Raw genomic sequence first — 57671 nt, 5'->3', positions numbered from 1 at the left:
TGGCATTACGCAAGCGTACAAAATCGGTACGGTCCAGGTATCTAGTAGATCTTGCAGTACCATTTCCGCCAAATAAGCGCGCTTGAGGAACGTCGGTAATGTCACCCGGTTGTCTCCAGCGATCAGTATATTGATCAAGAGTTTGGTTGTCAAAATAATCTGCACTAGCTGATTGAAAGCGACCACCATCGTTAAAAATGGAAGCTCCAAACTCTCCCTGAAACGTAAATGAAAAATCTACATTTAAGAAGTTGAAGGTATTGGTCAAACCGCCGTACCATTCTGGGAATGGGTTTCCTGCGACAATACGGTTAGCTGCATTAGGATTGTTAGTAGTTTCTTTATTTAGGCTTCCGTCTGGATTTACAGAATTCACATAATAAAGACCATCTCCATTAGCCGGGTCAACACCGGCAAATTCTAAAACATATAATGAATTTACAGGCTCTCCTACACGTTGAATGTTACGGCCGGTAATGATGTCGTTATTGTCATTGGGCAAAGATAAAATCTCATTTTTATTGTTTGAAATATTGAAACTGGTACTCCATTGGAAGTTTTCAGCCTGAATATTGTCTGTGTTCAATATAAATTCCCATCCTTTATTCTCGAGTTCGCCTATATTGCTGCTTATACTGAGAGCTCCAGAACTTGGTACAAGAGGAACATCAAACAGTAATCCGTCTGTATTTTTGTGGTAATAATCGATCTCTCCAGAAATTCTTCCGTTAAAGAAGCCAAATTCTAGACCAATATCCGTTTGGGTCGTAGTTTCCCAGGTTAAATCAGGATTTCCGGGTTGTGAAAAGGAAATTCCCGCTTTCTGGTTATAAGAAACAGACTCAAATAAATAGCGTGAAGGGAAGTTGCCAATGTCAGCATTCCCAGTTTTACCCCAGCTTCCGCGTAATTTTAAATAGGATAGTACATCAGAATCTTTTAAAAATCCTTCTTCTGAAATAATCCAACCTGCCGAAAATGCAGGGAATATACCGTAGCGTTCATTGGCTCCAAAACGGGAAGATCCGTCTCTACGAATACTGGCTTTTAAAAGGTATTTACCGGCGTAATCATATGTAGCGCGAGCAAATAATGAATAAAAAGCATTTGCGGTTTCAGACCCTTCTCCGGCTACAATTTGGGCACCTCCACTTACGGTTTGGAAATCATCTGAAGGGAATTGGTTTGCGGTAACGCTTTCAAAACGTCTGGTTGTTTCGTTTAACTCGGTACCGGCTACAGCACTTATAGTATGAACATCGCCAAAGGTTTTGTCATAACTTAAAAATCCTGATACGATGTAATTTTCGGCATTTACACTGCTGGCAAAGGCTTCACCATTTGTAGATTGAAATGGAGTTTGACTGCCTCTGAAGTTGTCTTCGGTTTGGTAGAATAAATCGTAAGCAAAGTTTCCATTGATTTTAAGACCATCCAGAATTTCATAATCCCCAAAAGCACGCCCGTTAACTCTGCGAAGGATAGTTTTATAATACGCGAATTTGTCTTCGAGAAGGAAATTAGCATAGAGTGTGTTCTCATTGATTGAGCCATCCTCTAAATAAGCCGGAGACAATTGAGGCTGGGCGATGGCTTGCAATGGAGTGGTAAACTGATTATCGTTTGCAATACGGTCAATATCTGTACGCGAAAAACTCAGGTTCATTCCCACATTAAAACGCTCGCTGAATTTGTGGCTGATGTTTGTACGACCGTTAAAACGTCTTAAGGCATTACCTCGTACAATACCTTTAGTTTCATTCATAGAACCAGCGAAGAAAATCGAGGTTTTGGCAGTACCACCGCTCATAGAAAAATCGGCATCAGAAACCGAACCATTTTGAAAAGCAAGTGCCTGCCAGTCTGTATTTACTGGATTTGTACGCCAGTCTGTATCTGCGGCAAGGAAATCAAAAATACCTTCAATATAATCTACCGCTTCAGCCTGGTCTGCAAACTCCCCGTAATCTACCGCATTTATAGCAGCTTCACGAAATAACTCAATATACTGGGTGCCAGATAACCATTCCCGGGTATTGGTAGGCTCACTAAAACCATGACTGATGTTCACAGAAAACTCTGCTTTACCTTCTTTTCCGGTTTTAGTAGTAATGATAACAACACCATTTGCACCTCGTGCTCCATAAATCGCAGCAGAAGAAGCGTCTTTAAGTACTTCAATCGATTCAATTTCATTAGGACTGATTGAAAGCAAGGGGTTTGTTGGAGCTCCGTTACTGGATTCGTTTGCATTATACAGTGGGATTCCATCCAATACATAAAGCGGTTGTGTTCCGGCTGTAATACTCGTTGCACCGCGCACACGAATATTAAGACCTCCTTCGACCTTACCATTGTTTTGGGTGATTTGTACCCCGGCTGCTTTACCTACGAGTGCACTTTGAAAGTTAGAAACAGGAACTTCGTCAATGTCTTCGGCACTTAGTTTGACGATATTGTCAGTAAGCGTGCGTTTACTTTGGGTACCATAACCTACAACTACAATTTCATCAAGTTCATCAGCGCTGGTTTGAAGGGTAACATTATAGCTTGAACCTGTGCCTACTGTTACCTGTTGATTTTTAAAGCCAAGATATGAAAACACAAGTACAGACCCCTCTTCAGCATTTAGGGTATAGTTTCCATCAAAATCGGTTTGGGTTCCACTGTTGGTGCCCTGCACTGCAATATTCACACCGGGGAGTGGCATTCCCTGTTCGTCCGTAACTGTTCCCGATACGCTTTTCGTTTGGCTAAAAGCAAGGGAACAGGTAAGCATCAAAATGAAGCCTAGATAAAAAGGTAATTTGTTCTTCATATTAAAGGGTTTTAGTTAGAATACAGCTATTACCCCAAAACAAAAGGCACTCATAATGACCAGAGCTTAGGGATAAAACTGTCATATAGCGCTAAAATAAACCAAAAAAAAGTACAAAATCTACCCTGAGAGGTAATCGAGAACAGTTGTATGATTCTTCAACAATAACGGCTGAATGATTTTTTAAAGATTTTGCAATAAAGAGCGCTAAAAATTAAAAATCATTGATATTGTAGATAGAGAGTGAAGAATTAATAAAAAACTATATAAATAAAATACGCAATCGATTTCTGTTAAATTATCATAAAATGCTAATTTTAATGCGATTCTAAAATCATTAGACTATGAATACTGCTTTTTTAAAGGGCGAAATTATTAACGGACTTTAAGAATAATGCTGCTCCCGAATAGCTTCAGTCTCTTCTGCAGTTTTAAAAACATCCCAGCCTTTCCCTTGCGTGCGTCGTGCGCCTAAAATATTGGCGTATTGACCGGCTCGCACAGGGTCATTGTATTTTGCAAAGCCATAAGCGAGTCCGCCCGCAAAGCTGTCTCCGCAGCCGGTGGTATCTACCACTCTATCAACTTTGACAGAAGGAATCCAGTCTTTTTTAACCTTCCCGTCCTGCATATGGTAAAGAATACAGCCCCGCGAATCCATGGTAACGTAGAAATAGGAAACTCCTTTTTTCAAAACGTGTTCAGCCAGGTCATCCAGGTGTTCTGTGGCGTTTTCGTCATAAATAGAAGGAATTTCGTGCTCATATTCGCGTGCGAAAGACATACACTGCGACTCTTCAAGATTCATTTTTAGCACGTCTATGTAGGGTAACCATTCATCCCGGTCAACCCAGAATTTTCTATGCCGGTGACCTTTCACATCCATTGCCGTGGTTGCGCCGTGCGCATCAAAAATGATTTTGCCTTTACTGTGTTTTTTGATGTGCTTCAAGGTGCTCAGGCTGATTTCAAAATCGGTAATGGGCACAAACACAAAGGCATCAGCGTCCAGATGTTGTTTTATATGCTTCGGGCGTATTGGGTTCATACACGCCAGCTGCTTTTCCTCCCGGTTGTTTTGGTCCTTAAAATCGAGTAAAATAACAGTGCCCCGGTCTTCTTTACTGTTTATACCTTCAAGGCTTACATTGGTAAATGTTGCAAATTCTTCAGCGATACCTGCCTCATCTTTTTGGTGAATATTGGTAACGGGTACCACGCTGCCTTCGTCAGCGAGAAGTTTTGATAATGCGATTACCGGGTGCGTTACACAACCGTAACGCATAATGATGTCATTTTCATACGTTGAAATGGTATCCCTTGGGATGGGACCTGCGACAACTATTTTTAAAGGCTTACTCATAATTTTTTAATCTTGAAGTGCAAAAACCCGTTTTAATAAAGCCGTAGTACGCGCAGCAAAATTATTGCGAATATCTTTTTCCTCAACCGCTATCATCGTATAAACTCCCTTCAGGGCTTCGTTGGTAACGTAATCGGTGAGGTCGGGGTTAACGTCATTGGTAAGGGGTAAGGCATTGTAACGGGTAATAAGGTCTGTCCAGATTTTGTCGGCACCTACTTTGCTGAAGGAATTTTGAATCACCGGATTGAATTTTGCATACAGCGCAGTTTGCGTTCGGTTTTGCAAATAACTGGTTGCAGCGGTGTCGTTACCCAGCAGAATATTTTTAGCATCGGTAAAGGTGATGCCTTTCACCGCATCCACAAAAATAGGAGTTGCTTCACTCACGGCATCTTCGGCAGCGCGGTTAAGCACTTTTAAACCTTCGTCAGCCAGGCTGCCTAACCCCACATTTCTAAGCGTGCGATCTACTTTTTGAAGTTCTTCGGGTAATAGGATTTTCACAAGCTGATTGCCGTAAAAACCGTCTTTTTGGGTGAGTTTGCTTACTTGTTTTTCGATACCAAAATCAAGAGCCTGACGTAGACCGCTGGCAATGGTGGCATTATCTACTCCTACCTGATTGGGCAGGCTGTCAACGACAGACTGCAATTCGGCGCACGCGCTTAGTGTGAATATAAAAACAAGAGCAATTATTTTTTTCATGAAAAAGGGCTAAGTAATTGATTTTAAGTTTTCGCTTTTGCGAAAAGCAAACAGGTACAATCCTGTCTATACCTGAGTTAAGTTAAGCTATTTTCTTAAGATTAAAAAACCTTAGGCAAAAATCACCGTTTTGTTGCCGTAGACCAAAACCTTGTGCTCAATATGCGCCTTGATTGCGCGCGCGAGTACCACTTTTTCCAGATCTCGGCCTTTTAAGATGAAATCCTGAACCGAATGTACGTGAGAAACCCGAACGATTTCCTGCTCAATGATGGGGCCTTCGTCTAAATCTGCCGTGACGTAGTGGCTGGTGGCACCTATGATTTTTACTCCACGCTCAAAAGCCGCGTGATAGGGCTTAGCACCAATAAATGCCGGAAGAAACGAGTGGTGAATATTAATGATCTGGTGTTTGAACTGCGACACAAAATCATTGGAAACAATCTGCATATAGCGGGCCAGTACAATCAAATCGATTTTGTTGTCCCGTATGATGCGTATTTGTTCGGCTTCCGCCGCTGCCTTGGTTGCTTTAGTAACCGGAATGAATTTAAACGGAATGTCAAAGCGTTTGGCCACGATCTCTAAGTCTGGATGGTTGCTGATGATGAGCGGGATTTCTACTTCCAGTTCACCTGAAGCATTTCGCCCTAAAAGATCATAAAGGCAGTGATCGTACTTCGAGACAAACAATGCCAGACGTGGCTTATGCAGAGCATCATAGAGCTGGTATTTCAGTTGGTAATCGGCCTCAAACTGGTCAACAAATTGCTTTTCAAATTGCGCCAGGCTAAAATCGGGTTCGTCAAACTCAGCTTCAACCCGCATAAAAAACACACGTTCCTCGCGATCCACATGCTGATCGAGATACACGATGTTTCCTTGTTTTTCTAAAATAAACTGCGTGATGGTGGTTACAATCCCCTTGCGGTCAGGGCAATTGATTAAAAGCGTAATTTTCTGCATAATATGGTGATGCGGTTAGTTACAACCTGTATTTTTAGCCGATGTTTTGATTAAAGCTAATCTAGAAAATTACCTTCCAATTTAGAATATTAATACTGTAAAATAAATGCTATTTAGGTGGCAATTATTTAATTTAGTAGCTTCTGTAAAGTAAAATATTACGAATGAATCAAATCAAGCCCTATTCGCCTACTCATAAAGTACGTATCGTAACCGCAGCCTCTCTTTTTGACGGTCACGATGCTGCCATCAACATCATGCGCCGCATCATTCAGTCTACCGGGGTCGAAGTTATTCACCTGGGTCACGACCGCAGCGTGGAGGAGGTTGTTAATACTGCTATTCAGGAAGATGTGCAGGCAATCGCCATGACTTCCTATCAGGGCGGGCATACCGAATATTTTAAATATATGTATGACCTGCTTCAGGAAAAAGGAGCGGGGCATATCAAAATTTTCGGCGGTGGCGGCGGTGTGATCCTTCCCGAAGAGATCGAGGAGTTGATGAATTATGGTATTACCCGCATTTATGCACCCGATGATGGGCGCGAAATGGGTTTGCAGGGAATGATTAATGATTTGGTGGAGAAAGCCGACTTTAGTCCCCCCGCCCCCAAAGGGGGAGTTGATCTAAAAGAGAGGCTCGGGCAAAAGGAAGTGAACACGATTGCGCGCTTAATCTCTACAGCAGAAAATGATCACGATACCTTCTTAGAGCTATTTAAGTTTGAAAACAAACCAGAGAAGACTCCTGTTTTGGGAATTACCGGGACCGGTGGCGCCGGTAAATCATCATTGGTTGACGAACTCGTACGTCGCTTTCTTACCGATTTTCCTCAGAAGACCCTTGGGATTGTGTCTGTCGATCCTTCAAAACGGAAAACCGGCGGAGCGCTTTTAGGAGACCGAATCCGTATGAATGCGATCAATTCACCACAGGTGTATATGCGTTCGCTGGCGACCCGTCAGAGCAATCTGGCCCTTTCTAAACACGTGCAGGAAGCGGTTGAGGTGCTTAAAGCGGCTGAATATGATTTGATTATTCTGGAAACCAGTGGTATTGGTCAGAGCGATACCGAAATCCTGGATCACAGCGATGTCTCGTTGTATGTGATGACGCCTGAGTTTGGTGCAGCCACCCAGCTCGAGAAAATTGATATGCTTGATTTTGCAGATTTGGTTGCCATTAACAAGTTCGACAAGCGCGGGGCGCAGGATGCCTTGCGCGACGTAAAAAAACAATATATGCGCAATCATCAATTGTGGGATACTCCGCAGGATGATTTGCCCATCTACGGCACTATCGCCAGCCAGTTTAACGATCCCGGAATGAATCGCCTGTACAAAGCGATTATGGATGCGTTGGCCACCAAAACCAATGCCAGTCTTAAAAGCACATTTGAGATCAGTGATGAGATGTCTGAAAAGATATTTGTGATCCCACCGGCACGTACGCGCTACCTTTCAGAAATTGCCGAAAACAACCGCAGTTATGACGACACGGCGCTTACGCAAAGTGCTGTGGCACAGAAGCTTTTTGGTATTTATAAAACCATTGAAACACTTACCGGTAAAGTGCCTGATTTAGATAAAGCAGGTCTTGTTTTGGAGGAAGATTTACAGGATGGTGATTTGGCTAAACTTTTACTGGCCGAATTTGATAAACTTAAAATGGATCTCGATCCCTACAATTGGGAAGTGATTACCGGCTGGGAAGAGAAGGTTAACCGTTATAAAAATCCGGTTTATACATTTAGAGTACGGGACAAAGAAATTAAAATCGACACGCATACCGAATCGCTTTCCCATCAGCAAATTCCTAAAGTGGCTTTGCCAAAATATGAGGCCTGGGGTGATATTTTAAAGTGGGTATTGCAGGAAAACGTACCGGGAGAGTTCCCATATACGGCCGGACTATATCCTTTTAAACGTACCGGCGAAGATCCTACCCGAATGTTTGCGGGTGAGGGTGGACCCGAGCGTACCAACCGCCGTTTTCATTATGTGAGTATGGGTTTACCGGCAAAGCGCCTTTCTACGGCTTTTGACAGTGTGACGCTTTACGGTAATGACCCCGATCACCGTCCTGATATTTACGGAAAAATAGGTAATGCGGGGGTTTCGATCTGCTGTCTGGATGATGCCAAGAAGCTGTATTCGGGCTTTGATCTGTCAAACCCGATGACTTCGGTAAGTATGACCATAAATGGGCCTGCGCCTATGCTGCTGGGCTTTTTTATGAACGCGGCAATCGATCAGGCTTGTGAGAAATACATCAGGGAAAACGGGCTGGAAAATGAGGTTGAAGAAAAGCTGAAAGTAAACTACGATGACAAAGGTCTGGAGCGTCCCAAATACGAGAATTTTTCTACCGAGGCCAAGCAGGCTGAAAGGACCCTGCCGGAAGGAAACAACGGTCTGGGGCTTATGCTGCTGGGTATTACCGGAGATCAGGTGTTGCCTAAAGCCGTTTATGAAAAAATCAAAGCTGAAACCATCAGTCAGGTGCGAGGTACCGTACAGGCCGATATTTTAAAGGAAGATCAGGCACAAAACACCTGTATTTTTTCTACGGAATTTGCCTTGCGTCTTATGGGCGATGTGCAGGAATATTTCATCGAAAACCAGATCCGTAATTTCTATTCGGTTTCTATTTCAGGTTATCATATTGCGGAAGCGGGTGCGAACCCCATCACGCAACTGGCATTTACATTGGCAAATGGTTTTACCTATGTGGAATATTACCTGAGCCGTGGGATGGATATCAATAAATTTGGTCCCAATCTTTCGTTTTTCTTTAGCAACGGGATTGATCCGGAATATGCTGTGATTGGGCGTGTGGCGCGTAAGATTTGGGCGAAAGCCTTAAAGCTTAAATACGGCGCCAACTCCAGAGCGCAAATGCTGAAGTATCACATACAGACTTCGGGTCGCTCGCTACACGCGCAGGAAATTGACTTTAACGACATACGCACCACCTTACAGGCATTGTACGCGATTTACGACAATTGTAATTCGCTGCATACCAACGCCTACGATGAGGCGATTACTACGCCAACCGAAGAAAGTGTGCGCCGTGCGATGGCGATACAGCTGATTATCAATAAGGAATTAGGTCTGGCTAAAAATGAAAATCCCATTCAGGGCGCTTTTATTATTGAAGAACTAACCGACCTTGTGGAAGAAGCCGTATTGCTTGAATTTGATCGTATTACTGAAAGAGGCGGAGTGCTTGGCGCGATGGAAACCATGTACCAGCGCAGTAAAATACAGGAAGAAAGCCTGTATTACGAAACCTTGAAGCATAACGGGGAATTCCCGATTATCGGGGTTAATACCTTTTTGAGCAGCACCGGTTCGCCTACCGTAAAACCTATGGAAGTCATCAGAGCTACCGAAGCTGAAAAAAAGGCGCAAATTAAAACCCTTACGCAGCTGCATAAGGCTTATGAAGACAAAGCCCAAAAAGCGTTGGAAGGCATACAAAACGCGGCAGTTCAAAATGAAAATATCTTTGAACACCTGATGGAAGCCACCAAGGTTTGTTCTTTAGGTCAAATCACCAGCGCCCTTTTTGAAGTAGGAGGGCAGTATAGGAGAAATATGTAAGCAGAGAGCCACTAGTTCCAAGGCTTTGCCGAAGGAAATAGTGTGCGAATCGCTTACCCTGAGCGAAGCCGAAGGGTCTTTCTAGTTTATGATAAACGTTGGTTAGAGAGACAATCCAGATAAAATCTTGAGTATATCGCTTACCCTGAGCGAATGCGAAGGGTCGCTCTTTTAATCTGAATTTTTTTTAGAAGTGTAAAGGTTTCTTGAAAAGAAGGCTTTGCCGCAGGAAATAGTGCGCGAATCGCCTGTCCTGAGTTTTATCGAAGGACTTACCCTGAGCGAAGCCGAAGGGTTTTTAATTCTTATTTGAAATTTAGACCTCACAGGTTTTTAAAACCTGTGAGGTCTTTTTTTTTAACTGGAATCTAGCATTTAAACTCGCGTGAGGGACAGCAGCGGAAAGCCCGGAGCGTAGCGAGGACTTGCAGCGTATGGCCCGACCCGCAGGGGCACGCCCAAATGCCAAATAGTAGACTTCATACTATAGTTTCCGGGATCTAATCTCTAAAATCTAGTGTCTCAAGTCTAGCATATCTAATCCTCAAAATCAAAATCATCGGGATCGAAAGGTATATCGTCATCCGGGTCGGGATCGTCGTAGTTCACTCCCGGCGGATTAAACAAGCCCCAGCGGTCTATGATGTAATTCCACGGGTCAAAAGTCTGCACCCACTGGGCAAATAAAACCCGGAAATGCTCAATCTCGTCGCGCAGTAAATCGAGGTATTCGGTTTCTTTAAAGCCATACATCTCGAGTCCGGTCATATGCGTGGCGAGTTCGCGGGCGCATTTGCGAATGATCGCGGCCTTTTCCATTTTGATGTCGTAGAGATCGCAGTTCCACGCACCGGCAATTTTTGCGGGTATGATTGAAGCATCTTCCCGGATATAAATCGCATGGCTGCGCAGGATTTCCTGTTCTTCAGGCGTGTCGCTCTGCAATTCGTAAGACGAGGCGATTTCGGCAATGCGGTTGGCCAGCTTTAAAATTTCGTAGGCTTTTTGGTATAACGGGCTTGAACGGTAATCCTCATAAGGAGTATCATCTTCTGAAGACATGTTTTTTGGATTTTGTGCTGTATCCCTAAAATAGGGTTTTCTTAAGGAATAGACAGAGGCGGGCGTGGAAAAATAAAAAGGAATCCTGCTTTATAGCGTCATCATCCACTTGCGCTGCAGTCTGCGGAATTTGCGCAACTCGATTCTAAGGATGTTGAGAAAATCTTTACCGTTGCTTTCGGCACGCTCCAGGCGCTCGCATGTGCTGTAGAGGCGTGCTGTAAGCCGCTCTAGAGAGGCTGCGTAACGCAGGCGGTCATCCTGAAAAACCTGACTTTCGGCTTTCAATATTTCGGGTGCCAGAGAGTCTGAGTCCCGAACGATATCTCCGGAAAAGTAGACGTACGGATTCTCGCTTCCATTGCTTTGCAACGGAGCTAAATCGTAAACCAGATAGCTTGAAATAGAGCGCGATAGCTTCAGAATTTCCTGTGCCTGGTTGTACAGTTTACTATTTAACGGAGTGTATCTCATAATTTTAAAACTCACTCAAATTTACCTGAATTCACAGAGTTTTGTATGTAGTAATTAAATTTTAGGCGTACATTTACTTTAAGATTTAAAGTAAAAACGCTTTTTTATTTAAAATGCAAATAGACGCCACAAATTGGAAAATACTGCAAATCTTGCAGCGCAATGCGCGTATGTCGGTAAGTGCGATAAGCCGCGAAGTGGGAGTTACGTCACCGGCTGTTGCAGAACGCATTCGTAAAATGGAAGATGCAGGGGTTTTAATTGGCTATAAAGCCGAAGTTTCGCACATAGGTTCGGGACATCAGCTTAAAGCCATCATTACCCTGCGCGCTTTTATGGGTAGGCTTAAACCCTTTTTAGAGAAAGTGCACGACTTTACAGAAGTGCTCAATTGTTATCGCATCACGGGTAATGAAAATATTTTTATGGAAGTGGTGCTGTTTGACCAGTTTCATCTGGAAGAATTTATAGACAAGCTCATCACGTATGGTGAAACCAAAACGCACATTGTGTTGTCTACCGTGATTGAAAATGCGCCCATACGCACCCGCAGGGAAGATCGCGAAAAGCTGAAGTTAAAGAGTGCTCAAATACCAAATCCCAAAGGCAACCAATAATACAATACCTGCCCAGCTGGCAATTTTAAGTGCGGTGCTGGGGCGATCTTCTTCGGCGACATCTTTAGAATTCATGGCAAAGTAGTTTGCAATCGCAAAAAAGGGAGCGGTTAAAAATGAAAGAATGGTAGCAATCTCCACCAGTCTGCCCATTTCGCTGGTTAAAAAGAACAAAATACAAACGGTACCGGAGATCAAAACGAGCATCCAGGCCGCATAACCCCGTTTTTGTATTTTGCCTGTAAGCAACTCGAGGGTTTTATTCATCGCCCGGGGCGATGCGTCAAGCGTGGTCAGCGTAGTGCTGAACATGGTGGTAAGCGCTGCCAGGCCTATGATGTAAAACGCCCAATTGCCGAGACTGCTGGTGTACATATCAATAAGCTGTTTGGCAAATGCTCCGCCGCTGGCGCTAAATGATTCGCCCGAATTGTTCATAATAAGGGCTCCAAGGCTTATAAAGCAGGCGCCAACAATAATGGTTCCCAAAAAACCGATATTGAAATCAAACACGGCCGATTTGCGGGTGATTTTATCTTCTTTGGCTTTCTCTAGAGACCAAAGCGAATGCCAGATCGAAATATCGAGCGGCGCAGGCATCCAGCCCATAAAGGCGATTAAAAAAGCGATTCCAATAGTGTCTGTGGGGATGATTTGCTCGAAAGATACGGGCTGATGGGGTTCAAAACCGGCAATTAGAACCGCAGCTAGAGTACTTATTGTAAGTGTGATTACAATCACCTTCATCAGTTTGTCTAAAAAAGAATACCGGCCTACTAGTAAGATAGCCGCACAACAGGCGGTGACAATGAGAGACCAGGTGGTAATGCTCCAGTCCATCCCGAAGATATAGGTCGCAATACCTGCGGTCACAATGGTTACCGCTGTTTGAATGGTAAACATCGTGAGCAAATTGATGATGAAATAAAGCACCAATAACGGCTTACCCAGCTTTAGATAACCCTCAAGCAAACTGGTGCCGGTGGCAGCTGCGTAACGTGGGCCAAACTGAAAAAACGGATATTTTATGAGGTGTATGAGTACCAAAGCCCATAACAGACCCAAACCATAGTCGGCACCGGCCCGGGTAGACTGTACCAAATGCGAGACGCCTATTGCCGCCCCGGCAAATAAAAGACCGGGTCCCAACTGCCTGAGCAGGTTTTTCATACGTGTTATTGATTTTTCTTGATCGAGTCTGAAAGCAGACGTCTTGCCCGCAGGAGTTTTACCTTGACGTTGCCCAAAGGTTCGTCAAGTTTCTGCGCCATCTCTTTATAACTCATTTCCTGAAAATAGCGCAAATTGATCATTTCCTGATAATGCGGTTTCAATTTTTTTATCAGGGTTTGCAATTCAGAGAGGTTTTGCTCGGTAATCAGCGCGTCTTCGGCGGTTGGGTTTTCGTCAATTACTTTATTGAGCTGATTGTCTTTTTCCAGATGCCGCTGTCTGCTTTGCTCTTTTCGGAATAAATCGATCTGAAGATTTTTAGAAATCGTAATGAGCCATGTGCCAAACTGATAACTGCTGTCGTAGGTGTGCAGCTGATTAAAGGCCTTTGAAAACGTCTGAATGGTTATTTCTTCAGCTTTAAAATCGTCCTGAGTGCGCGCCAGCTGAAAGTTGTAAACCAGATTCCAATGCGAGTTAAGCAGGTAGTTGTAGGCTGCCTGATTTCCGCACTGTGCTTCCGTGATTTTTTGATCTAAAAGAGGTTTATTCAATTCCAACGCCGGGGTTTTACTACAATATTACTTATAAAAATAAGCATTTGCACGCTTATCATAAAAGGCTCAAGAATAAGTGTATACAAAGCTAAATTTCGTTCTTTGAGTCGGATGCTGACTTTAACTATTACACGCAATACCAAAAGCTCCCTAAAAATTAACAAAACAGGCAGGGCAATAGACCCATACCCTACAGGTAATGACGCTATTGCCAGAGAGTAAAATGCCAATTGCGAGATATAAAATAAGCCCAACTGCAGCTGGTGCTTCGGTTTATACAGATGCGAAACACCAATGTGCCTTCGCTTTTGAATAAACCAGGATTTCCAGCTTTTTTCGGGTTCAGAACGCGTAAATGCATCGGGGTTTAAACAAATGGCAACGTTCTCCCGTGTGGCATTTTGGTTTACGAACAAATCGTCGTCCCCGGCCTTGTGGTACAGATGCTTTTTAAAACCTTCCGCCCGGTTAAAGAGTTCTGTGGTGTACGCCAGGTTGCGGCCAACGCCCATATAAGCATTTTTTGCTTTCGCGTAGGCAAAATATTGCATCGCTGTAAAAAGGGTTTCAAACCGGATGAGGGTGTTGAGCACAGACCTTTTGTACGTTCTATAGCCACCATAGCCTAAAACGATCTGCTTTTGCTTGGTAAATTTTTCGGTCATTAAGCTTAGCCAGTCTGGGGAAGTCGGGATGCAATCGGCATCTATAAGCAGAAGCTTGTCGTATTTAGCTTTATGTACAGCCCGAGTGATTCCGGCTTTTTTACCTGATGTTGAATCAAGATTGATAATCTGAATATTCGGGTTTCGCAAAGCGAAAGCATTCAGAATATCAAGGCTGTCGTCTGTGCTGTGGTCGTTGACGAAAATGATTTCAAATACGGGATAATTTTGCTTTGCAAGGCACTCCAGTAACACCGGAAGATTTGGCGCCTCGTTTTTAACGCAGCTGATTATACTTACGCCGGAATCAGATTTGGAACTTTTGGTTTTTGATTCCTTAGAAAAAATCCAAAAACGGGAAAAATAGAGGTAATACGCGCAATTGAGTAATGTGAAACCTGCCAAAAGCAGAACCAACACATCGGGCAGCGCGCTCAAAAGAAGCCTGTGTTAAGCTTTTGGAGTAGAGCAATCGCCAATCTCATCGGGCATTTTACCACACATCCCGCAAGCCTCACCAGATTTATTGAGGTAGGGATTTTGGCTGGCACAGGTGCCTGCAAACTTTCCGTCTTTTTTAGCCCAGATTTTTATAGCAATCCCGGCAAAAGCAAGACCTAGTAGTACAAGTGTGATTAATAGAAGTTTCATACTGTAAAATTTGATGCAAAGATACGAACTGACGAGCTGAAGCGCAAAGAATACGCTGTTTAGCTGTGCGTTAAAATAGCGGTAACACTTATTCGATGATGTTTACTTCGGGATCTATGGTAATACCAAACTGCTGCTGCACCTGTTCTTTAACTTGAAGTGCCAGCTCCCAGATTTCGGCACCCGTGGCATTGCCGTAGTTAACCAAAACCAGAGCCTGATTTTTGTGTACCCCTGCGTCGCCAAAGCGTTTTCCCTTAAAGCCGGCCTGCTCTATAAGCCAGCCTGCCGGCACTTTTACGGTTGTTTCCGATACGGGATAATGTGGCATTTGTGGAAACTTTTCTTGTAAATTTTCAAATTGTTCCCGCGAAATGATAGGATTCTTGAAAAAGCTACCACTATTACCCAGTTCTTTAGGATCAGGTAGTTTTGACGAGCGAATGGCGATCACGGCATCTGCGATATCTGCGATTCCCGGATTCTCGATTCCTTTTGCTTCCAGCGTTTCCTGAATGGCGCCGTATTCGGTATGAAGCTTGTGATTGGCTTTGGTCAACTTAAACGTCACCGAGGTAATCACAAAACGATCTTTCAGTTCATTTTTAAACACCGATTCGCGGTACCCAAAATTACATTCAGCTAGTGAAAAGCTGCGTTCTTCCAGATTTTTTCGGTCTATAACTGTGCATTTATAAAAGACATCTTTCAGCTCAACCCCGTAGGCACCTATGTTTTGCACGGGTGCGGTACCGGTATTACCGGGAATAAGCGCCAAATTTTCCACACCGCCATAGCCGTGCTCCACACAGTACATCACAAATTGATGCCAGTTTTCACCCGCAGCAACCTGAACCCAAACCTCCTCTTCGGTTTCTTTGACAAGCTCAATTCCCTTAAGGGCCACGTGAACCACCAGACCGTCTATATCTTTTTTAAGCAGCATATTGCTTCCGCCGCCTAAGATAAAAGGATCTGGGTAGTCAGAATGACTTAGCGCTTCCTTGAGCTCTTCTTTAGAAGTTACCGCAATAAAAGCTTCCGCCTTTGCGGGGATGCCAAAGGTATTGTGTTCTTTTAGTGAAAACTGGTGTTGCAGGACCATTAATCGTTGTACAGACTAAGGGCTTCCTTCAATAAGGCAACTGCTTCGATTAGATCTTCCTTTTTCAATACATAAGCGATACGTACCTGGTTAAGGCCTTCGCCGGGTGTCGAATAAAAACCGGCAGCAGGAGCAACCATCACGGTTTTTTTATTGTGTTCAAAAGATTCTAGTAACCACTGCGCAAAATCATCTGAATTTTTGACCGGTAACTCCGCAATACAGTAAAAAGCACCTTTAGGTTTTGCAACGCGCACGCCCGGAATAGCCTCAAGACCGGCAACAAGCGTATCTCTACGGTCTACATATTCTGAAATAACCTCGTCAAAATAAGATTGTGGTGTGTCTAAAGCGGCTTCACTCGCAATTTGAGCAAGTGTTGGCGGACTCAAACGCGCCTGTGCAAATTTCATCGCTGTAGCCATAAACGCTTTATTACGGCTCACCAGGCAGCCTATACGGGCACCACACATCGAAAACCGCTTAGAAACCGAATCGATCATAATCGTGTGTTCATCAATTTCGCGCTGGTTCAATACCGAATTATGCTGTAAACCGTCATAAGCAAACTCGCGATACACCTCGTCTGCAATCAGAAAAAGATCATGTTTTTTAACCAGTTCAGAAAGTTGGTCAAGTTCCTCTTTGCTGTACAGGTAGCCGGTAGGATTGCCGGGGTTGCAAATCACAATTGCTTTGGTTTTTGGAGTGATTTCTTTTTCAAATTCGGCGATAGCTGGTAAAGCAAATCCGCTTTCAAAAGAAGAAATTACCGGTTTCACAGTCACACCCGAAGCTGTGGCAAAGCCATTATAGTTTGCGTAAAAAGGTTCGGGGATGATGATCTCATCTCCGGGATCTGTAATGCTTCCCATTGCAAAAAGCAAAGCTTCAGAGCCACCGGTAGATACGATGATGTCATTTGCAGTGATCTCAATGCCCTGCTTGCCATAGTATGCGGCAAGTTTTTCGCGATAGCTCAAAAAGCCTGCAGAATGACTGTAAGACAAAACTTCAATATCCGCATTTTTTACGGCGTCAAGGGCATGCTTTGGGGTCTTAATATCGGGCTGGCCAATATTTAGTTGGTGTATTTGAATGCCTCTGGCTTCTGCAGCTTCGGCATAAGGCACCAATTTGCGTATAGGCGATTGAGGCATATCCTGCCCCTTTTGAGATAACTGTGGCATGTTCTTTTTCTTTAGGTTGCAAATTTGCGAATTATAAACGAGAAAATAATTTGAAACAGGAGCTTAAAATTATCATCTAAAAATGGTAAATTCATACAAAAGAGCGTGTTATGGTGAGGTTTGTGTGTTTTTTAGCTGTATTATTTACATTTTTAATAGGAAAAGAGGCGTTTGGGCAGGGAACTTTTCAATTGCCCGAAGGAGCGAAGCGCTTAAAAATAAAGGCAGATGTTGTCAATAATCTGGTTATAATACCCATTACGGTAAACGGTGTTGAGCTTTCGTTTCTTTTAGATACCGGCGTGCGTTCTACAATTTTGTTTGGGATTGATTCTGATGAGGATCTCAAGCTGAATAACCAATCTACCGTATGGCTTACCGGTGCAGGCGATGGCGAGCCTACCGAAGCCATAAAATCTACCCACAACATCATCAGCATTGGCGAGTCTACGGCGATTGACCAGATTGTCTATTACATCCCCGATAGCGAGACTAATTTTTCGCCCAGACTGGGATTTGCTGTTCACGGAATTATAGGCTACGAACTCCTTAAGGATTTTGTAGTTGAGGTAGATTATCAGCGGGAATATGTGAAGTTGCACGATCCGGACCATTTTAAATCTTCGCGATACCGCTCTGATTCTGCAGTGGCCTTAGAGCTGATTGCAGGCAAACCCTACATCGACCTTGAAATTTTGGGCGAAAATGATGCGGAGATCGCTACAAAACTGTTGCTAGATTCGGGTAGTGGTGATGCCTTATGGCTATTTGAAAATGAGCAAAAGGGAATTCAGGTTTCTGAAAACGCATTCAAAGATCATCTGGGTTTAGGCCTAAGTGGTGAAGTTACCGGTTACCGCTCCCGTTTACCCCGGCTTGAGCTCGGTGATTATACGCTAAACGAAGTCAATGTGGCTTACCCCGATACCACATCATTAAATTATTTGCGCGGAGTGAATTTCAGAAACGGGAGTCTGGGTTCGGAAATCCTGAAACGCTTCAAGGTGGTATTTGACTATAAAAATCAGCTGATGTATCTGCAAAAGAATCGTTTTTTTGATGAGCCTTTTAGGTATGATCGTAGTGGTCTTGTAGTGCAGCATACCGGTTTTGAATTGGTGACCCATTTAGATTATCGAATTTCTAAAGAGCAGAACATGACCGAAGCTTCGAAAGGAGCCTGGAGTAGCGATGCGTCCCGAAATAGTATCTTTTTGGAAACCAACATGGTTCAGTTTCCGCAGTTTAAATTAAAACCGAATTATGAAATCGCGGCTATTCGCGAAGATTCTCCCGGGGCGGAAGCGGGTTTGAGCGTGGGTGATAAGCTTATTAAAGTAAACGGAAGGGCAGTTGCTAATCTCAAGCTTGAAGAAATCACCCGATATTTTTACAGGGATGAAGGTTCGGTTTTGAAGCTTCAGGTAGACCGAAACGGGATGGTGTTTAATTGCAAGCTGAGGTTGAGAAAGATTTTAGAATAAACAAAAAAGCGGCTCATTGAGCCGCTTTGGTATAGTATAAGGTGTAAGGTTTAATTATCTGCCGGAAGCAGGTTTCCTTTAATTTTAAGGGTGTACGGTTCTGCAGAAGCATTAGTATAAACCGTTATCGTTTTGCGAATAGGTCCCGCTGCGCGACTGGTGTCATACTTCACTTTAATGACTCCGCTTTCTCCTGGAGCTATCGGGTCTTTTGGAGGACTTGGTACTGTGCAGCCACAAGTGGAATAGGCTTTTGAAATAACCAAAGGAGCATCTCCGGTGTTGGTGAACTTAAACTCGCGTTCACCATCTGAGCCGTGCACGACATCACCATAATCAATAACATCTGTTTCAAATGTGATGGCTGCTTTTTTCTCCTGAGCCTGAAGGCCTAATGTCATCAAACCAACGGCAAGTAGTAAAACAATTTTTTTCATAATTCTAAGTGTTATTAGAGTCTAAAATTAAACTTAATCTGTGGTCTTTGCAAAGAGTTGCCTCTTTTTCATGCTTAATGGAAGTCTTTAAATCCTTCAACTTCCTCATAAACCGGCTCAGAATAAGTCTTTTTTTAATGCTCTCGTTCTTTTAAAAATACTTTGTATATGAGTATTTTTGCCCACTTAAAGACAAAAATCAGACCAAGATGGCATTAGCGGCACAATATAGTTCAAAAGAAGTAGAGCAGAAGTGGTATGACTACTGGATGCAGCACAACTACTTTCATTCTGAACCCAATGATAAAGAACCCTACACAATTGTAATTCCACCGCCTAACGTAACCGGAATTTTACATATGGGGCATATGCTGAATAATACCATTCAGGATGTTTTAATCCGAAGAGCGCGCCTCAAGGGATTTAATGCCTGCTGGGTGCCGGGAACAGACCACGCGTCTATCGCAACCGAAGCTAAAGTAGTGGCTAAACTCAAGGCTGAAGGAATCAATAAAGCCGACCTTACCCGGGAAGAATTCTTAAAACACGCCTGGGAATGGACCGATAAATACGGTGGAACCATTTTAGAGCAGCTTAAAAAGCTGGGAGCTTCGTGTGATTGGGAACGTCTGCGTTTTACCATGGATGACACCATGTCAGCGAGTGTGATTCAGTGTTTTATTGATTTGTATAATAAAGGCCTGATCTACCGTGGCCATCGTATGGTAAATTGGGATCCTGAAGCTAAAACCACACTTTCTGACGAAGAGGTGATTTATGAGGAGCGTCAGGGCAAGCTGTATTATATCAATTACAAGTTGGAAGGCAGTGACGAGCATTTGGTAATAGCCACCACGCGTCCCGAAACTATTTTTGGGGATACCGCAATCTGCATCAATCCCAATGACGAGCGTTTTACGCATTTAAAAGGTAAAAAGGCCATTGTGCCCGTGGTAAACCGCGTAGTTCCTATTATTGAAGATGAGTATGTAGACCTGGAATTCGGTACCGGTTGCCTGAAAGTTACACCTGCACACGATGAGAATGACAAAATGCTTGGCGATAAGCATAAGCTTGACGTGGTTGATATTTTTAACGATGACGCCACGCTAAACTCCTTTGGCCTGCACTATCAGGGCAAAGACCGCTTCATAGTTCGAGAAGAAATTGTAAAAGAATTGGAAGAGCTAGGTGCTTTGGTAAAGACCGAAAGTCACCTGAATAAAGTAGGGACTTCAGAGCGCACCAAGGCGGTTATAGAGCCTAAACTTTCAGATCAGTGGTTTGTGAAGATGAAAGATCTGGCCGAGCCTGCGATCAAAGCTGTTCTCGATAGCGATGAGGTAAACCTTTTTCCTAAGAAGTTTGAAAACACCTACCGCCACTGGATGGAAAACATCCGCGACTGGAATATTTCCCGTCAGCTTTGGTGGGGGCAGCAAATCCCGGCGTATTATTTTGGAGACGGAAAAGAGGATTTTGTTGTTGCTAAAAATATGGAGGAAGCTTTAGCTTCCGCGAAAGCGAAAACCGGAAACAACAATCTGACCGAAGCCGATTTAAAGCAGGATGAGGATGCACTCGATACCTGGTTTTCTTCATGGTTATGGCCTATGAGTGTGTTTGACGGAATCGCAAATCCTGATAATGCCGATTTTCAATATTATTATCCTACCAATGACCTGGTAACCGGTCCTGATATACTGTTTTTCTGGGTGGCGCGTATGATTATGGCGGGTTATGAATATACCGGAAAGCAACCTTTTACGAATGTTTATCTCACGGGGCTCGTGCGTGATGCCGAGCGGCGTAAAATGTCAAAATCGCTTGGTAATTCACCTGATGCGATGAAGCTGATTGATGATTACGGTGCAGATGGTGTACGGGTAGGTTTGTTGCTAAGCACTTCTGCCGGTAACGATTTGCTCTTTGATGAAGATTTGTGCAAGCAGGGTAAAGGCTTTATCAATAAAATCTGGAATGCTTTCAGGCTTATCAAAGGTTGGGAAGTTGATGCAGGCGCAGAGCAACCTGAGGCCAGTAAAAAAGGTCTGGAATGGTACTCCGAGCGTTTTAAGCAGGCTACCGAAGAGATTGAAGATCATTTTAGTAAATACCGAATCAGCGATGCCTTGATGGTAACCTATAAATTGGTTTGGGACGATTTCTGCAGCTGGTTGCTCGAGATTGTAAAGCCGGAATATCAAAAACCAATTGACAGAAAGACCTACGATGCGGTAATTGCAGCTCTGGAAGATAATCTACGCATACTGCACCCGTTTACGCCATTTGCTTCGGAAGAAATCTGGCAAACTATTGCAGATCGTACTCCCGAAGAAGCTCTAATCGTTAACGAATGGCCTGCTATCGCGAAGCCAAACCTTGCGATGCTTGAAGACTTTGAACTGGCAACTCAGGTTATTACCGGAGTTCGTGCTATTCGAAAGGATAAGAATATTTCCTTTAAAGAAGAGCTGGAGCTACACGTGCTCAATACCGAAGGTTTTTCGGCTGACTTTGATGCGATCATTAAAAAACTGGGTAATCTTTCGGTACTAAAAACAACAGAATCACCCGTTGAAGGTGCGTTGTCTTTCCGGGTAAAAGCGAATGAGTATTTCATTCCGCTAACCGGAGCGATTGACATTGATGCAGAGATTGCTAAAATCAAGGAAGAGCTTGCCTATACGCAGGGCTTTATCAATTCGGTTGCTAAAAAGCTATCTAATGAGCGGTTTGTAAATAATGCACCTGAGCAGGTAGTGGCCTTAGAGCGCCAAAAGCAGGCTGACGCGCAGGCTAAAATAGATGCTTTAGAAAAGCGGCTCGCTGCTTTAAGCTAGAGACACGAGTCTTTGAAGATTTAAGAGGGAATGTATTTATCTACCAGTTTGATATATTCCTTCTTTGCTTCTTTGGTAGAAAGCCCTTTAAGCTGAATGAGTGCGTTGTATTTAAACGCACTGCGCAGGTCGTTTTCTTTAATGTTTCCAGCGTTGAGCGTTGTATTTTCGCTATTCCCCTTTTTATAATAGGCATAGAGGAGTAATTGTATATCCTGTGGCAATGCAATGTTTGTGTTGCTCGCACGGTGTGCAGCTTCCTGAAAAGCCTTATCTAATGCTTCTTTTTTGCTCAAAACACAATTAGTTTTCACGGGTTGCAATGATGCTTTCAGCTCCTTTTACTTTTTGGTTGAGTTTAACCGCAAGAGGAGTTCCAACAGGTAAAAAAAGATCTACTCTGGACCCGAACTTAATAAAACCGCTATCTGCGCCTTGTTCGGCGCTATCACCTTCCTTGGCATAATTTACGATACGTTTGGCCAAAGCACCTGCGATCTGACGATATAGAATATCTCCAAACGAAGTACTGCGAACCACTACTGTGGTGCGCTCATTCTCTTCAGAGGCTTTCGGATGCCAGGCAACAAGGTATTTTCCGGGATGGTATTTGCTAAAAACAACAGCTCCGCTTACCGGATATCGGGTTACATGCACGTTTATAGGCGACATAAAGATAGACACCTGCAGGCGTTTTTCTTTAAAGTATTCTTTTTCAAAAACCTCTTCGATCACCACAACCTTTCCGTCTACGGGTGAAACAATCTCATTGAGGTTTCCGCTTGATTTTCGACCGGGGTTTCTAAAAAACTGAAGGATTAAAACCAATAAAATCAAAAGTGCGGCATAACACAAATACTGCAGCCATTCCGGTGAAACCCAGGTATGCGTAGCCAAAACACCTGCAATAACAATAAGCAGTGTAATCGTGATAATGGTATAACCTTCTTTATGAAACATATTCAAATACTATTAAAACCAAATAAATAAAAGGGCTGGCAAACAGAATACTGTCTAGCCGGTCATAGAGGCCGCCGTGGCCGGGCATCAGCGTCCCGCTGTCCTTTACTCCGGCTTCCCGCTTTAGTTTTGACTCGATCAGGTCGCCAAATGTGCCTAATGTGCTCATTACAATTGCAAGCGACAACCAGATGTTAAAGTTAAGTTTTCCTGTGAACTTATGAATAAAATAACTGGCAAGACAGGCAAAAACGAGTCCGCCAAAAAAGCCTTCAATAGTTTTTTTAGGAGAAATACTTGGGAAGAGTTTGTGTCTGCCAAAGCTTTTGCCTACAATATACGCAAAGGTGTCGTTGGTCCAGATCAGGATAAATAATCCTGCCACCGTGTAAGGTGAAAAGGTCTTGCCGTGAGAAGGAAGCAGGGTTAAAAACACAAAACTGGCAATGATGTAAAACACGGTAATGTGTAATTTTTGAAGCTTCCCATACCTTCTTATTTTTTCACTGAAGAGGTTTTTCATAAGGTAAAGGCCTGTAACCACAGTAATTCCCAGAAGCAGAAGTGTTGCGAGATAAGAGACCTTGTAATAACTGAAAAATAGTATAAAGCCTATAAGTATGAGATAGGTGTACCAAAACTGAAAGCCTATAAGTCTTAAAAACTCCCTTAAGGTGATGATTCCAAAAAGCAGGAACATAAGAATGTACCATTTTTCAGAATAGAAAATGGAAAACAGAAGGATTACCACATATAGTAAGCCTGAAAGTGCACGTATCGAAAGTTCACGCATACTACAAATCTTCTAAAAGCAGCAGATAGAGATTTTTTGCGCTACTTCCATAGGACATAAAATCTTTAGCCCCTTCTTTAGGTTCAAAATTCTTGATCGTAGTAATATTTGTAGGAATTTGACCGGTGTTTTTCTTTTTAATACCGCGCAAGCCCTCGCCGATACTGTTTACGATTTGGCTTGTGGTGGCAAAAATCACAAAATTTTGAGGGAGCTCTTTTAGCTTTTTCTCTTTAATCTGATTGGAAGAAATAAGTAGACTTCCATCATCGGCTATAAGATTTTCACAAACCGAAAGCAAAAAACTAGATTCTTTATCCGTTGTAAATTTGAGGTTGTACCCGTCAAACAGTTTTTCCAGTTTGGGATCCAGGCAATAAACTTCCTGCTCATACCAGTCATTTTCGAGCAAAATATTGTCAAAACTTTCGTGCACTTCATCCATATCTGTGCAATACAAAAATTTTCCTCCGTTTAAGATAAAATGCTTGGTGAAGCGCTCATCTGCCGGTGCGGTAATATCTGGCATATATTTACCGCGCTCTGTCCCCGTTAGTTTAGGGGTATCAGTGCCAGTTGGTTTTTTGGGCTGAAAAAGCTTTTTAAGAATACTCATAAATGAGTGGCTGTGCTACAAATTTAGGATTTAATCAAATATAAAAAATCTTAACTCAACATAGCGTTAAGTTAAGATTTATATCTTGATGACCTCAAGGAAAATTAATTTTCCTCAACAATCGTATTTTCAGACTCTTCGGTCTCTTTTCCGATTTCCGGCTTGTCAAAAGGTCGCTTTCCGAATATCTTTTCAAGGTTATCTTTGAAAATCACCTCTTTATCAAGCAGTACTTCTGCGAGTTCGTTGAGCTTATCTTTATTATCCTCAAGTATTTTTATAGCTCGCTGATATTGCTCTTCAATTATAGAAGAAATTTCTTTATCGATCAATTCAGCTGTTTTCTCACTATACGGTTTACTGAAATTGTACTCACTTTGACCTGAAGAATCGTAATAGGTAAGGTTACCTATTTTGTCATTAAGACCGTAAATGGTTACCATCATACGGGCTTGTTTGGTTACTTTCTCCAAATCGCTGAGAGCACCTGTAGAAATCTTGTCGAAGGTCACTTTCTCTGCAGCTCTACCACCCATCGCGGCGCACATTTCATCAAGCATCTGCTCTGGTCGTACGATAAGTCGCTCTTCCGGTAAATACCAGGCAGCACCCAGAGATCTGCCACGCGGAACGATAGTTACTTTTACAAGCGGAGCTGCGTGCTCTAACATCCAGGAAACAGTTGCGTGACCGGCTTCGTGATAGGCAATTGCTCTTTTCTCGTCTGGAGTGATGATTTTATTTTTCTTCTCAAGACCACCCACGATGCGGTCTACTGCATCCAGAAAGTCCTGTCTTCCTACTGCACTTTTACCCTGTCTTGCAGCAATAAGAGCAGCTTCATTACATACGTTAGCAATATCAGCACCAGAGAAGCCCGGGGTTTGCTTGGCCATAAACTCGGTGTCGAGTTCATCTGCAACTTTTTTAAGCGGGCGTAGATGCACTTCAAATATTTCCCTACGTTCTCTAACATCCGGTAGATCTACGTAAATCTGGCGGTCAAAACGACCTGCACGCATAAGCGCGGTATCCAGTACGTCAGCCCGGTTTGTGGCCGCAAGAACAATAACATTTGTGTTAGTTCCAAAACCATCCATCTCGGTAAGAAGTTGGTTTAAGGTATTCTCACGCTCGTCGTTAGAACCACTAAAATTAGCTTTACCGCGGGCACGACCTATCGCATCTATCTCGTCAATAAAAATAATTGCCGGAGATTTTTCTTTGGCCTGTTTAAATAAATCACGGACTCGTGAAGCCCCCACACCTACAAACATTTCCACAAAGTCAGAACCTGACAACGAGAAGAAAGGCACTTTTGCTTCGCCGGCCACAGCTTTGGCCAATAAGGTTTTACCGGTTCCGGGAGGGCCTACAAGCAGGGCTCCTTTGGGAATTTTACCTCCAAGATTGGTGTATTTTTCCGGGTTTTTAAGGAAGTCTACGATCTCCTGAACTTCTTCTTTAGCACCTTCTAAACCGGCAACATCTTTAAAAGAAGTTTTTACATCGGTCTTTTCATCAAAGAGCTTGGCTTTAGATTTTCCAATATTGAAAATCTGTCCGCCTGCACCACCTGCTCCTCCCGAAGACATACGGCGCATGATAAAAATCCAGATGCCTATAATTATAGCAATGGGTAACAAGGTGATCAGGATATCGCTAAACATCGTGTTATCTGCTTCCAGATATTTGACATTAAAGTCCTGAGTAGACTTTATCTCTTTCAATTCATTCTCAAAATTCTCCAGAGTTCCGTAGCGAAAAATATAGCTGGCACCTCCTTCGGAGTTTAGTAGCGATAAACCGGAATCACTAGGTCTTGAATGTACTTCCTTACCCTTAGCTTCATCGGTAAGGTAGATGTAGGCAACACCTTTTGATTTGCTGATATCTATTTGCTTAATGTCACCACTTTCAGCGTATGTGAGTAATTGATTTTCAAGGATTTCTTTTGGGTTTCCGTAATCAGAACCACTGCTGAAGAAATTGAGGCCGAGAAAAACAAGTATGATAGCGGTGTAAATCCACCAGGCGCTAAATTTGGGTTTATTTGGGACGGGCTTTTTTGATTTTTCTGCCATTATAGTTATTAATAATTTGATTCGATTGATGTTACTTTAGCATCACCCCAAAGACTTTCAATATCATAGTATTCACGGGTATGCTTTTGAAACACGTGTACCACAACATTTACATAATCCATTAGGACCCATTCTGCATTCTGCAATCCTTCCACATGCCAGGGTTTATCTTTGAGTTTCTTGCTTACAGTTTTTTGAATGGAATTAGCGATAGCTGTAACCTGAGTATTAGAAGTACCATCACAGATAATAAAGTAATCACAAACCATATTCTCTATTTCCCGTAGGTCCAATAAATCAATATGTTGACCTTTTACTTCTTCAATCCCTTCCAGAATAGTCGTTATCAGTAGATCTGTACTTACTTCTTTTTTTGTCATTAAATCTTTTTTAGTCTGGCAAAGTTATTACAATTTTGTTTGATACCCCTTATTGTACTAACATTTCAGCCGTAAGCTATGCTATGCATATAGTCAAACTTAATGCCACAACCTCTACCAATACCTATTTAAAGGAATACGCGCGGGAGCTTGACTCTAAAGAGGATATTTTGGTAGTAACGCATACCCAACTGGAAGGTCGTGGACAGCGTGGTGCCAGCTGGGAATCTGAGCCCGGTAAAAACCTAACCTTTAGCGTGTTTAAAAGGGTTGAGGGCTTTAGGGCAGACCGCACTTTTTATATGACCATGGCAGCTTCCCTAATGGTTGTTGACACGCTAAAGCATTTTGGCGTAAGGCAGCTATCTGTAAAATGGCCAAACGACATATTGGCAGGCAATCAAAAGATCTGCGGCATTTTAATTGAAACTGTCCTTCGGGACGGTCTGTATGGCGTTATTCTCGGGGTAGGTTTAAATGTTAATCAAAAAGTATTTCAGGAAGCGCCACGTGCCACTTCTCTGGTGAATCAAACCGGCAAAATACACGATCTGGAAGAGGTTTTAAACCGGTTTTTAGAAGCTTTTTATACCTATGCCAAACGGGTAGAAGAGTTTGACTTTACCGGTCTTCATAAGAGTTATGAGCAGCGACTTTTTCGCAGAAATAAAGTGTCAACCTTTCAACTGCCCGAAGGGGAACTGCTAACCGGCATTATTAGCGGGGTTTCTAAAAATGGAAAGCTCATCCTTCAACTGGAGGACGAGCTTTCAAGAGAATTTGACCTAAAGGAAATAAAACTGCTGTACTAATTAAATATTTTGCAGGTTTTCACTAAGAGTCTGTATGAATTTGGTAATTGGGCCTTTGATCATCATAGACATCATCGCATTGAACTCCCCCTCAAACTCAAACTGAGCTTCGCTGGTGTTTTCAGGAAGTTCTTTGATATTGGCAGTAAGTGTAAAGGGTAATTTATCACTGGCAGCGCCCAGGACTACTTTGTTAAAAGGTACTGTGTTTTTTAGCTCCAGTACGATTTCCGGCATTCCTTTAAGAGCAAAAAGAAAGCGTTTTTCGCTTAAGATTTCAAATTTGCTGATGCTCTCAGGCATCAGCTTACGGTAATTTTGTACGTCTGTCAGAAAATTAAAAACTTCTTCGGGGCTTTTAGAAATCGTCTTTTTAGGGCTTTCTAAGTGCATAATGGGAGTATATGTTTAGTGTTTTGTTAGTTGGCTGCATTCCAGTTTTCAGGATCCAGTCGCCAGGTTTGCAAGGTTAGCTTTTCTTTTTCAGAAATGTAGCGGGTATCCATTGCTTGTTCGAGCAAATGATCATAATCACTCAAGGTGTGTAAATCGATACCTTTTTTTTCAAAGTTTTGTTTTGAAATATCAAAACCGTAAGTGAAAATGGCCAGCATTCCTTTTACATTGGCTTCGGCCTGTTCTAAAGCTTCAACAGCCATTAGCGAACTTTTACCGGTGCTGATGAGGTCTTCAACCACCACTACACTTTGAACGGGATCCAACTTTCCTTCAATCTGATTTTGCCTGCCGTGCTTTTTGGCTTCGGGTCTGATGTACACAAACGGAAGGTTTAAAAAATCGGCTACCAGCATCCCGATTCCTATCGCTCCTGTGGCTACACCGGCGATCACGTCGGGCTTGCCGTAAAGCAATTCAATCTGGTTAGCGATATTCTCCCGCAGGTAATTGCGTATTTGCGGATAGGATAGCGTTATGCGGTTGTCGCAGTAAATAGGAGATTTCCAGCCACTGGCCCAAGTGAATGGGTTTTGTGGTTGTAATTTTATTGCATTAATTTGCAGCAATAACTCAGCTGTTTTTTTAGCTGTTTCTTTTTTTAAGATCATGGTACAAATGTATAAAGTTTTTGTAAATGAAGTGCCCATAATACTTTCAACCGAAAAGTATATTGGTGAAAATTATACATCAATACCCATTAAGCGCGCAAAAATCAAGCGCATTATCAAGCAGGTAAACCGCGGTGAGCTCACGCACATCAATTTATACCATCAGAATCCCAAGAAATTACTTACCCACCTCAAGAAAAAATTACCGCTTGTGGTTGCCGGTGGCGGACTCGTTTTTAATCAGAATTCTGAAATTTTGTTTATCAAACGCAACGGGAAATGGGATCTTCCGAAGGGGAAGCTTGAGAAAAAAGAAAGTATAGAGCAATGTGCCCTGCGCGAAGTAGAAGAGGAAACCGGCTGTAAAGATTTGGTTCTCGGTAACCTGATCACGGTAACCTATCACGTCTTTAAGCGAAACGGAAAATTTAAGCTTAAAGAAACCTTCTGGTATCGAATGACTACAGACTATGACGGGATTTTAGAGCCGCAACCTTCCGAAGGAATCAAAAAAGTACGCTGGAAAAATTTCGAAAAAACGCAAAAAGCGCTGACTAAATCCTACGAAAATATTAAGCTTCTATTCCCAAAAGAATATTTGATCCCCAATCCCAAAGACCGTGTAGCCTAACTACTGCGTAATGCGGTAGATGGGATAGCGCAAATGGGCCTTTTCGTAATTTTCAGATTTTTTATGTAACCAATCAAGCTGCGCATACCAGTTGCTGCGAAAGGCCTCTTCGGTTTGTTTTTTGGTTTCAAATTCCTGTTTTAATGCCGGGTTACTTTCGAGCAAAGCCAAAGCCTTATCTTCCCATACATAAGGCGAAAAGCCTTCTTTTTGCTGCAAAATGGTGTCGAAATAATTCCAGTTAAAAAACGAATCAACGGCTGAAGGCTCAAGGGTTTCGAGTAAATAGCGCAGACCAGTCTGGGCTGTGTAAACCAGATAATCGCCTTTACGTAAGCTAATCTCTTCTTCAGTCGTACTGACTTTGGTATTTCGATGTAAATAATGCCCTTCGTAGGCCGAGTTGCCGGTAGTGTAATCTGCAATATGGTATACTTTTACACCTAAGGTCGTATCCCGATCCATTCGGGTGAGTTCAATGTTGTTTTCTTTTAAACGCTCAATGACCGTATGCCACGCCTGTGGAATCACATAGGCTTTAGGAATCGTTATGCTGTCTGTCGCTTTAAAATGATCGTAATAATTGACTGTTTTGGTAAACGGCTTCTCGCGGTTATAGCTCAGGCGCTCCATTCCGGTAACTTCGCTGGTTATTCTTTCGCCCTCAAAGCCTTTAAAATCAAATTGGGTCACCTGCGAGCTGTCGGTTTTAAACTGAATGGGGTAAAAGGTGCCGGTAAGTGCGCCACTTCTGTAAATCGAGTCTTGCTTTGCCCGTATTTGTTTGATTGTTTTGGCATCTGCCGAAGCGATATTCAGCATTTGCTGCATAAGTGCATAGGTGCCTTCTACACGCGGCTTATACGGTTTTAGCATATGGGTTTCTACCATCATGCCGAGCGTATTCCACAAGGTGGTGTAGCCGGTAGAGTAGCGCGGGTAGTCCATAAACTGGGTAAAACCGGTCTCGGGAACCTCATTAAACACATTTACATAGGGCGTAATGGGCCAGCCTTGTGCCTCTAAAGAATCTACCAGCGCCGGATGCAGCTGCTCGTTTAAATAGGTACCTGCAGCGCCACCCAGTTTGTTGTGTTGCGTAAACAAATGCGTAAGTACATATTGATAATCTGCACCGTTACTTACGTGATTGTCTATAAAGACATCAGGTTTTACCAGATGGTAGATTTCAGCAAAGGAACGCGCGTTGTAGGTGTCTGCCTTTATAAAGTCGCGGTTGAGGTCGTAATTGCGCGCGTTTCCTCTAAAACCGTAAGCTTCGGGACCGTTTTGATTGGTGCGGCTGCTGCTGTTGCGGTTGAGCGCGCCGCCTATATTGTAAATGGCAACGGCACCTACCCAAATATTTTCGGGGGTTTTGATTTTACCACTGGCAAGATCCCGCATGAGCATCATTGTGGCATCAATACCATCGGGCTCACCGGGGTGAATGCCGTTATTGATGAGGATGCGCACAGCTTCCGAATTTTCTGAAAACTCAGATTCCAGACTGCGATTGGGATTGTAAGTGACCAGAGTAAGGGGTAAACCGCTATCGGTCTTTCCAATTTCATAGGTTTTAATAGAAAGGTAAGCCGAATCTAATTTATGATAGTAGCCAATAACGTCTTCATAAGTAGGCGTCTGAGTACCCCCACTTTTCTCAAATTGGGTTTCCAGATCAAAGTCTTCCGGTTTGGGTTTTTCGGCGCAGTTTATAAAAACTAAGAGAGAAAGGGCAATAAGTAGGCGCATATAGAAGAATTTAGGCTTTAAAAGTACAGTTTTCTCAAAAAGATTACGTGTTTTAAGCACTTAGAAAAAGGGAGCGTATTGCGCTACCCTAAAGTCAAAAGTGCTAAGCTCAGGATTTTGAGCTTTCATTTGTTTGTACTTTTTCATACTGCCTATAGCCCGGTTTGCAGCACCTGAAGGAGCGGTAAGCGAAACCGTCCTGACTTTAAGATTGTCGATCTCAATTTCGTGGATGCGTGGTACTTCGGCAGCGATAACTTTAATTTTGAGATGTTCTTCTTTTGCCTGGCGGCGAAAGAAATATTCCGGTCCGTTTTTGCTGTTGCCGCCGGTGAAAATTAGCGTTTCAATTTGCCGGTGCTTTTTGAGGTAACCTGTCAAATCCCGAAGCTCTACATCCTGCATTCCCAAATCTGAAGCGTCAATTTTTTCGCGCAAAGCGGAAGCGACAATATCACAAACCCCAATTTTCCGTTCGATTAAAAAATTAGCGCGTTGTGTAATGGCGCGGGCTGTGTTTTCATAAACCAGACCCAGTTCAAAAATACGGTCGAGTATGGGCCAAAGCATGCCGTTTTTACTGCCGTAACAAAAGTCAACATCTTCCGGAAGCAGCTCGCCGGTAGTAAAACGGGGCGGTGGCAAAGTGCCTACAATGAGTTTTGTAGCGTCTTGTAAGTTAAAAGGCGGATAGGGATGGATGTGGTGAAACAGATTTGCAGACATACTGCAAACTTAACGCTTCAATACAAAATGTCCCTTTTTTACGGTTCCATCCTCAAAAGAAGCCTGATACCAATACGAGTCTGAGGGGAGCGGAGTTCCATTAAAAGTGCCATCCCAGCCATCAGAACGTGAGGAAAGGGCTTTGAGCAGTTTTCCAAACCGATTAAAAATTTGAATGTTAACGGTTTCCAAATCTTCCGAAACTCCAGTAATATTCCAGGTGTCGTGATACCCATCATTATTTGGTGTAAAATATTGGGGGAAACCCAGGATAAAAACTGATTGTGATACGCTGCCGCAACCATTTTTATCGCGTATACTAAGCAGGTAATTGCCTGGCCCAACATTTTTAAATTCCGGACTGTCCTGAAAACCGCTGTTTTCGCCAAGCTCGTATTCAAACTCACCTTGAGTTGTGGCTTGCACTGTAACGCGGTTTGAATTCCCTTCCGGTTCAATAGTAACTTCTTCAATCTCGGGTGGATAGGAGCGTATAATTTCAAACTCAAGTTCTGTTGTGCAGAACCGGTCCGGGTTTGTATAATTATTTATTGAAATCAGTTTGTACTTACCTTCTTCGGTAATGTAAACCGAGCTTGAACGCTGTACCAGATTTTCTTCACCGGTATCAGAAATCAAATAGACTTTAAACAGATTTTCAGTATCGCTATGAGTAAATGTTAACGAGCCATTTCCCTCACAAAACCTATAAATACTAACATCTCGAAATCGGGAAGAAGGATCAATGTGAAGCGGTATTTCATCAACTCCCTGGCATTGATTGTTGGTCTCAATTCGGGCATAAATTGTAGTGTCGTTCGACCTGAAAACAGTTTCGACAATTGGATTGATCTCTAAAGCGGCGTCTTCTCTGGATTGGTAAAAAGCTACATCCAGATTGGCATAGTATGTTGATTTGACGGCATCAAGATCAAAAAAACCATAACGCTCATCCTGAAAATAAACGCCCTCATCACAGGCATATTGAGGTTCTAGTTGCGGTAATGTTGCGGTTGTAGATTGTACTTCGAGGCGAAGGATATTTTGTCTGCTACAACCCGTTTGCGAACTTGCCACGGCAATCAACTCCTGATTAAAAGCTGATGTGTTCCGATAATTTTCAGGAGTAGGAATAGGGTTGTTTGCAGAAAGATTCGCTGCAGATTCATAAAAACTAACGGTGTAAGTCGAGTTGCCTCCAGTCAATTCAGCGACCGCCTCATTAAGGTTGAAACGTGTAAAACCGTCTGTAGAGGAATCAGTATCTATATCGCACTGTACCAGTTGCACATCCATTTTCGGAGGTAGTGGATTTACATTCAGTTCAAAGGCTTTTATGCTGAAACAGGCCGGGTTTGTGGCATTAAACCGGGAATAAATTGTTTGTGGATTTTGCGTGTTGGCAAATAAATCGGGTAACGGATTTACTTCATTTTGAGCGTCGTCAGCCGAAGCGTAATAACTGATGGAAGACGGATTATAAGAAGTACCGGTTAAAAGGTCTGCATCATTTTGCCTCAGGTTAAAAATACCCTTGCCATTGGCGTCGTCACCGTCTGAAGTATCATCGCATTGGCTCAAGTCTGAAGGTTCCCCTTCAGGATTAAAACCAAAACCTGAAGTCACAGTGATCGAATCAGTATCAGTACAGCCGGTAAGGGTGTTGGTTACGGTAAGCGTGTAGGTACCCGGTTGATTAATTTCAGGGGTTGTTGTCGTTTCAGCATTGACAATAAACCCATCTGTAGTAGTCCAGAGATAGGTGATTTCGGGACTTGAAGTGGATGCAGATCCGTCTAAAAAAATACTGTTATCCTCACAAGTAATTACGGTGTTAATCCCTGCATTGGCTACAGGTCTGCTAACCGAAATTTGAAAAGCCTGAATTTCAAAACATGAGAAATTTTCAGATGTTGTGACTCTGGCGTATAGTGTTTCAGTAGCTTGAGTATTTCTGTACGGAAGACTCAGGGCATTGATATTGTTTTCGGCATCGGCTTGAGTTGAAAAAAAGCTTACCTCAAAAACAGCAGGGTCCTGCCCGTCTAATGCCTGATCAATGGCAGTATTCAGGTCAAAAGATTCCTGGCCATCTCGACCGGCATCATCGCAGAGCACAATATCATCAATCACGCCCACACGTGGGGAAGGGGTAAAACTGATTTCTACTTCAATATCTATAGGCGCACAGTCATTGTTGAGAAAATAGTTATAGGTGCCCGGCGTATCTACGGCGGGATCAAAAACATCGGTGCCGCTGGCAAAAGCCGGAGTCCAGATTCCTCCCGACTGAGGTGAACCGGGGATACGCTCTAAGATGTTTACCGGGGCTTCCCCTTCACAAATTTTGACTTCACTCTCCTGACCATCAAATCCAAACCCTGAATAATAGCCTCCAAAACCCGCATTGTTATTAAAACCAAATAATCCTACAGAAAGCGGGCCGGTGGATGAAATCTGAACATTACCGCTTAGACCACTAATCACAAAGGTTTCCCAGTTGCTATTGCCCTCTACCTGTTCGATACTTACGCTGGTAGCTCCGGGAATTGTGCTTATTGTTGATCCGGTAGTGGTGACAGCAAGTATTTTTCCTTCATAAAAGGTGCTGCCAATGCGATCTACATCTGCAATGAGATCTACTTCCCTTAAAAGCAAGCAGGAGAGCGGAGGTAAAAAGTTCATACCCGGCGTGGTGTTATTAGTTGTACCCGCCAAAGCCTGATACACATAAACCGGAAGCGAGGTTTTGATGTACATATTGCGATGCCCACCACCGGTGTAGTTGCTGTTGTCGATTAAAAAATAGTCTCCGGCACTTAAAGTCCGGGCAGGTGTAGCGGCACCATTTAAAAAAACCTGTGTGTTATTTTGAGTAGCCACCACGATTGGTCGTTCAGCGGTCGCATCCCCGCCTCCTTCGATAGCTATGTATTCGGAACCCAACACCTCAACAGGAACGATCTGGTCAATTGCAAAATCCTGCCCGTTAGAGGCGAGACCTCCCAAAGCATTTCCGGTATTAACTGTAATGGGTTTTGAAGCCGTGACCAGCGCTCCAATGAATCCATCCTGATTTACGGGGACGTCACTATAACCGGAAACCGTATAGGTCTCACCCGCATTAAGGGTGACTGTGAGCTGGTCTGATGCATCTGTTCCCGTAGCTGTAGTAAAGACTACACCGGTATTGTACTCTGAAAAAATTACCTGCGTATTGTCTTCTACAGCATAAACACTGGCGTAAAAGTTTCTTAAGTTTTGCTCGCCGTTGTTAGGCAGGCTTCCCAGCCGAAACTGAGTTCCCAGTGCCAGACTACCCTTAGAGGTAAGGTAACCGGCCTGATTGCTTGATTGCACTCTAAAACTCACATAAAAAGGTGCGCTTGCTGAGAGGAGTAAGCCTTTGTTGTTAACAGCAGTATTGAGTTCAGAGCGGTCAACAAACATAGGTGAAGGCTGACTGTTTCCAATACTGATGCGCGCAGGGTTGCCCTTTGAAATAGTTGTAGTGGCAAAAACAACTCCGTTACCGGTTTGAATGGTAACCGTAAAAGGTGTTTCTGATGGGGTTGATAAATACACGTAATGATCTTCAACCTGATTAGCTGCCCGTGAATGTATGGGTGAGATATAATGCCGCGTACTGAGTTGCGCATGCAGCAGTTCTGGAAGAAAAATTGCCAGGAAAAGCAGCCCTAAATAAAGTTTTGACTTCACGTATTAAATTTCAAGTATTCCAAGATACTCAATATTTAACAGGAGTACAGAGGCAGAATGCGATTTGAACGATATGACCCCTTGATTTGACGATTCTTATACTTTTTTGGACAAAATCAGCAATCAGGGTTTCCACTTAATCCCGCAACCCAGACTGGGTTTTTGAATTTTGTTTTGAGGGCGGTTGTTAAAGATGTTGTCCAGAGCTTCGCGCAGGTCACGACCGTTTACGGGTATGCCGTTGCCGGGACGCGAATCATCAAGCTGCCCGCGATAGACGAGTTTAAGTTCGGAGTCAAACAAATAAAAGTCGGGTGTGCAGGCCGCATCATAGGCTTTAGCTACTTCCTGATTTTTATCAAACAAGTAAGGGAAACTGTAATTGTATTTTTGGGCGGTTTCGCGCATTTGCCGGGGACCATCTTCGGGGTAGGCTTCAATATCGTTGCTGCTTATCGCAACAAAACCAAATCCGAGTACCCGGTAATCATTGGCCACACGCACAATCTCGTGATTTACGTGTTTGACAAAAGGACAGTGGTTACAGATGAACATTACCACGGTTCCCAATTCCCCGGCAATATCGGTCAAGGATTCATACGAATTGGTAAGCGGGTTTTGCAGGGAAAAAAACGGAGCAATGGTTCCCAGCGGAAGCATAGTTGATTCGGTTCTTGCCATAGCATTGAGGTTTTTAAGTATCGCAATATAGGTAAGCAAGTGCTGTGATTTGTTACAAATACTAAAGTTGTTTTAAATCTTTGGGGTAGCAGCCGTGCCTTTGTAACTTTAATGAAATCCATTATATGGATGATCAGTAAGGCCATTTGGGCTTTATTCAAATACAGAATTTTCAACTCATTTAATCTCGAACAATCGAGTAAAACCAAAATACCATGAAAAATACATACAGTTCGCTTTCTAAAGCGATAGAAGATTTAAAAGATAAGGGCTACGATACCGATTTTAATCTGGTAGACGAAGGCATCGAATCTAAACATCTGAAAAAAACCTGGAATGCCGGGCAAATTGAAGTGGAAGATGCCTTTCGTTTTGAAGGAATGACTAATCCCGGGGATAATTCGGTGCTGTATCTTATAAATACACACAGCGGCGAAAAAGGCCTGCTGGTTGATGCTTACGGTGCTTACAGCGGTCAGATTTCTCAGGAAATGATTCAAAAACTGAAGATCGAGCATTAATGGATAACGATTTAACCTGGGCCGAATTTGAACGAGTGGAAATGCGCGTGGGGACGATTATGACTGTTAGTGATTTTCCCGAAGCCCGAAAACCGGCTTTCCAATTGCAAATTGATTTTGGCGAGGAAATCGGCGTGCGCAAAACTTCGGCTCAGATCACCAAAAAATATGACCGCACCGAACTCGTAGGAAAGCAGGTTGTTGCGGTGGTAAACTTTCCTAAAAAGCAGATTGCCAATTTTATGAGTGAATGCCTCGTTTTGGGAGCGGTAGCAGGAGATGAGGTAACCTTGTTAAGTCCTGATCTTTCTGTTAAAAACGGATTACGCATTGGCTAGCCCTTGCGATAGCGATAGCAGCGGCATCCTTTTTTGAGCCTGCGGCGAAAAAAAGATACAGCGGATAGCGCGGTGCTTTAGCAATCGCCCAAAAACTAAAAAACCCACATTTCAACTGAAGTGTGGGTTTTGTTGTAAGGATCTGTCTAAATTATTCTTCACCGCTTCGGGTAGGGCTGAGGTCTTTAGCCTCGTCTTCGGTATACATTCGGGATTTGATAACAAATCGTATTCCCAATGGAATTTCCAAAGAAAAGCTGGAACCCCGGCCGGGCGTGATATCTACGGTGAGTTGCGTGTGTTTCCAGTATTCAAACTGGTCTTTTGACATAAAGAACTCACAACCGTGAATCGTGCCCAGATACACATCGGTCTCATTGATCATCAGGTCTCCCTTGGGGAAACACATAGGCGAGGAGCCGTCGCAACAGCCTCCGCTCTGGTGAAACATCAATTCACCGTGCTGCTCCCGTAACTGATTTATGACATCTTTTGCGGCTTCTGTAGCCTGTACCCGTTGCGTCATGATTTTGTTTTTAGAAAAAGCCCATTGGTTTTTTGTCATAAGAAATCAACATATTTTTGGTGTGGCGGTAATGCGCCAGCATCATTTTGTGGTTTTCACGACCGATTCCTGATTTTTTATAACCTCCAAACGGAGCGTGAGCGGGGTAATTGTGGTAGTTATTTACCCAAACACGACCGGCCTTAATGGCTCTCGAGATTTGATAGGCCTGGTGCGTATCGCGCGTCCATACCCCGGCACCCAGACCGTAAAGTGTGTCGTTTGCGATCTCGATAGCTTCAGCTTCATCTTTAAAGGTCGTTACGCAGACCACAGGACCAAAAATCTCTTCCTGAAATACGCGCATTTTATTGTTTCCTTTTAAAATGGTAGGCTGAATGTAATACCCGCCTTCAAGGCCTTCATTGTAGGCAGAGCCGCCACCGCAGAGCACTTCGGCACCTTCTTCTTTACCAATATTGATGTAATTGAGAATTTTCTCATACTGGTCGTTAGAAGCCTGTGCGCCCATCATCGTGTCCGGACTCAGCGGATGCCCCAGCTTGATGGCTTTGGTGCGTTCGATCACGCGCTCAATGAACTTATCGTAAATGCTTTCCTGCACTAAAAGTCGCGATGGGCAGGTGCATACTTCACCCTGATTTAAGGCAAACATCACGGCTCCTTCAAGGCACTTGTCAAAGAATTCGTCATCAGCATCCATCACGCTTTCAAAAAATACGTTAGGCGATTTACCACCCAGCTCCAGCGTTACCGGTGTGATGTTTTTAGAAGCATATTGCATAATGAGTTGCCCGGTTGTGGTCTCACCGGTGAAGGCGATCTTGTTGATGCGGGGTGAAGATGCAAGCGGTTTACCGGCTTCAGCACCAAAACCGTTAACGATATTGAGCACACCGGCAGGCAGGATGTCTTCAATAAGTTCCATCAGGATAAGGATACCTACGGGAGTTTGTTCTGCGGGTTTAAGTACCACGCAGTTACCGGCGGCAAGGGCTGGGGCCAGTTTCCAGGTTGCCATAAGAATTGGGAAATTCCACGGAATGATCTGACCAACAACTCCAAGGGGTTCGGTAACATTTATGCACACGGTGTTGCTGTCGAGTTCGCTCACTGAGCCTTCTTCGGCACGAATAACCCCGGCAAAGTAACGGAAATGGTCAACAGCCAGGGGTAAGTCGGCTGCGCGGGTCTCGCGGATGGCTTTCCCGTTGTCCCAGGTTTCTGCACGGGCGAGCGTCTCGAGGTTTTTTTCCATAACATCGGCAATTTTCAGCAAGAGGTTGCTGCGGTAAGCGGCGGAAGAATTATTCCATTCGGGAGCGGCTTTCCAGGCGGCATCGATGGCTTTTTCCACATCTTCGGCAGTAGAGCGCGGAATACGCGTAAAGTTTGCGCCGTCAACTGGAGACACATTATCAAAATACTGTCCTTTTACAGGAGCTGTCCATTTACCGCCAATGTAATTTTCATACTGGTCTTTAAACTTGGGCTTCTCTACAACGTTTGCGGAAGCGGTTTGTACATCACTCATAAGATTTGTCTTTTTAAATTATACGTCTTTGTTTGTTTTGCTTTTGAAGTGGGGAAACTGCTGAAAGCTTTAGTCTTAGCTAAAGTTAAACAAGACCATGGCCAATGTGCTGACCGTTTCTATCAAATCAGTGAACTATTCTATTAATAATTAGGGATATGTGATTTTTTAGGCTCTAAAATTGTAAATTTATTAGGCTAAAACTTTTTGATTGCGAATGCTTCAGTTGAAGCTGTAAGAATAATGTTTTGGTTGAATGCATTTAAAGATTGATCTATGCAGCTTTCTGATTCTTTTTATAAAAACCGAAAACTGGAAAATCTGGTAGAAAACCAGACTTCCTATACCTTGAATAATGCCGCGATGCACGTTTTTGAAACGCATCAGCAGGCAGAACGGGTTTTGCTCAAATTTGACAAGCCGGTTTTGGCCAGTATGCTGCGTGGCAAAAAGATTATGCACCTGCGCGATCACAACAGTTTTGACTTTTTACCGGGGGAGTCGCTGATCCTGCCCGCAGACGAACTCATGTGTATTGATTTTCCTGAAGCTCAGGGAACTAACCCCACCCGCTGTCTGGCAATGGCTATTGCAGAAGACAAGATTAAGCGCGTGGTGACGTTGATGAATGAAAATCTTACCAAAGATGACGGCAGCGAGTGGAGTCTGATGGATTATAATTTTCACTTTACTAACGATGTGGGGATCTACCAGATCTTACAGCGGCTTTTGTTTTTGTTTACTGAAAATCATCCGTCAAAAGATTTCTTTGTAGACAATATGCTGCAGGAGCTTATCGTGCGCATTTTGCAAACCAATAACCGAAAAATTTACACCGATAAAACCTTTAAACTAAGTCCTGATAACCGGCTTTCCTTTATTATCGACTACATACGCGAACACATTCACGAACCCATTTCGGTGGAGCAACTGAGTCAAAAAGCCTGTATGAGCGAATCTAATTTTTACCGGGTGTTTAAAAATGAGCTGGGTGTCTCACCGGTAGATTTCATCAATACCGAACGTATCAAATTAGCGGTGAGCCTGCTGCAGGATCCCGACCGAAAAATTAAAAACATCTATCTGGACTGTGGGTTTGAAAGTCGCTCGTACTTCAACCGGGTGTTTAAGCGTATTAAAAATACCTCGCCGGGAGCTTTTCAGGCTAAGATGGCTTCTCTTTAAACCGCGTCTTCTTCAATACTGCGCATGGCACGCAGGTATTTAGACAGAGCGGCACTGCTTTGCTGCTGGATCTTAAGTTTTAAGAATTTGGTTTTACCCAATAAAAAACCCTTAAAACCTAAAGCCTGTCGCGCCCATTTACTCAGGTCAAAATGATCGGTGTGTTGCAGGATTTTTCCATTTTGAAAGTAAAAGGTGCCCACTACTTGATTCACCACTGTGCGTTTTTCAGGACCAAATTTATAAGTAGCCGTCCACCTGGCGCTGCCGTTATAGTCGTTTGCCTGAATGTCTGAATAGGTGACCTTTAGATCATCGCCACCACGTTCAATAAGCATAAACCACATCGCCCGGGCGCGATCCCCTTTGATATTGCCAAAAGCCGGATCAGAAAATTCCACGTTTTTATGATAGCACGCGGTCATCTCAAGTGGATTGTGATTTTGGAAGGCGCTGTAAAATTGTTCCAGGATTTCTTCGTTAGGATGCATAGCTTTTTTACTGAAGTGGAAAGTTAGCCGTTTCCAGAATATTATGCGCCAAATAAGGGTTTAAGTTTTTCCCTGCCTTCATACAGCAGCCACAATTCAATGGCAAAGAATACCAGACCGATTACAAGTCCGCTGGGTTCATTTACGATATGAAGGAGCATAATACCTACAAGAATGGGAAACAGCATCACGGCACCAAGCGTACGCAGTGGTTTAAATAGAACCAGAATACCTCCCAGAATTTCAACACCGGCGACCAGAGGCATTAACCAGCCTATAGTTTCAAAAGCCCCCATCACCTCGAGCATTGCTGCCGGGATATCTTCGGCCATAGGCATATAATTAAAGAGTTTGTTGAGCCCCGAATTGATAAACATCAATCCGAAAAGGATGCTAACGACGAGTAAGACTTTAGATTTCATAAGGACATAACCGTTGGTTTTTTTAATCTTTAATAGGAGCTATGGGATAGCTGTACTCTAAAATATTGAAATTTCAGATTGAATTTTAAGTCTTCCTTAAGATTTTACAGCCCCCTTTTTCGGGTGCATTTCTTTAAATTCAAGTGATTTTCTAACATTTCAATCGATGTAAATAGGCAATGACTATCATTTTATAAAATGTATAGATTGAATTTATATCTATAACTCGTTTTAAAATGGTTGTTTTACGTTGGAAAAATTTCATTTAAAACATATATATGGACACAAACAAATCAAACCACGGTAATGACGGAAAAGTCTGGGAGGTAAACGAATCTTCAGCTAAATGTCCTTTCCTTAACGGAGAGATGCATCACGTTACCGGTCAGGGAACAACCAACCGCGACTGGTGGCCAGAGCAATTAAACCTTAGTATTTTGAAACAAAACTCATCTAAGGTAAATCCTATGGATGAAGATTTTGACTATGCTGAGGCGTTTAAATCATTAGATCTTGCAGCGGTAAAGCAGGATTTATACGATTTAATGACCAACAGCCAGGATTGGTGGCCGGCAGATTACGGGCACTATGGTCCGTTTTTTATACGTATGGCTTGGCACGCGGCCGGTACCTATCGTATTCACGATGGTCGTGGCGGTGCAGGTAGCGGGCAGCAGCGTTTTGCTCCCTTAAACAGCTGGCCCGATAATGCCAATTTAGATAAAGCGCGCTTGCTGCTTTGGCCTATAAAAAAGAAATACGGAAATAAATTATCATGGGCAGACCTTCTAATCCTTGCCGGAAACTGTGCTCACGAGTCTATGGGACTTCAAACTTTTGGTTTTGCAGGTGGTCGTGAAGACGTTTGGGAGCCTGAAGAAGTATATTGGGGAGCAGAGACCGAATGGCTTGCAAACCAGGAACGTTATAAGGGTGGTGAATTAGAGAAAGCACTAGGTGCCGCACATATGGGATTGATTTATGTAAACCCGGAAGGGCATAACGCAAATCCCGATCCTGTTGAGTCTGCACATTACATCCGCGAGACTTTTGGCCGTATGGCGATGAACGATTATGAGACTGTAGCTCTTATTGCCGGTGGTCACACCTTTGGTAAAACCCACGGTGCTGCAGACCCTGAAAAATACGTAGGTGTTGAACCTGCCGGAGCAGATATCGAAGCTCAGGGAATGGGCTGGAAAAACAGCTATGGCAGCGGTAAAGGAGCAGATACCATCACCAGTGGTATTGAAGGTGCCTGGACCGACACGCCTACCCAATGGAGCAACAAATATTTTGAAAACCTGTTTGGTTACGAATGGGAATTGACCAAGAGTCCTGCCGGTGCACACCAGTGGAAACCCAAAGGAGATGCCGGTGCAGGTACTGTACCTGATGCGCACCGTCCTGACGTAAAGCATGCACCGTTTATGCTAACGACCGACTTATCCCTGCGTTTTGATCCTGCCTACGAGAAAATCTCCAGACACTTTATGGAAAATCCTGAAGAGTTTGCAGACGCCTATGCTCGTGCGTGGTTTAAATTAACACACCGGGATATGGGACCTAAAGAGCGTTACCTGGGCCCTGAAGTTCCTCAGGAAGAATTGATCTGGCAGGACCCTATTCCTGCTGTAGATCACGAGCTGATCAACGATGCAGATATTGAACATTTAAAGGCTAATATTCTTGATGCCGGTCACTCAATTTCTGATTTGGTTTCTGTGGCCTGGGCTTCCGCTTCAACCTTTAGAGGTTCAGACAAACGTGGTGGAGCCAACGGAGCACGCATTCGTTTTACACCCCAACGCGGATGGGAAGTAAACAATCCTGAGAAGTTGAACGCGGTGTTGAACACCTTAGAAGGCATTCAAAAGTCGTTTAACGATTCGCAAAGCGGAAACAAAAAAGTTTCAATCGCAGATCTTATTGTACTTGCGGGTAGTGCTGCCGTAGAAAAGGCTGCACACAATGCCGGTCACGAGATCAGCGTGCCTTTTACCCCCGGTCGTGCCGATGCGCTGGAAGAGCAAACCGATGCTTCTGCATTTGACGCGCTTGAGCCTGTAGCAGATGGTTTTAGAAATTATATGAAAGACCGTTTTAAAATTAAGGCTGAAGAATTTTTGGTAGACCGTGCTCAGTTGCTAACCCTTACTCCACCTGAAATGACGGTATTGGTAGGTGGTATGCGCGTGTTAAATACTAATTTTGATGGTTCGCATCACGGCGTATTTACCCATAATCCCGAAACCTTGACCAATGATTTCTTTGTAAATCTGCTGGATATGAACACTACGTGGAAATCGGTTTCTGAAAATGATGATGTATTTGAAGGTAGTGATCGCAATACCGGCGAGAAGAAATGGACAGGTACTCGTGTAGATTTGATCTTTGGTTCAAACTCCGAGTTACGTGCCCTGGCTGAATCGTATGCCCTGGAAGATAGTGGTGAGCGTTTTGTGAAGCATTTCGTAAAAGCCTGGACCAAGGTGATGAACCTGGATCGATATGATTTAAAAAAGTAGGTTAGATTTTAATTGTTAGTAAGAAGGCGGCCCCGTTTGGGCCGCCTTTTTTTATTGCCAGGAATCCTTAAGATTTAAAAAGCTTCCTGCTCTTCAGGTTTCAGGCTTTTTTCTCGAAGGGTTTTTGCCGCTTCAACCATTGCCTTTAAAGCCTTACGTGTTTCTTCCCAACCCCGGGTTTTGAGTCCGCAATCGGGGTTTACCCACAATTGCTTATCGGGAATAACCTGTCTTGCTTTTTCCATCAGGGCAAGCATTTCTTCTTTAGCAGGCACCCTTGGGGCGTGAATGTCGTATACTCCTGGCCCTATCTCATTGGGGTAATTAAATTCTGCAAAGGCATCCAGCAATTCCATCTGCGAGCGGGAGCATTCAATGGTTATCACATCGGCATCCATTGCGGCAATGTGTTCAATAATATCATTGAATTCTGAGTAGCACATATGCGTATGGATCTGGGTTTCCTCCCGAACTCCTGCTGCCGAAAGGCAAAACGCATTTACGGCCCATTTGAGGTAGGCATCCCATTCTGCTTTTCGAAGCGGAAGTCCTTCACGCAGGGCGGGTTCGTCTATTTGAATGATGCGTATTCCGGCTTTTTCCAGATCGAGTACTTCGTCCCGTATGGCCAGGGCAATCTGATTACAGGTTTCAGAACGGGGTTGATCATTCCGCACAAAACTCCATTGCAAAATAGTAACCGGGCCGGTGAGCATGCCCTTTACAATTCTGGAGGTAAGGCCCTGTGCATAGGTACTCCATTTTACAGTCATAGGATTTGGGCGTTCGACATCACCGTATATGATGGGCGGCTTAACGCAACGGCTTCCGTAGCTTTGCACCCAGCCCAGCCGGGTAAAAGCAAAGCCGTCAAGCTGCTCGCCAAAGTACTCTACCATATCATTGCGTTCAAACTCGCCGTGCACCAGTACATCGAGATCAATTTCTTCCTGCCAGCGTATACAATGCTCTGTTTCTTCAAGGAGCAGGTTCTCATAATCGGCCGCTGTGAGGTTATCTTTTTTAAATTGTGCCCTCCAGCTTCGCACTTCTTTGGTTTGTGGAAAGGAACCTATTGTTGTGGTAGGAAACAGGGGGAGCTTAAGCGCCTTATGCTGTTTCGTCCTGCGAATGGAAAAGGCCTCATTGCGCAAAGCATCCTGAATGCTTATCGCTGCCGTTCTTTGCTTAACCTGAGTTTTGTGAATACGCTTTGATTCCCTGCGGCTTTTGATGCTGTCTATGTTGGCCTGCAGTTTTCGCATACCCGATACCGCCTCTTCGTCTTTAGATTCCACCAGGTTTTTTAAGGTGGTGATTTCGTCTAGTTTTTGTTTGGCAAAGGCCAGCCAGTTTTTGATTTCCGGCGTTAGGGCGTTTGTTTCCGGTTCCAGATCCAGGTCACAGGGTACGTGCAACAGGGAACAGCTGGGAGCCAACAAGACGCGTGCAGATCCTAAGGTTTTGATAGCCCGGTTGATTTCTTTTAAAGTGGCCTCATAATCGTTTTTCCAAATGTTTCTGCCGTCGACAAGACCTAGTGAAATGCTTAGGTTTTCCGGGGCTTTTTTCAGGATTTGATTCAATTGCCCTGGTGCGCGGACCAGGTCGATATGCAGGGCACAGACGGGCAGAGAAATTGCCAGATCCAGGTTTCCGCCCAAACCTTCAAAATAAGTAGCCAGTAGAAATTTTAAAGCCGGGAAGGCTTCCCGGAGTTCGTGATACACGCGATGGTACACTTCTTTTTCACGATGGCTTAAATCAAGCGTCAGGAAAGGTTCGTCGAGCTGAACCCATACCGCCCCGTTTTCCTGAAGTTTTTCCAGCAGTTTAAAATACACGGGCAGCAGGCGATCTATAAGATCTAAACGGTGAAAACCGGTTTCTTTTTCTTTACCTAAAAGCAGATAGGATACCGGCCCCAGTAAAACCGGTTTGGTAAGTATACCGGCATCTTTCGCCTCTAAAAACTCGTCAACCGCTTTGGTTGAAAATAATTCAAATTTCTGGTCTTTAGTGAATTCGGGGACGATGTAATGGTAGTTGGTGTCAAACCACTTGGTCATTTCCATTGCGGTAAGGTCAAGCCCGTCCCGTTGATAACCGCGAGCCATTGCAAAATAGAGATCGGGTATGCTGTTGTCTGATTTGCCAAGTAAAGGCGCATAACGTGCAGGAATCGCTTTAAGCGTTAAGGACATATCCAATACCTGATCGTAAAACGAAAAATCGTTTGAAGGGATGAGGTCTATGCCCGCTTCCTGCTGTATCAGCCAGTTGTTTTTTCGTAGTTCTGCGCCGGTTTGATGCAGTTCGTCGAGTGAGATTTTACCTGACCAATACTGCTCACAGGCTTTCTTGAGTTCACGATGGCTACCAATACGCGGGTAGCCCAGAATGTGCGTTTGCATGTTGCTAAACTTTTAAATGAATGAATGATTTAAAAGTTCGTTGCCCTATTTTGGCTTTGCCAAAACGATGAGAAGAAACCGGAGAAGGATGGTGCAGGAAGCTTACAAAAGGGTATAGGTATCCTCTTGAAAATTTACGTGCATCGTACCAGACCAATAGCTTCAGATCGCGAAAGCAAAGTCTTAGCGGAACAGGCAGGTCTCCTGACTTGTAACAGCTTTACCGTCCTTCCCATATTTTTGAGATACAGTGGACTCGATTTGGCAAAGCCTTATGGTATTACTTACAGTTGCGCGACAGCTCTGGATTTGCACCAGATTCCCTATTAATGCACGTTATGTGTAACCCGTTCCGTTAGATGAAAAATAAAGTAATGAACTTATTGAAGCCGTGAAATTACGGTTTTAGGTTTTATCAAAGTAGTATTACCAGTTTATTCTTAAAAGGCTTTGCGCAGGCTTTTTGCCAAACCTCAATATGCTGCCTTTAACGCCGCCTTAACGTGTTTTGTGTGAAGACCTTACTATATTTAAATAAAAAGTTAAGTTATGAGTGATCTAAAACGAAAGAATCTGGTAGAACGCAATCTGGCCGATATGCACAGAGGCGGGGAAGGTGTTCATTTTACCGAATCGCAACGCGCGCTGAAAAAGAATAAAGAGGAGGAAGAAGAGCGTATTAATGCGAAATTGAAGAAAAAATAAATCCAATTTACGATAACAGACCTCACAGGTTTCCAAAACCTGTGAGGTCTTTTTTTATTAAGTGTTCTCTGTAAACGACCACGCCACAATTCTACTTATTTTATTGCCGGTTCCCATCGGGATGGTTTTTACGGTTAGGGCTTCAGCACGCTTCAGGTGTTTGTAAATGTCTTTTAAATAGTCCTGACGGGAGACCAAAGTCGTAAACCACCTGCACTGCTTAGCAAATGCGCTGCTTTCGCGTATCATAGTCTTGATAAACTTAGGCTCTCCACCCGGTGTGATGAGTTCGTTCTGATTCCCGGAAAAATTGAGATAGGGGGTTGATTGTTGGTTTCCGGTAAGGTTGTTCACTTTTCTGCGCGTTCCTTGAGTAGCCGCATCCCGCGTAGCGTGAAAGGGCGGGTTGCACATGCTAAAGTCAAAGGCCTCGCCGGGCTTGATCACATTTTTAAAAATCGACTCTTTCGTTTCCTGTAGGCGCAGCTCGATTTTAGAGTTTAGGATGGTATTGTTTTCAATGATTTCTGCTGCGGAAGCAATAGAATTGGGATCAATATCGGTCGCTACAAAATTCCAATCGTATTCTACAACACCCAAAATGGGGTAAATTAAGCTGGCGCCGGTGCCAATATCCAGACCTTTAATTTCTTTTCCCTGCGGAATTTTTCCGTTTGTGCTTTCGGCTAATAAATCGGCCAGGTAATGCAGGTAATCTGCCCTTCCCGGAATGGGTGGCACCAAATTCGCTTCCGGAAACTCCCAGTTGGGTATTCCGTAGTAAAAACCCAGCAATGCCTGATTGAGCAATTTTACTGCCTTAGGATTCGCAAAATCTACTGATGTGGTGCCGTATTTATTGGGTTTGAGGTGTGCTTTCAGCCCGGGCTTTAGTTCTATCAACGCGTCCAAATCATAAGGCTCACGGTTGCGGTTGCGGGCGTGTAGTTTGGATTTTAAACCGGAACCTGTGGAATCCTGCCTGAGATTTTTAGCCCCGGAGCGATTGGTATGCGTTTTTTTAGAAGACATAGGGGTTAAAACTACGCTTTTACCTCGTTTTCAAGTTCGTTTCCGGCTTCAAAATCACTAAGATTTTTTAGACTTACCTCTGCGATTTGTTCTAAAGCTTCTTTGGTGAAAAAGCCCTGGTGACCGGTGATGAGCACATTCGGAAAAGACATGAGCCTTAAAAAATCATCATCCTTATTAATCGTTTCCGAGCGGTCGTTAAAAAACAAACCCGATTCCTGCTCGTAAACATCGATGCCCAGATAGCCCAGTTTTTCCTGTTTTAAGGCTTCGACCACTGCTGTTGTATCAATCAAAGCGCCCCGACCGGTATTGATAAGCATCGCGCCGCTTTTCATCTGATCAAAAGCTTTGCGATCCATAAGATGATGGGTTTGTTCATTGAGCGGACAATGAAGCGAGATGATGTCTGCTTCCCGTAACAGCTGTTCAAGCTCTACATAATGAACACCCTGATCTTTCAGTTCGTCATTAGGCTTAACATCAAAAGCAAACACCTTACATCCAAAACCCAGCATAATTTTAGCAAAGCAGGCCCCGATTATTCCGGTACCAATAACTCCAACACTTTTGCCGTAAATATTAAAACCGGTAAGTTTTTCTAATGAAAAGTTATTTTCCCGAACCCGATTATAGGCTTTATGGGTTTTACGGTTTAAGGTGAGAATCAAAGCCACGGCGTGTTCTGCCACAGCCTGCGGTGAATAGGCCGGTACCCGTACTACTTTAATGTTGTTTTGGGCGGTAGCTTCAAGATCAACATTATTAAAACCGGCACAGCGCAAGGCGATGAGTTTGATATCAAAATCAGCCAGTTTACTGATGGTTTCGGCGTCGAGCGCATCATTTACAAAAACACAAACCGCTTCAAAACCTTCCGCCAAAGAGGCTGTATGTTTATTCAGGGAAGTTTCAAAAAAGCGAAGTTCGTGATCAAAGGATTCGTTAGTTTGTTCAAAGAAGTCCTGATCGTATTTTTTAGTGCTGAAAAAGGCTACGCGCATAAGAGTTGGGTTTATGCTTAAAGTTATTTCATTTTTAATGAACTGAAGCTCCATAAGCCCGGTATGTGAGATTCGTCCTGAAAAACCGGGCATTAGAAAACGCTATCCTGCTTATATACAGAGTAAATAGGTTAATATCTGAACACGCTGAAGCCGATCAGATATTGATGATGCAGGTCTTACTAAAAGCCTTTGTTGATGGAGCTTACAAGTGCGAACTAAACCACATTCTTTTTTTGGGCGGAATCGCTTCGCTTTGTGAGGCGATTTTTAAAAGAGCCGGATCTTTTTCTTTTGCAAAAACCAGCTGAAATAACTGGGCTACGGTCATAGTACTTGAAGGACGTTCAACCAGTTTGAAGGGGTCTCCTGGAGCGACATTTCCTTCTTTGAGAATGCTGAGATAGGTGCCGCCCAGTCCATATTCCACAAATTGCTTAATAACTTTAGGAGTGCCGAATTTATGTCCCAATTTATAACAGGGTTCCCGGTACTGCGAAACCTGTACTACCGCTTCGCCAACCTCATAAATACTCCCCAGATAGACTTCGTGTTCATCAAAACCGGTAAGCGTCAGATTTTCCCCAAACATTCCCCAGGACCAGTCCAGATTGGGATATAAATTTTTCCAATAGGGATAGTGTTCAGAAGCAAAAACATAACAGGCTTTGTAATACCCGCCATGATGTAACCGGTCTGAAACTTCATCGCCCATAACATCATTTTTGGTAAGATAAAGCGGTTGATCTACCGGTTTTTTATAGATGCCCGTTGTTTCTTCTTTTCCATTCCAGATGAAGGTAGTGGGTGTGGCTAAATTGGTTGAAAGGATTTTCATAAACTCCGTTTAAAACACCTTATATCAATTGATTAAAGCTGAAAGCCCATAAGACTATTTGAATGAGGAATGTACGTAATTTAAACTTTGTTGATTTAGTTGCCTGCCAACTTTCTTTTTAAATAAGGCGCTGTTTTACTCTGTGAGTTTGCAGCTACGGCTTCAGGGGTTCCTGCACACACGATGTTGCCGCCTTCATTACCAGCACCGGGACCGATGTCAATCACCCAGTCGCTTGCAGCGATTACCTGCATATCGTGCTCTACCACAATCACCGTATTTCCGGCTTCTACCAGATTATGGAGTTGTGCCTGTAATTTTTCAACATCGGTAGGGTGCAGGCCGGTCGTGGGTTCGTCTAAAATATACAGTGTTTTCCCGCTGTTGCCGCGTTGTAATTCTTTAGCCAATTTAATGCGTTGCGCTTCCCCTCCTGAAAGTTCGGTGGCGGGTTGTCCCAGGCGCAAATAGCCCAGCCCCACATCTTCCAGCAAGGTAAGCGGTTTGCTTACGCCTGATTCTTCCTCAAAAAAGTTTACCGCCTGCGCCACGGTCATCTCCAAAACCTGTGCGATATTTTTACCCTTGTACGTGACTTCTAAAGTATCTTCATTATAGCGCATTCCCTTACAAACCGGGCAGGGCGCGTAAACGCTGGGCAGAAAAAGCAGTTCTACCATTACGGCACCTTCGCCTTCACAATTGGGACAACGTCCTTTTCCCACGTTAAACGAAAACCTTCCGGCTTTATACTTGCGGGATTTTGCCAGGCTGGTAGATGCAAATAAGCTTCGTACCCGGTCAAATAAACCGGTATAGGTCGCCAGATTAGACCGTGGAGTGCGGCCAATGGGTTTTTGATTAACCACAACCATGCGCTTCAGATTCTCGGCACCTGCTGCAATATGTCCTGCTGTAGGTTCAGGGTTGTCGGAATTTAGGAGTTCTTCGGTCTCTTCGGCTTCCTCTTCGAGCGTGTTGCTTTTTAATTTCGCCTTCATTAAATCAACCAGCGCCTGACTCACCAAACTGCTTTTCCCGGAGCCTGAAATTCCCGTCACACTTGTCAAAACCCCCAGTGGAAACTTCACGTCGAGCTCGTTTAGGTTGTTTCGGGTGATTCCGGAAAGCTCAAGCAAGTTTTTAGCCTCACGACGCACCGGTTTCTCAAAGGATAGATCCTGAAACAAATGGGTTTTGGTTTTTGAAGCCGCAACGGTTTTTAACCCTTCCGGCGGACCGCTATACAGTATTTGACCACCGCCTTCTCCGGCATCGGGGCCTACCTCTACCAGCCAGTCGGCACGGCGGATTACTTCGAGTTCGTGTTCCACAACAAAAAGGGAATTTCCGCCTTGCTTTAGCAAAGCCAAGGTGCGCAATAAGGCTTCAGTATCTGCCGGATGCAAACCTGCTGAAGGTTCGTCTAAGACATATACCACCCCGAAGAGGTTGCTGCGTACCTGCGTGGCCAGCCGCAAACGCTGATGTTCCCCGGGCGAAAGGCTGGGCGTATTGCGCTCCAGAGACAGGTAACCCAGACCCAAATCGAGTAGTACTTCCAGGCGCCCTGCAAAATCTTCAGCGATGCGCCGGGTCACCATTCGTTTTTCCTGCGGAATGGATTCGTTTTCAAATACCGCTGCATTTGCCGTGCTGTAAGGAACAAATACATCATAGAGTTTTTTTAGCGGAAGCTTTGAAATATCGGCGATGTCATAACCGGCGAAGGTTACTGAAAGCGATTCCGGTTTCAGGCGTTTACCCTTACATGTAGGGCAGATGCTGCCGGTCATATACTGCGCCACGCGTTTTTTCATCGAAGCACTGGGCGAATTGGCATAGGTATGCAACACGTAACTTTTTGCGCTGGTATAGGTGCCTTTGTAGCTGGGTTGTTCGTTGCGTTTGATCGCCTGCTGAACCTCCTGCGGACTGCGGTCCCGATATACCGGCACGGTTGGGTTTTCTTCGGTGAAGAGAATCCAGTTACGCTGGTCCTGGGGCAATTCATTCCAGGGGATGTCTACATCGTAGCCCAAAGTCACCAGGATATCCCTGAGGTTTTTTCCCTGCCAGGCTCTGGGCCAGGCGGCAATCGCCCGTTCGCGTATGCTCAGCGAAGGATCAGGGACCAGGCTGTTTTCGGTAACGCTATAGGTTTTCCCGAGTCCGTGGCATTCGGGGCAGGCGCCTTCCGGGGTGTTGGCCGAAAAGGAATCGGCATAAAGCAGGGCCTGACCTTTAGGATAATTCCCGGCCCGTGAGTAAAGCATGCGCAGCAGATTTGACAAGGTGGTAACCGAACCTACGGTTGACCGTGTAGAGCCGGTACTGCGATGCTGTTGCAAAGCGACCGCAGGTGGGAGCCCGGTGATTTCATCAACTTCCGGAATGGGCATTTGGTTAAAAAGCCGCCGTGCATACGGGGAAACCGATTCCAGATACCGGCGTTGGGCTTCGGCATATAAAGTACCGAAAGCCAGAGAGGATTTACCCGAACCGGATATCCCGGTAAAGACCACCAAAGCATCGCGTGGAATCTCGAAAGATACATTTTTCAGATTATTCTGGCGTGCGCCTTTAACGTGCACATAGCCGTTGAAGTCCGTTTCTTTTTTGTTCCTGTTTTGCATAGTGCCGAATATACCAAGAACCAAAGAGGCAGCCTTCCCGATTTACAAGTTTGTGATGAGCTTGTGCAGGCTTTAGGGGTTTTTGTTAAAAAGCTGTTAGTATATCAAATGTCTTTTGACCAGCTATGTGCGTATTCGTAAATACCTATGTCATCAATTAATTTCAAATATGTAGTATGATTATTCTTCTTTAGTCATCTTTTTCTTCAGCATAACAAGAAGTCCCCGTTAAAAATTTTCGAAGCCTTGGAGAAAATTTAGGGGGCTTCTTGTGGTTTTGCCTGATAAGGCAAAAATGCCTAAGAAAAAGTGTCCTTTCTTTTGGTTCGTTTTCTTTGGACAAGCAAAGAAAATGAACAGAACATGATATAAAAGTCTGTAATAATTTTCTTTTGTTTTGAAAATCAGAATACTATCTTTTTATTCTTCGGAAAATAGCGAAATTAGTGCATCAAAATCCTGACTATGCCTGCAACTACTATTGACGAGGTGATTACTGAACTGGATGCTATCATTGCTTTTGAAAAGCAACAGAATAGCTGTCTGGCATTCTTTCCTATTTTATATAACAAGGTGACCAAACGTATTAAGGCGGGTATAGCAACCAACGAATTTGATGACAATGCCCGAATGGAAAAGCTGGATGTGCTTTTTGCCAACCGCTATATTGAAGCCTACCACGCTTATAAAGAAGGCAAGAAACCGACTCAAAGTTGGGCGAACGCATTTAAGATAGACGAAGCTATGGTGATGCAACACCTGCTATTGGGCATCAACGCGCACATCAATCTTGATTTGGGTATAGCCGCAGCATTAACCACCGGCGATGATCACCTTGCCGATCTGGAAACGGACTTCAATAAAATAAATGCCGTACTGGCGAGTATGGTGGCCGATGTTAAAGACCGTATCGGTAAAGTTTCGCCTTTATTTAAATTACTGGAACTGTTAGGCAAAGGCAAAGAAGATAAACTGGTTTCCTTCAGCATCAATGTAGCGCGTGACGGCGCCTGGCTGTTTGCAAATGAATACGCTGCCGCAGTGAATAAGGCCGATGCAATCAGTAAGCGGGATGTAGTTATCGCAACGCTAGCCGATAAAATCGTAAACCCGAAAAGCAAACTGCTTCAGGTTGTGGCTAAAGTGGTGCGCTTTTTTGAAGTTAAGGAGGTACGGAAGGTGGCTGCTGTTTTGGAAGCTTCCTAGTTACGTTCGGTATACTGCTTGAAATTATTGAGAATCGCCTGCCAGCCCTGTTCCTGCATTTCGATAGGGTTTTGATCTTCGGGATCAAAGCTTACGGTGATTTGAGTTCCGTTTTCGGCTGCTGCTAGATCAACCTTACACACGCGACCGCCAAATTCATAGGTGAAACTGTTCCCGGGATTCATTTCGGTATAAACCGCTTCAAAGTCAAAGCCAAAACTGCCGTCTTTGGCTTCCATTCGCGCGAAATAGGTGCCACCTACCTGTAAATCATTTTTTACTTCGGGACAATGCCAGCTGGGATCGGCAAAATTCCAGTTCACAATGTGCTCGGAACTTGTGTAGTATTCCCAGACTTTTAATTTTTCAGCATTGATGTGTGCACTTACGGTGATTGGCTTTGTTTTCATAGCTTGTTGAGTTGTTCTTTTTTAAATTGAAGCATATCCCAGATCAATCTTTCAGGAAAAGGTTTGTGGTGTGGAAACTGCACGGAGCCTTTACCTTGTTTATAAGCGGCTAATTCATCCTTAAATTTTTCGTGGGTAAACGGCTGGGCATAAAAGCCGATGTGATTGGCAAATCCACCAAAATACACGAAGGGTTTTTTGTTCAATTTGTAAGCCGGCATATGATAGGAGATGCTTTCTACAGCTTCGGGAGCACAGTCCAGAATTAGCCTGCGCAAAACACGCATCCGTTCCTGAACCTCCTGAGGAAATTCGGTAATGTAATCGTCTACATTTGTTGCTTCGGTTGTGTTCATAATCTACAGATTATAAGTACCTAAAGCTACTGAAAATTACAGTTTGAATTCCAAATCATTTTGGTCGGTATCAAAAATATGCGGATAGTGTTCCTTTACATTTTTAATCATAAATGTTACCGGCACGTCTTCAAAATGGCCGTAATCTTCCAAGTATTCCATAAAGCGTGAACCTTCGGCATTGTAGGCCTGCAGGTATGAATCGGTTTTACCATCAAACTCCAGCGGGGCTACGTTGAGTTTTTCGCAAAGCGAAGCGTTAAAGGCGGGAGACATTTTGAGCCAGTTACCGTCTAAACATACATCGACCGAACCGTGCGGTGTAAGTGCGTTAGAACCAAATTTCTCCATCAGTCGTTCTACCGCGATGTGGTTCACTACTTTGCCCAGCTGCAGTCGGGCGGGGATGCCCAGGCCGCGCAAACCTGCAATGAGCACGATTGATTTTTCTACACAATTGCCTCTTGACTTTTCCGCCAGAGCACTCGCCCGGTAATTTTCAGGATTCAGGCTGATGTGATAGGGATCGTATAAATATCCGTCTCGCACTTTGGTATACAACCCAATGGCTTTTTCAGCTTCGCTTAAAGAATCGTCTTTAAATGCTGCAATAAGCCGCTGTATGTTTTCGTGGGTATAGTCGAAGTAAAAGGTGGGTTGTAGGTAATTCATCAGGGTTTAATTTTGTCTTTGAGTGAAGCACATTAGTTCCGTTTTTTAAAGATGTTTTGTTATTTTTTAGCTCGCAGTTTTTTATTGGTTGTGGAGCTTGTGAACCTCCTGTCGGTGGTTTGCATCGCCCAAAAAAGAACCAAAAAACGCTAGGCTTAAGAAACGATCTCTAAATTTTCTGAACTCCCCTGCGGGTCAAATAGCAGAAAATTTCACGAAGCACTCATTTCAAATTTCACGAGATCTTTTCTATAGGCCGGTTTTGATTCTTATTTAGATGTATTAGAAGTATTGTCGCTTAACATCCATCCCCGGCCCTTCCTTCAAAGGAAGGGAGTTTCAATAATTCTAAAGCCTCCCTTTGAAGGGAGGTTTGGTGGGATGTTTTTAGGCTTTGCCTTTAAAAAAAATGTTTTTGGTAATGAGACCTACTCATTCAATCTGTACACCGCATCGGCGAACTGTTCTCCAAAATGGATATAGCCGGCGCTGTCGTAATGCCAGGGATCGGAATACTTGTAATAACGCGTGCTGCGGATGATGGCTGCATTGCCGTCTTCACGGGCGAACTTTTCCTGCGCGTACTGCACGAGTTCGCCATAATCCCACACCTTCCCGTCGGGGGCATTCCACGAGTCGGAAATCTTGCCTACCACTACCGGCAGATCATCGGTGCGCAGACTGGCGCGGATGAGGTTCATCAATTGCGAGAGGTTCTGATAGTATTTTTGTGCAATGGCTTCGGTCTTATCGCCGTCGCTTTCGCCCTGCATCCACAAAATACCCATAGGGACGAGGTAATCCTCGCGACCGTTACCGTCCAGATCCTTAGTGGTGAGCGCGTTATTAAGCGTAGCTAAAAAATGGTCGTATTGATTGATGCCGTTTTTGCCGTTGTAATGCGGGTCCCAGGCTCCAAAACGGCCGGCAGCGAGACTGTCTATTGACGAACCGCCCTTAGCATATTTGACTAGTGCGATTTTCTGGTCTGGATAATACTGCTGTAGCTTTTTGGCAAAAGAAAGTTCGATACCAAAGCGGTTTGAATGCGTATTGGTTGTTCCATCTGATTTAAAACCGGTGCCGTGGCCGGGTTGCAGGGGCTCCCAAACACCCTGCCCGCCTAGAGGTTGCTCATCGTCGGTGGGGTTTCCTTCAAAGATATACACGTTTTCAAAGTTGGTGTCCAGCGAATCGGGGAGGTCTTTGGTGTAGCCATAACCTTCCATATTAGACTGCCCGCCGAGAAAATACAGGTGAATCGTGTCTTTTGCAGTCTGTTGCGCCAAACCTGACAGCGGCAGTGCCAGGCCTGCCAGAATTCCCAAAATTCTTGAAATCATTATTTTATGTTTATGCGATTAGTTGAAAGCGTTTCTAACCTGAAAGTTACGCATAATAGGCTTAGAGGAACAGGTTTGTGAGAATTTTGAATTTGAGAATTACCTGATAAAGATTGAGCTCGCTGTATTTTAATGGTTTTGGAGCTCGTGACTTCCTTTTTTAGTTAAATGTCACTTCGAGTGATTTTTGAGAGTTTGAGCTCGAAAAAATAGTATTGAGAAGCCTGGCAAGCGAGAGACATTTTTAACTCCTAAGACTTCTCGATACAGCTGTAGCACCGCTATTGCTTTGCTTCAGCCACTCGAAGTGACACCCATACTAGCAAATCTGCAAAACATCCATCCCCAGCCCTTCCTTCAAAGGAAGGGAGTATCAAAAATTAAAAGCATCTGTTCGCACCTTCCTTAAAGTCGGAGGGATGTTTAGATGTGTATTTTACACCAATTAATCCGCGTTTAGGGTATAGGTGTAAGTAGCCGAATCTTCACCGCCTTTAATAAGCTTGAGTTGCTTGTTTTTATAGGTGTAGGTATACGCACCGTTTAGGATCAGACCCCAGTCAAATTCTGCAGTCTAAAAGTTTTCATCACTAAACTTAAATTGGTTATCAGTAATGGTATAGGTACCACTTCCTCCTGCGGGGTAACGATCTTCATTCCCGGTAGCAGAATAGGTCTTGCCGGCTTCAAAAGTTACGGTCACGGTGCCGTCGTGGGTCGTGCCATCGGGGTTGGTGACTTCAAAAGTACCGCTGTATTCCCCTGCTGGTACGCTGTCGTCGAGATCCTGATCTGCACAGGAATTTAAATTGGAAGTAAACAGCATCAGGCAGCAAAATTTTAAAATCGCGTTCATAAGGTGGTTTTACGCGTAGATGCGGAAAAGGGTGTGGGGTTGCGTGAGGACCTGAGGTGTGCCTCAAAAAAGGCGATTAAATATTGTAAGCCTCTTTAGCGGTTCTGATGATTGAATAAATCCCAGTGGAGGTTGGGGTTCATTAATTTAATTTTACGTTTTCCGCTATGTAATTTTCGATAAGTTTTTTGTCTTGCTCTGTTCTGATAATGAGTAATGCGTTGCTTTTATGGGACCGATAATTCATCAAATATTTTGTTTTTCCACTACGTGTCAATGGAATATATTCAAGTACGGTTGGGTCAAAATTTTTAGTGATCAACTCTGTTTTATGGATGCGGTTAAGTATATGCTTAGTACGAACCATAGCTTTGTTTTTCTCATCAATTTTTAATTCGGAATAATAAATCCAGGATGCAAAGCGATAAAGGATATAAGCGATCGTTGTAAGGATTGCGACATAAATCCCAATCCCAACCCCTAAAAACCAAATCAGAAACAGTAATGAGGTAGTTGTAAAGATCAAGAACTCCTTAGGCTTAAAGGGGATTCTATCATTCAAAATATGAACACTTCCCTGTGAGGGTGTAAATTAAACTCTGTCTGAAATAGATTTAAACATTAATTTTATTCAGACAGAACCATGAGAAAAGAGGAACAGACAGAATTTGAAAAGAAGGTGCTTGACCAGTTCATGTCGGGCAAGAA

General features: G+C 43.7%; 52 protein-coding genes and 1 riboswitch (1 of these 53 running past the window's edge). Of the genes, 12 read left to right on the top strand and 40 right to left on the bottom strand.

What is annotated here, in order from left to right; translation table 11 throughout:
* From LLW17_RS15265 to purU, 4 genes are all read right to left on the bottom strand, one after another.
* Positions 1 to 2818 carry the 5' portion of a SusC/RagA family TonB-linked outer membrane protein gene (locus LLW17_RS15265; protein ID WP_228231154.1) on the bottom strand. 212 nt of this gene lie to the left of the window's left edge, so 2818 of the gene's 3030 nt are visible here — the first part of the coding sequence; its start codon is at positions 2816 to 2818; the stop codon falls past the left edge of the window.
* 385 nt (positions 2819 to 3203) lie between these two features.
* Complete coding sequence (locus LLW17_RS15260) at positions 3204 to 4181, bottom strand: carbohydrate kinase family protein (RefSeq protein ID WP_228231153.1); 978 nt, start codon at positions 4179 to 4181, stop codon at positions 3204 to 3206.
* Between the two features lie 6 nt (positions 4182 to 4187).
* A complete protein-coding gene (locus LLW17_RS15255) occupies positions 4188 to 4889 on the bottom strand; it encodes a DUF4197 domain-containing protein (RefSeq protein ID WP_228231152.1) in 702 nt (233 codons plus the stop codon).
* A 111-nt stretch (positions 4890 to 5000) separates the two neighbouring features.
* The gene (gene purU / locus LLW17_RS15250) at positions 5001 to 5855 is read right to left on the bottom strand and encodes a formyltetrahydrofolate deformylase (protein ID WP_228231151.1); all 855 of its coding nucleotides are present in this window, start codon (positions 5853 to 5855) and stop codon (positions 5001 to 5003) included.
* A gap of 164 nt (positions 5856 to 6019) precedes the next feature.
* Between purU and LLW17_RS15245 the strand changes: the two genes are divergently transcribed.
* On the top strand, positions 6020 to 9463 hold the full coding sequence (locus LLW17_RS15245; protein ID WP_228231150.1) for a methylmalonyl-CoA mutase family protein: 3444 nt from the start codon (positions 6020 to 6022) through the stop codon (positions 9461 to 9463).
* A gap of 537 nt (positions 9464 to 10000) precedes the next feature.
* On the opposite strand, the gene LLW17_RS15240 is transcribed toward LLW17_RS15245, so the two are convergent.
* Positions 10001 to 10525 carry a hypothetical protein gene (locus LLW17_RS15240; RefSeq protein WP_228231149.1) on the bottom strand — a complete coding sequence of 175 codons (525 nt, stop codon included), beginning with the start codon at positions 10523 to 10525 and terminating at the stop codon, positions 10001 to 10003.
* A gap of 90 nt (positions 10526 to 10615) precedes the next feature.
* Positions 10616 to 10999, bottom strand: a complete 384-nt coding sequence (locus LLW17_RS15235) for a hypothetical protein (protein WP_099644819.1) — start codon at positions 10997 to 10999, stop codon at positions 10616 to 10618.
* A gap of 113 nt (positions 11000 to 11112) precedes the next feature.
* Between LLW17_RS15235 and LLW17_RS15230 the strand changes: the two genes are divergently transcribed.
* Positions 11113 to 11616 (top strand): Lrp/AsnC family transcriptional regulator, encoded by a 504-nt coding sequence (locus LLW17_RS15230; RefSeq protein WP_099644820.1) that lies wholly within the window; start codon positions 11113 to 11115, stop codon positions 11614 to 11616.
* Here the strand turns inward: LLW17_RS15230 and LLW17_RS15225 are convergent.
* From LLW17_RS15225 to LLW17_RS15200, 6 genes are all read right to left on the bottom strand, one after another.
* Complete coding sequence (locus LLW17_RS15225; protein WP_228231148.1) at positions 11575 to 12786, bottom strand: NRAMP family divalent metal transporter; 1212 nt, start codon at positions 12784 to 12786, stop codon at positions 11575 to 11577. The genes LLW17_RS15230 and LLW17_RS15225 overlap by 42 nt on opposite strands.
* A gap of 5 nt (positions 12787 to 12791) precedes the next feature.
* Entirely contained in the window at positions 12792 to 13343 is a 552-nt protein-coding gene (locus LLW17_RS15220; protein WP_350355215.1) for an RNA polymerase sigma factor, read from the bottom strand.
* Positions 13340 to 14449: a glycosyltransferase gene (locus LLW17_RS15215; protein ID WP_228231146.1), complete on the bottom strand. Its 1110-nt coding sequence runs from the start codon at positions 14447 to 14449 to the stop codon at positions 13340 to 13342. Before LLW17_RS15215 ends, LLW17_RS15220 begins: the two co-directional genes overlap by 4 nt.
* 12 nt (positions 14450 to 14461) lie before the next feature.
* Entirely contained in the window at positions 14462 to 14662 is a 201-nt protein-coding gene (locus tag LLW17_RS15210) for a membrane or secreted protein (RefSeq protein WP_099644824.1), read from the bottom strand.
* A gap of 88 nt (positions 14663 to 14750) precedes the next feature.
* On the bottom strand, positions 14751 to 15767 hold the full coding sequence (gene murB, locus LLW17_RS15205; RefSeq protein ID WP_228231145.1) for a UDP-N-acetylmuramate dehydrogenase: 1017 nt from the start codon (positions 15765 to 15767) through the stop codon (positions 14751 to 14753).
* On the bottom strand, positions 15767 to 16957 hold the full coding sequence (locus tag LLW17_RS15200; protein ID WP_228231144.1) for a pyridoxal phosphate-dependent aminotransferase: 1191 nt from the start codon (positions 16955 to 16957) through the stop codon (positions 15767 to 15769). The genes murB and LLW17_RS15200 overlap by 1 nt, the downstream gene beginning before the upstream one ends.
* 110 nt (positions 16958 to 17067) lie before the next feature.
* On the opposite strand from LLW17_RS15200, the gene LLW17_RS15195 reads away from it, so the two are divergent.
* Entirely contained in the window at positions 17068 to 18441 is a 1374-nt protein-coding gene (locus LLW17_RS15195) for an aspartyl protease family protein (protein ID WP_228231143.1), read from the top strand.
* Between the two features lie 50 nt (positions 18442 to 18491).
* On the opposite strand, the gene LLW17_RS15190 is transcribed toward LLW17_RS15195, so the two are convergent.
* A complete protein-coding gene (locus LLW17_RS15190) occupies positions 18492 to 18878 on the bottom strand; it encodes a DUF1573 domain-containing protein (protein WP_228231142.1) in 387 nt (128 codons plus the stop codon).
* 209 nt (positions 18879 to 19087) lie between these two features.
* Here LLW17_RS15190 and LLW17_RS15185 point away from each other — a divergent pair, with 209 nt between their 5' ends.
* Positions 19088 to 21721 (top strand): valine--tRNA ligase, encoded by a 2634-nt coding sequence (locus LLW17_RS15185; RefSeq protein WP_228231141.1) that lies wholly within the window; start codon positions 19088 to 19090, stop codon positions 21719 to 21721.
* Between the two features lie 20 nt (positions 21722 to 21741).
* On the opposite strand, the gene LLW17_RS15180 is transcribed toward LLW17_RS15185, so the two are convergent.
* The 6 genes from LLW17_RS15180 to rsfS all read right to left on the bottom strand — a co-directional run bounded on the left by LLW17_RS15180 (position 21742) and on the right by rsfS (position 26554).
* Positions 21742 to 22017: an acyl-CoA-binding protein gene (locus LLW17_RS15180; RefSeq protein WP_228231140.1), complete on the bottom strand. Its 276-nt coding sequence runs from the start codon at positions 22015 to 22017 to the stop codon at positions 21742 to 21744.
* 7 nt (positions 22018 to 22024) lie between these two features.
* Complete coding sequence (locus tag LLW17_RS15175) at positions 22025 to 22681, bottom strand: phosphatidylserine decarboxylase family protein (RefSeq protein WP_228231139.1); 657 nt, start codon at positions 22679 to 22681, stop codon at positions 22025 to 22027.
* On the bottom strand, positions 22671 to 23474 hold the full coding sequence (locus tag LLW17_RS15170) for a phosphatidate cytidylyltransferase (RefSeq protein ID WP_228231138.1): 804 nt from the start codon (positions 23472 to 23474) through the stop codon (positions 22671 to 22673). The genes LLW17_RS15175 and LLW17_RS15170 overlap by 11 nt, the downstream gene beginning before the upstream one ends.
* 1 nt (position 23475) lies before the next feature.
* Positions 23476 to 24090, bottom strand: a complete 615-nt coding sequence (locus LLW17_RS15165) for an LUD domain-containing protein (RefSeq protein ID WP_228231137.1) — start codon at positions 24088 to 24090, stop codon at positions 23476 to 23478.
* 104 nt (positions 24091 to 24194) lie between these two features.
* Entirely contained in the window at positions 24195 to 26174 is a 1980-nt protein-coding gene (ftsH, locus tag LLW17_RS15160) for an ATP-dependent zinc metalloprotease FtsH (protein WP_228231136.1), read from the bottom strand.
* Positions 26175 to 26182: 8 nt separating this feature from the next.
* Entirely contained in the window at positions 26183 to 26554 is a 372-nt protein-coding gene (gene rsfS / locus LLW17_RS15155; protein WP_228231135.1) for a ribosome silencing factor, read from the bottom strand.
* A gap of 83 nt (positions 26555 to 26637) precedes the next feature.
* On the opposite strand from rsfS, the gene LLW17_RS15150 reads away from it, so the two are divergent.
* On the top strand, positions 26638 to 27366 hold the full coding sequence (locus LLW17_RS15150) for a biotin--[acetyl-CoA-carboxylase] ligase (RefSeq protein WP_228231134.1): 729 nt from the start codon (positions 26638 to 26640) through the stop codon (positions 27364 to 27366).
* Here LLW17_RS15150 and LLW17_RS15145 read toward each other — a convergent pair whose 3' ends face one another.
* Both LLW17_RS15145 and pyrE read right to left on the bottom strand, forming a co-directional pair.
* The gene (locus tag LLW17_RS15145) at positions 27367 to 27759 is read right to left on the bottom strand and encodes an SRPBCC family protein (RefSeq protein ID WP_228231133.1); all 393 of its coding nucleotides are present in this window, start codon (positions 27757 to 27759) and stop codon (positions 27367 to 27369) included.
* Positions 27760 to 27785: 26 nt separating this feature from the next.
* Positions 27786 to 28433, bottom strand: a complete 648-nt coding sequence (gene pyrE, locus LLW17_RS15140; protein WP_228231132.1) for an orotate phosphoribosyltransferase — start codon at positions 28431 to 28433, stop codon at positions 27786 to 27788.
* Positions 28434 to 28440: 7 nt separating this feature from the next.
* Here pyrE and LLW17_RS15135 point away from each other — a divergent pair, with 7 nt between their 5' ends.
* Positions 28441 to 29064 (top strand): NUDIX hydrolase, encoded by a 624-nt coding sequence (locus LLW17_RS15135; protein WP_228231131.1) that lies wholly within the window; start codon positions 28441 to 28443, stop codon positions 29062 to 29064.
* On the opposite strand, the gene LLW17_RS15130 is transcribed toward LLW17_RS15135, so the two are convergent.
* From LLW17_RS15130 to LLW17_RS15115, 4 genes are all read right to left on the bottom strand, one after another.
* Complete coding sequence (locus LLW17_RS15130; RefSeq protein ID WP_228231130.1) at positions 29065 to 30819, bottom strand: M14 family metallopeptidase; 1755 nt, start codon at positions 30817 to 30819, stop codon at positions 29065 to 29067. It lies immediately after the preceding gene.
* Positions 30820 to 30879: 60 nt separating this feature from the next.
* Positions 30880 to 31545 carry a uracil-DNA glycosylase family protein gene (locus LLW17_RS15125; RefSeq protein ID WP_228231129.1) on the bottom strand — a complete coding sequence of 222 codons (666 nt, stop codon included), beginning with the start codon at positions 31543 to 31545 and terminating at the stop codon, positions 30880 to 30882.
* Between the two features lie 9 nt (positions 31546 to 31554).
* Positions 31555 to 35265, bottom strand: coding sequence for an FIDD domain-containing protein (locus LLW17_RS15120; RefSeq protein WP_228231128.1), 3711 nt, complete (start codon positions 35263 to 35265; stop codon positions 31555 to 31557).
* A gap of 123 nt (positions 35266 to 35388) precedes the next feature.
* The gene (locus tag LLW17_RS15115; RefSeq protein ID WP_228231127.1) at positions 35389 to 35946 is read right to left on the bottom strand and encodes a thioredoxin family protein; all 558 of its coding nucleotides are present in this window, start codon (positions 35944 to 35946) and stop codon (positions 35389 to 35391) included.
* Positions 35947 to 36161: 215 nt separating this feature from the next.
* On the opposite strand from LLW17_RS15115, the gene LLW17_RS15110 reads away from it, so the two are divergent.
* Together LLW17_RS15110 and LLW17_RS15105 are read left to right on the top strand one after the other, a co-directional pair.
* On the top strand, positions 36162 to 36467 hold the full coding sequence (locus tag LLW17_RS15110) for a phosphoribosylpyrophosphate synthetase (RefSeq protein WP_228231126.1): 306 nt from the start codon (positions 36162 to 36164) through the stop codon (positions 36465 to 36467).
* Positions 36467 to 36805: a tRNA-binding protein gene (locus tag LLW17_RS15105; RefSeq protein ID WP_228231125.1), complete on the top strand. Its 339-nt coding sequence runs from the start codon at positions 36467 to 36469 to the stop codon at positions 36803 to 36805. Before LLW17_RS15110 ends, LLW17_RS15105 begins: the two co-directional genes overlap by 1 nt.
* Before the next feature lie 151 nt (positions 36806 to 36956).
* Here LLW17_RS15105 and LLW17_RS15100 read toward each other — a convergent pair whose 3' ends face one another.
* Together LLW17_RS15100 and LLW17_RS15095 are read right to left on the bottom strand one after the other, a co-directional pair.
* Positions 36957 to 37331: a DUF779 domain-containing protein gene (locus LLW17_RS15100; RefSeq protein WP_228231124.1), complete on the bottom strand. Its 375-nt coding sequence runs from the start codon at positions 37329 to 37331 to the stop codon at positions 36957 to 36959.
* A 10-nt stretch (positions 37332 to 37341) separates the two neighbouring features.
* On the bottom strand, positions 37342 to 38865 hold the full coding sequence (locus LLW17_RS15095) for an aldehyde dehydrogenase family protein (RefSeq protein WP_228231123.1): 1524 nt from the start codon (positions 38863 to 38865) through the stop codon (positions 37342 to 37344).
* 276 nt (positions 38866 to 39141) lie between these two features.
* Between LLW17_RS15095 and LLW17_RS15090 the strand changes: the two genes are divergently transcribed.
* Positions 39142 to 40050 carry an AraC family transcriptional regulator gene (locus LLW17_RS15090; RefSeq protein ID WP_228231122.1) on the top strand — a complete coding sequence of 303 codons (909 nt, stop codon included), beginning with the start codon at positions 39142 to 39144 and terminating at the stop codon, positions 40048 to 40050.
* Here the strand turns inward: LLW17_RS15090 and LLW17_RS15085 are convergent.
* Positions 40047 to 40541, bottom strand: a complete 495-nt coding sequence (locus LLW17_RS15085) for a nuclear transport factor 2 family protein (protein WP_228231121.1) — start codon at positions 40539 to 40541, stop codon at positions 40047 to 40049. The two genes, LLW17_RS15090 and LLW17_RS15085, sit on opposite strands and share 4 nt — an antisense overlap.
* 41 nt (positions 40542 to 40582) lie before the next feature.
* Positions 40583 to 40963 (bottom strand): MauE/DoxX family redox-associated membrane protein, encoded by a 381-nt coding sequence (locus tag LLW17_RS15080; protein ID WP_228231120.1) that lies wholly within the window; start codon positions 40961 to 40963, stop codon positions 40583 to 40585.
* Positions 40964 to 41241: 278 nt separating this feature from the next.
* On the opposite strand from LLW17_RS15080, the gene katG reads away from it, so the two are divergent.
* A complete protein-coding gene (gene katG, locus LLW17_RS15075; RefSeq protein WP_228231119.1) occupies positions 41242 to 43491 on the top strand; it encodes a catalase/peroxidase HPI in 2250 nt (749 codons plus the stop codon).
* A gap of 74 nt (positions 43492 to 43565) precedes the next feature.
* On the opposite strand, the gene metE is transcribed toward katG, so the two are convergent.
* On the bottom strand, positions 43566 to 45905 hold the full coding sequence (gene metE, locus LLW17_RS15070; protein WP_228231118.1) for a 5-methyltetrahydropteroyltriglutamate--homocysteine S-methyltransferase: 2340 nt from the start codon (positions 45903 to 45905) through the stop codon (positions 43566 to 43568).
* Positions 45906 to 46082: 177 nt separating this feature from the next.
* A riboswitch (cobalamin riboswitch) is annotated at positions 46083 to 46271 on the bottom strand.
* Between the two features lie 183 nt (positions 46272 to 46454).
* Between metE and LLW17_RS15065 the strand changes: the two genes are divergently transcribed.
* Positions 46455 to 46610 (top strand): hypothetical protein, encoded by a 156-nt coding sequence (locus LLW17_RS15065; protein WP_228231117.1) that lies wholly within the window; start codon positions 46455 to 46457, stop codon positions 46608 to 46610.
* Between the two features lie 57 nt (positions 46611 to 46667).
* Here LLW17_RS15065 and rlmF read toward each other — a convergent pair whose 3' ends face one another.
* The 4 genes from rlmF to uvrA form a co-directional block, all read right to left on the bottom strand.
* Positions 46668 to 47642 carry a 23S rRNA (adenine(1618)-N(6))-methyltransferase RlmF gene (rlmF, locus tag LLW17_RS15060; RefSeq protein ID WP_228231116.1) on the bottom strand — a complete coding sequence of 325 codons (975 nt, stop codon included), beginning with the start codon at positions 47640 to 47642 and terminating at the stop codon, positions 46668 to 46670.
* Positions 47643 to 47653: 11 nt separating this feature from the next.
* Positions 47654 to 48646: a 2-hydroxyacid dehydrogenase gene (locus LLW17_RS15055; protein WP_228231115.1), complete on the bottom strand. Its 993-nt coding sequence runs from the start codon at positions 48644 to 48646 to the stop codon at positions 47654 to 47656.
* 205 nt (positions 48647 to 48851) lie between these two features.
* Positions 48852 to 49484: an MOSC domain-containing protein gene (locus tag LLW17_RS15050; RefSeq protein ID WP_228231114.1), complete on the bottom strand. Its 633-nt coding sequence runs from the start codon at positions 49482 to 49484 to the stop codon at positions 48852 to 48854.
* Positions 49485 to 49579: 95 nt separating this feature from the next.
* On the bottom strand, positions 49580 to 52120 hold the full coding sequence (uvrA, locus tag LLW17_RS15045; RefSeq protein WP_228231113.1) for an excinuclease ABC subunit UvrA: 2541 nt from the start codon (positions 52118 to 52120) through the stop codon (positions 49580 to 49582).
* 465 nt (positions 52121 to 52585) lie between these two features.
* Between uvrA and LLW17_RS15040 the strand changes: the two genes are divergently transcribed.
* Positions 52586 to 53326, top strand: a complete 741-nt coding sequence (locus LLW17_RS15040) for a DUF5995 family protein (protein WP_228231112.1) — start codon at positions 52586 to 52588, stop codon at positions 53324 to 53326.
* Here LLW17_RS15040 and LLW17_RS15035 read toward each other — a convergent pair.
* The 6 genes from LLW17_RS15035 to LLW17_RS15010 form a co-directional block, all read right to left on the bottom strand.
* The gene (locus tag LLW17_RS15035; RefSeq protein WP_228231111.1) at positions 53323 to 53736 is read right to left on the bottom strand and encodes an SRPBCC domain-containing protein; all 414 of its coding nucleotides are present in this window, start codon (positions 53734 to 53736) and stop codon (positions 53323 to 53325) included. The genes LLW17_RS15040 and LLW17_RS15035 overlap by 4 nt on opposite strands.
* Complete coding sequence (locus LLW17_RS15030) at positions 53733 to 54092, bottom strand: iron chaperone (RefSeq protein WP_228231110.1); 360 nt, start codon at positions 54090 to 54092, stop codon at positions 53733 to 53735. The genes LLW17_RS15035 and LLW17_RS15030 overlap by 4 nt, the downstream gene beginning before the upstream one ends.
* A 36-nt stretch (positions 54093 to 54128) precedes the next feature.
* Positions 54129 to 54764 carry a transglutaminase-like domain-containing protein gene (locus tag LLW17_RS15025; protein WP_228231109.1) on the bottom strand — a complete coding sequence of 212 codons (636 nt, stop codon included), beginning with the start codon at positions 54762 to 54764 and terminating at the stop codon, positions 54129 to 54131.
* A 428-nt stretch (positions 54765 to 55192) separates the two neighbouring features.
* Positions 55193 to 56107: a sialate O-acetylesterase gene (locus LLW17_RS15020; protein WP_228231108.1), complete on the bottom strand. Its 915-nt coding sequence runs from the start codon at positions 56105 to 56107 to the stop codon at positions 55193 to 55195.
* Positions 56108 to 56681: 574 nt separating this feature from the next.
* A complete protein-coding gene (locus LLW17_RS15015) occupies positions 56682 to 56963 on the bottom strand; it encodes a hypothetical protein (RefSeq protein ID WP_228231107.1) in 282 nt (93 codons plus the stop codon).
* Between the two features lie 142 nt (positions 56964 to 57105).
* The gene (locus LLW17_RS15010; RefSeq protein ID WP_228231106.1) at positions 57106 to 57525 is read right to left on the bottom strand and encodes a hypothetical protein; all 420 of its coding nucleotides are present in this window, start codon (positions 57523 to 57525) and stop codon (positions 57106 to 57108) included.
* Positions 57526 to 57671 lie beyond the last annotated feature (146 nt).

Origin of the sequence: Leeuwenhoekiella parthenopeia (assembly GCF_020782115.1) — a bacterium.
Lineage (GTDB): Bacteria > Bacteroidota > Bacteroidia > Flavobacteriales > Flavobacteriaceae > Leeuwenhoekiella > Leeuwenhoekiella parthenopeia.
The sequence above is the reverse complement of the archived record's forward strand: the minus strand, read 5'-3'. Positions and strand labels throughout refer to the sequence as shown.

What these genes read in the sequence shown, in the direction of transcription:
- LLW17_RS15260 (WP_228231153.1), bottom strand. Translation starts at nt 4,181, where the DNA reads ATGAGTAAGCCTTTAAAAATAGTTGTCGCAGGTCCCATCCCAAGGGAT.
- LLW17_RS15255 (WP_228231152.1), bottom strand. Translation starts at nt 4,889, where the DNA reads ATGAAAAAAATAATTGCTCTTGTTTTTATATTCACACTAAGCGCGTGC.
- purU (WP_228231151.1), bottom strand. Translation starts at nt 5,855, where the DNA reads ATGCAGAAAATTACGCTTTTAATCAATTGCCCTGACCGCAAGGGGATT.
- LLW17_RS15245 (WP_228231150.1), top strand. Translation starts at nt 6,020, where the DNA reads ATGAATCAAATCAAGCCCTATTCGCCTACTCATAAAGTACGTATCGTA.
- LLW17_RS15240 (WP_228231149.1), bottom strand. Translation starts at nt 10,525, where the DNA reads ATGTCTTCAGAAGATGATACTCCTTATGAGGATTACCGTTCAAGCCCG.
- LLW17_RS15235 (WP_099644819.1), bottom strand. Translation starts at nt 10,999, where the DNA reads ATGAGATACACTCCGTTAAATAGTAAACTGTACAACCAGGCACAGGAA.
- LLW17_RS15230 (WP_099644820.1), top strand. Translation starts at nt 11,113, where the DNA reads ATGCAAATAGACGCCACAAATTGGAAAATACTGCAAATCTTGCAGCGC.
- LLW17_RS15225 (WP_228231148.1), bottom strand. Translation starts at nt 12,786, where the DNA reads ATGAAAAACCTGCTCAGGCAGTTGGGACCCGGTCTTTTATTTGCCGGG.
- LLW17_RS15210 (WP_099644824.1), bottom strand. Translation starts at nt 14,662, where the DNA reads ATGAAACTTCTATTAATCACACTTGTACTACTAGGTCTTGCTTTTGCC.
- murB (WP_228231145.1), bottom strand. Translation starts at nt 15,767, where the DNA reads ATGGTCCTGCAACACCAGTTTTCACTAAAAGAACACAATACCTTTGGC.
- LLW17_RS15200 (WP_228231144.1), bottom strand. Translation starts at nt 16,957, where the DNA reads ATGCCACAGTTATCTCAAAAGGGGCAGGATATGCCTCAATCGCCTATA.
- LLW17_RS15195 (WP_228231143.1), top strand. Translation starts at nt 17,068, where the DNA reads ATGGTGAGGTTTGTGTGTTTTTTAGCTGTATTATTTACATTTTTAATA.
- LLW17_RS15190 (WP_228231142.1), bottom strand. Translation starts at nt 18,878, where the DNA reads ATGAAAAAAATTGTTTTACTACTTGCCGTTGGTTTGATGACATTAGGC.
- LLW17_RS15185 (WP_228231141.1), top strand. Translation starts at nt 19,088, where the DNA reads ATGGCATTAGCGGCACAATATAGTTCAAAAGAAGTAGAGCAGAAGTGG.
- LLW17_RS15175 (WP_228231139.1), bottom strand. Translation starts at nt 22,681, where the DNA reads ATGTTTCATAAAGAAGGTTATACCATTATCACGATTACACTGCTTATT.
- LLW17_RS15170 (WP_228231138.1), bottom strand. Translation starts at nt 23,474, where the DNA reads ATGCGTGAACTTTCGATACGTGCACTTTCAGGCTTACTATATGTGGTA.
- LLW17_RS15165 (WP_228231137.1), bottom strand. Translation starts at nt 24,090, where the DNA reads ATGAGTATTCTTAAAAAGCTTTTTCAGCCCAAAAAACCAACTGGCACT.
- ftsH (WP_228231136.1), bottom strand. Translation starts at nt 26,174, where the DNA reads ATGGCAGAAAAATCAAAAAAGCCCGTCCCAAATAAACCCAAATTTAGC.
- rsfS (WP_228231135.1), bottom strand. Translation starts at nt 26,554, where the DNA reads ATGACAAAAAAAGAAGTAAGTACAGATCTACTGATAACGACTATTCTG.
- LLW17_RS15150 (WP_228231134.1), top strand. Translation starts at nt 26,638, where the DNA reads ATGCATATAGTCAAACTTAATGCCACAACCTCTACCAATACCTATTTA.
- LLW17_RS15145 (WP_228231133.1), bottom strand. Translation starts at nt 27,759, where the DNA reads ATGCACTTAGAAAGCCCTAAAAAGACGATTTCTAAAAGCCCCGAAGAA.
- pyrE (WP_228231132.1), bottom strand. Translation starts at nt 28,433, where the DNA reads ATGATCTTAAAAAAAGAAACAGCTAAAAAAACAGCTGAGTTATTGCTG.
- LLW17_RS15135 (WP_228231131.1), top strand. Translation starts at nt 28,441, where the DNA reads ATGTATAAAGTTTTTGTAAATGAAGTGCCCATAATACTTTCAACCGAA.
- LLW17_RS15130 (WP_228231130.1), bottom strand. Translation starts at nt 30,819, where the DNA reads ATGCGCCTACTTATTGCCCTTTCTCTCTTAGTTTTTATAAACTGCGCC.
- LLW17_RS15125 (WP_228231129.1), bottom strand. Translation starts at nt 31,545, where the DNA reads ATGTCTGCAAATCTGTTTCACCACATCCATCCCTATCCGCCTTTTAAC.
- LLW17_RS15115 (WP_228231127.1), bottom strand. Translation starts at nt 35,946, where the DNA reads ATGGCAAGAACCGAATCAACTATGCTTCCGCTGGGAACCATTGCTCCG.
- LLW17_RS15110 (WP_228231126.1), top strand. Translation starts at nt 36,162, where the DNA reads ATGAAAAATACATACAGTTCGCTTTCTAAAGCGATAGAAGATTTAAAA.
- LLW17_RS15105 (WP_228231125.1), top strand. Translation starts at nt 36,467, where the DNA reads ATGGATAACGATTTAACCTGGGCCGAATTTGAACGAGTGGAAATGCGC.
- LLW17_RS15100 (WP_228231124.1), bottom strand. Translation starts at nt 37,331, where the DNA reads ATGACGCAACGGGTACAGGCTACAGAAGCCGCAAAAGATGTCATAAAT.
- LLW17_RS15095 (WP_228231123.1), bottom strand. Translation starts at nt 38,865, where the DNA reads ATGAGTGATGTACAAACCGCTTCCGCAAACGTTGTAGAGAAGCCCAAG.
- LLW17_RS15090 (WP_228231122.1), top strand. Translation starts at nt 39,142, where the DNA reads ATGCAGCTTTCTGATTCTTTTTATAAAAACCGAAAACTGGAAAATCTG.
- LLW17_RS15085 (WP_228231121.1), bottom strand. Translation starts at nt 40,541, where the DNA reads ATGCATCCTAACGAAGAAATCCTGGAACAATTTTACAGCGCCTTCCAA.
- LLW17_RS15080 (WP_228231120.1), bottom strand. Translation starts at nt 40,963, where the DNA reads ATGAAATCTAAAGTCTTACTCGTCGTTAGCATCCTTTTCGGATTGATG.
- katG (WP_228231119.1), top strand. Translation starts at nt 41,242, where the DNA reads ATGGACACAAACAAATCAAACCACGGTAATGACGGAAAAGTCTGGGAG.
- metE (WP_228231118.1), bottom strand. Translation starts at nt 45,905, where the DNA reads ATGCAAACGCACATTCTGGGCTACCCGCGTATTGGTAGCCATCGTGAA.
- LLW17_RS15065 (WP_228231117.1), top strand. Translation starts at nt 46,455, where the DNA reads ATGAGTGATCTAAAACGAAAGAATCTGGTAGAACGCAATCTGGCCGAT.
- rlmF (WP_228231116.1), bottom strand. Translation starts at nt 47,642, where the DNA reads ATGTCTTCTAAAAAAACGCATACCAATCGCTCCGGGGCTAAAAATCTC.
- LLW17_RS15055 (WP_228231115.1), bottom strand. Translation starts at nt 48,646, where the DNA reads ATGCGCGTAGCCTTTTTCAGCACTAAAAAATACGATCAGGACTTCTTT.
- LLW17_RS15050 (WP_228231114.1), bottom strand. Translation starts at nt 49,484, where the DNA reads ATGAAAATCCTTTCAACCAATTTAGCCACACCCACTACCTTCATCTGG.
- uvrA (WP_228231113.1), bottom strand. Translation starts at nt 52,120, where the DNA reads ATGCAAAACAGGAACAAAAAAGAAACGGACTTCAACGGCTATGTGCAC.
- LLW17_RS15040 (WP_228231112.1), top strand. Translation starts at nt 52,586, where the DNA reads ATGCCTGCAACTACTATTGACGAGGTGATTACTGAACTGGATGCTATC.
- LLW17_RS15035 (WP_228231111.1), bottom strand. Translation starts at nt 53,736, where the DNA reads ATGAAAACAAAGCCAATCACCGTAAGTGCACACATCAATGCTGAAAAA.
- LLW17_RS15030 (WP_228231110.1), bottom strand. Translation starts at nt 54,092, where the DNA reads ATGAACACAACCGAAGCAACAAATGTAGACGATTACATTACCGAATTT.
- LLW17_RS15025 (WP_228231109.1), bottom strand. Translation starts at nt 54,764, where the DNA reads ATGAATTACCTACAACCCACCTTTTACTTCGACTATACCCACGAAAAC.
- LLW17_RS15020 (WP_228231108.1), bottom strand. Translation starts at nt 56,107, where the DNA reads ATGATTTCAAGAATTTTGGGAATTCTGGCAGGCCTGGCACTGCCGCTG.
- LLW17_RS15015 (WP_228231107.1), bottom strand. Translation starts at nt 56,963, where the DNA reads ATGAACGCGATTTTAAAATTTTGCTGCCTGATGCTGTTTACTTCCAAT.